A 57,134-nucleotide genomic window follows, 5' to 3' on the forward strand; every position below is an offset into this window, starting at 1 on the left:
TGAATCAGGAGAGCAGATTACCCCCTGGATCTGATTTCAGGCGTTGGGTGTGGATCACTATTGCACCGTTCGTGACAGGTTGAGCGCCTTGACGATATGGCGGCCGAGAAAAACGTGGAGCCCATCCATATTTCTACCGGCTTGGACTTCTGTTCGATCGCTACTAACGGCGAATCAAAGCGCAAGCGATATAACGAAATTTGCACTAATTTGCAGTTCGACCATGTGGCTATCCTGCTCGATAAGCCGGGAGCAGGTACTCCGGAAGAAGGTGTCGGTATTTTTGTTAATGCCGACGGCAGCAAGTCAGAAATTGAATGCGTCAATCTGGCTGAGGCAAGTGAGCCGGATGAGGAATCAACGCTTTCCCTTATTTTTAACCAGCTAAAGGCGCTTGTCGGCGCGAAAGAGGACCAAAACCCAATGAAAAATATGATTGCGAACGCGCTGAAGGCGGCGGGTAAAACCGTTGATGGTCTGAATGATGAACAGTTGCTTCAGGCTTATAACTCACAGCTTGAAGAGACTGCAAAAAAGAAAAAGGAGGATGCAGAGAAAAAGGCAGAGGAGGAAGAAGAGAAGAAGAAAAAAGCTAATAACAGCGAGTCCATACCTGAGTGGTTCAAGCCGTTCGTAACGCAACTGGAATCTATCGCCATTAACTCGAAAAAAGACTCTGACAGCAAACGGTCGGCAGTTAAAACAAAGTTTGGTCTGACAGACATTGCTGTAAACGCCCTTGATGGTGCTGCTCTTGATGAGATGTTTGCGCAAACCGTCACTGCCGCTCCTATTCACAGTGGCTTTCAACAATTCAACGTCAATCAGGACGACCAGTGGAAAGACTACGACCTGAATAAAATCGCGGAGGAAAAATAATGGCAAACGTAATTTATCGCGGTCCGGCATATCGTCAGCCGGATACTACAAACATACAGGTTACTGGTGCGTATAAACCAGGTGTGGCGGTCATCATTTCCGCTGGCAAGCTGCTTACGACCGGTTCCGCAAAAAGCGGACGCTGGCTGATTCTCGGTAATAACGAGTTTTTAGGCCAGGACATCGATACCGCCTACACGGCGCATGAAACAGCAACCGCTTACCGGGTACGCGCTGAAGATGAATTTAATGTGCGCCTTGCCGCAGCTACTTACGGCGTCGGACAGGAGATTACCATTGGTGCGAACGGCGTATTTAAAGCGGCTGCGTCCGGAGATGTCGTTGTCGCTGCTTTTGACGAAAAAGCCAATCGCACTTTGTCCGCTGAGGGATTTGGCGACATCGTGATCCTCAATTCCGCTTACGTTAAATAAGGAAAATCATGCTTAAATTTACACCACAACAGCAACAGCTAATCATTAACTCCCGACGCCACTGGGACATGGAGCAGGAGCATATGGCACTGCGGGCGGGATATAAGGTTAACAAGGTGGGCGGCGCCATTCTTGCGGCAAACTCAGGTGACGGTAATGTGCTTGGGTTAAATCAGGGGATTATTGGTAACGCATCCACGTTACCAAAGGATGCCTGGGGGGCATGGGACCGCTCTTTTGTTGAAGTGCAACGCGATGTTCTTGCGGTGTTTAATGACCTGGCGGGAACTGTTTCGCAGACTGTACCACTGGGTAAAATCGTGCATTTCTTCCAGATGCTGTCAGATTCCGGTGATATCAATATCAGCCTGGACGGCCGCAGCAAAGCGAAAGTCGATCAGCCAGTTCACTCGTATGAAGGTACGCCGGTTCCAATCATCGATTCGGAGCTGGAATACGGATGGCGCCAGATGTTATCTGCTCAGACTGAGGGGTATTCACTCGACTCTGACGGAATCATGAACCATCAGCGAAAAATTGCTGAAAAACTGGAAGATCTGGCTATTAATGGCGATTCCACCATCAATGTTGGCGGAGCGACGATTTACGGTCTTCGCACAGCGCCATATCGCGCCACAGGTACTCATGGTTATACGTTGAATGGCGCGTCTGGCGCGAATTGGTTAAGTGTAATTAAGGCGGTGGTAGCAGCCATCATGGCTAAGAATTTCCGTGCCCCGGTCACCATTTATCTGAATTACGATGACTGGTTCTACGCGAGCACCAACGATTACACGGCGAGTTATCCGAAAACTATTCTGGCGCGTTTGATGGAAATTCCCAACGTCAAGGCAATCATCCCTGCGAGCAAAGTCCCGGTAAATGAAGTACTGGCAATTGTTAAGCGCAGTGATGTTGTGAAAGTGTTGAACGGAATGCCTCCGACTACGCGCCCGAAATCTAGACAGAATCCGGAAGATAACTACATCTTCACTGTCATGGCCGCAGCTTCCGTGCAGTACAAGCACGACGCAGAAGGCCAGGCTGGCTACGCTCAATTCACCAAATAAGGGATCACCATGACCGATAAAAAACGCTGGGTTTTAACCCATGACAGTCACGAACTGAAAAAAGGAGAAATCTATGAAGATGAATCACTCCCGGCCTGGCTCGCAGGAAAAGCCGTTCCTGCGGCTGATTCTGTCGGCCCTTCTGAAAATCTGGAAAAGGCGCACGAAGCGTTGATTCAGGAGAATGAATCACTACGCGCTCAGATTGCCGAAGTCACCAGCGAAAAAGACGCCCTGGCGAAAGAAAACGCCGACCTGAAAGCTAAACTCAAAAAGGCGTAATTATGGCTGACAGCGGAATCACCGCTGATCAGATTAACGTGTTCCTTGCCGAACTTGGCTACTCAATACCTGCCGCACTCCTTGATCCAATCCTCTGTCGCGTGAACTCAATAACCGATTGCCTTGAGGCGAACGGCTATGACTCATGTACGCAAACGCTCATTTTGATGTACGCCGCTGCGCTTATGTGTATGTCATCAGGAGCGAGACGGTTGAAATCACAAGGTGCTCCCAGCGGGGCGAGCCGGTCATTTGAATACGGTGAGGATGCCGCCATCTGGCTGCGGGAATCATTAGGTCAACTGGATACTGCCGGATGCTCGGCGGATCTGCCAATCAGTGCTGGTGATGGTGTCGGTTTTTTCCGGGTTGTGGGAGGGGGTTAATGACGTGGAAATCTGTAAAACATTCGCTCCCACGGTCATTTACTCGCGTCTGGGTAATGACCGATACCGGGCGCGAGACAACCGGTTACGTCAAAAGCGACGGTGAATGGTTTATCAACTGTCCAAAAATCCGCGCTACCGGTGCGATCGTGTTGCGATGGAGGGAATAATGTCAGCTACGGCAAACTGGTCTTATACGGCAAAAGCGACCATCTGGAAGCGTAGTGGCGTGGATGAGTGGGGCAAGCCCGCATATTCTGCGCCCGTTGTTATTACCTGCGATTACGGCGGGGATAATAAATTACCCTCGCCATTGGTCAGTGATGCCGGACAGGAGGTGGTAATTAAAAACACCATCTGGACTGAATACGCTGAAGCGAGTCTGGGGGATTTTGCTCTCATTGGTGAATCATCCGAGCCAGATCCGATTTCTGCCGGGGCCGATGAAGTTAAGGCGGTTATCCGCTACGCAGATACATTTGACCGGGTGGCTGATGACTTCATGCTCGTAACGGGGGCGTAATGGCTGCAAAAGTTAAAGGTATTAACCGGGCAAAAAAACGGCTGGACCAACTGATAGACACAATCCAGGGGAAAAAAGCTGTTCGGGCTATTTATAAAGCGTTGTACATCGGAGGGGCGCAGGCTGCGCTGTATACCCCCATCGACACGTCAACATTAATCAACTCTCAGTTTCGCGATGTTCGTCCGGGGCAAAACCGGGTTACGGGCCGCGTTGGGTATTCAGCGGGCTACGCCATGTTCGTCCACGATCCGCAGGTGAAACAACAGTTCCGGCGCGCGACGGCCAAGAAGGAGTTCCTGAAGTTAGGGTTTGACGAAATGCGCGACCAGATTGACAGAGCAGTAGCAGAGGAGATGCGCCTTTGAGTACGCCAGTATTCATTAAATTTCGCGACTGGCTGGTTGGTGCGGGGTTGGCAGATGGCTACACCATTCAGCTTGCGCGCTGGCTGGAGCAACCATCTGACGGCGGCTTCACTCGCTACATTGTTTTTCAGCCGAATGGAGGTACAGCACGGCTGCAGGATTTAGGGGCTGACGATAATGTGCAGGTGGTACTGGTCAGTGGCAAGAACGATGCGCAGACAGTCGTTCAGCGAGCGCAGGATATTCTGGATTACATCACCGAACATCCTGATAACGATTGTCTGAACGGAGTTTTTAATCTGGGTGGTATTCCTGCTCCCGCCAGTACAGAAGAGGGCCGAACGATTATCTCTTTGCTGTTCCGCTGCACATCCTGATCAACAAACTCTCTCCAATATACAGGCTGCCCCCCGGGTGGCTTTTTTATTTATGAATAATGAATGAGGTTTTTATGGCTAGTTGCCAGAATGACTATGGAAAATTAATTGGGCGCAACGCAGTGCTTGAGGTTGTCGAGGGCTGTCCGGACACGGTGCCGCAGGAAGCCGACTGGAAGATCCTGGGGGCGATGACGACCAAATCGTTTGACCTGTCTCCAAACACCGTAACGTCAGAAGCAGACGACACGAAAGGCTTTGTTGAGGGACTGGTAACCAGCGTGGACTTCACCATCTCTGGTGACGGCGAATGGCGTAAGCGTGATAAGCCTGGTGATTTCGGTCCGGCGTATATGACTCGCTATTACCTGCAGGAAACAAAAGCGGGTCGCCAGCTGTCCGTGTGGGTTCGTCTGTCGTTTGCGACTATTACTATCACGGCGTACATGAATACCACAGCGTGGAGCGGAGAATTTGGCACTGGAGATATCGCGACATTCTCGGCTGAATTCAAAGTCGCAGATGCTGACAGCGTTACTGTAACGGATGACGGTGATATCGCTGTGACGAGTATAGCGGTTACGCCCAATTCACTCGGACTGAAAGTGGGAGAAAGCGGTACATTCAGCGTGAATTTTCTCCCTGCAAACGCGACAAACAAAAATTTCACCCTGGCTACCGCCGCGCCTGCAATTGCTACAGCCAGCGTAGCAGCCTCCACTGTAACCGTAACGGCAGTAGCGGAGGGCTCGACTACGGTAACCGTGACCAGTGACGACGGGAAATACACATCCAGTTGTGCAGTCACTGTAACGAGCGAGTGAGAGTATGGACGCACTTACAGATATCGGCGAAATGGTGATATCAACACGCGACGATGATTTTTTTTTGCGTCCGTCTTTTATCGCTCTGACCCGAATCGGCTCTCCGGAAGAAATTGTGGAGGCGTACTCCATCATTAACGGCAGAGATTTTGGTGTACTGGTGCGCGCTGCGGAGTTGCAGGGAGTGCCGTCACCATGGCTGGTGGAATCTGTGAGCGGAACGGCATCCAGGCGAATGCTTAACGCCGCAATGACGGTAATTCAGGCGTGTTGTGACAGGGATGCCACAACGCTGGTGGGGGAGCTGGCAGATGATTTGACTCGTCAACACGGCCTGATACCGGATACCGATATGCTGATTATTGCGCGTGAATTACTGGAGCATGGCGTTATGGGCAAAGCGCCACTACGCAGATTGCAAAAGCACGAGAATCAGCAGACTTATACGGCAGGCTTTCGGGCTGTAGAGTATATCACCGCCGCACGTTCACACTTTGGACTTCCACGCGCCGAAGCGGAACAGCTCACAATGACCGCATTTCAGTTAATGCTTAAAGCGAAATACCCTGAAGAGAAAGGCTTCACCCGCGATGAGTACGATGGCATTATGGCTGCGCACGAGCAGCGGAAAATGCAAAAACTGGAAGCGATGAAGGCGTAGTGGATTTATGTCAGAAGAATTTGCCGACGGCAGGTAATAGAAGAAAGCCCCGGAAACATTAAGCGTTCTGTAAGTAGCTAAATGTTTGCCGAGGCAACATTTATATGCTCAATACATTCAGATTAACCTTTTTCCCCCTCTTGGTTAAGGAGGCGACGGTTATTAAGTTACCAAAACAGGTGCTGCGCTTGTGTTATTCATGATGTGAATATTGCAAATCGTCAGCTTCACGAGATATATCAAAAAGGATATTTATCGCCAGAAGATATGCATTATCTACAACGCCATATGTCTCTGGAGTGATAGTGTTAGTATATCGATCGAAAGCATCTTCCAGGTAATCAAGCAAATCGTCATTTAAATACTCACTTCTCGGATCAAGCGCATGCAGACCTTTAATACTCTCTCTATATTCGCTGAAGATTTTTGATATAAACGCTTGTTGTTCTGACCAATCATACAAATTAGCAATGGTAAGAGGCCTGTTAAGTTGTTCAAGTCGGGTGAGTTCACGAACCAACGACTGACAACCATCTCGAAGTTTTTCTGCTGTTAATGCCATAATTAGCCCTCTGAGATTATTTATAGAAAGTAATATCTTACTATTTTTGCATTGAAGGCGGAGCTTCACCAGCCAGTTTTGTCAATTCAGTTATGGTGAGCGACTCCTGGCCTTCATGATGTATGACGATGTAACAAGACCACCTCGCTCCGGCGGGGTTTTTTATTGCCCGGAGAATGACATGGCAGATGAGAAGAACGTCGGCAGTATCGTTTATGAAATAAGCGCAGATGTCAAACCGCTGCTACAGGGCGGGAAGCAGGCCATTGATGCACTGGACAAACTGGATACTGCAGCCCAGCAGTCTGGAAGAGGGATGAGTAACCTGGACCAGAGCGCGTCGCAAACCGGCACCACGTTTACTGAACTGGCCAGTTATGCTAACTCAATGGACAATCAGCTTCGTAAGCTGAACACCAGCGTGAGCGGTATTGCGCGCGCGATGATGGAGGCTCGTACTGGTGTCAGCAGTACCACGAGTGAGTTAAATCGTGGCAATGCAGTAATTGAAGCACTCGGTAACCAGGTCGCAATACTTGAGGAAGCCCAGGAGAACGGAGCCAGAAGCGCAGCAGTTTTCGCCTCGCAGTTAAGAGCTGGTGCCAATGCTACGGAGGAAGAAAAGCGCACTATCGCCGAATTGGCAGGCGTGTTTTATGATCTTAGCGCCGCCTCCGCTAAGGCTGCTAAATCAGCCGCATCGATGGCGGCCGCAACCCAACGTACAGAATCATCAATATCCGGACTAGAGAAGGAAGTCTCTATTCTGAATACTGAGATGCAAACTGGTTCCAGAAGTGCTGCCATACTTGCTGCTCAGTTTAGTGCTGGTGAAGGTGCGTCTGACGCGCAAAAAGCCAAAATTGCACAGCTTGCAGGTGCTCTTTTTGATATGCGGGAGGCGCAAAAATCTGCATCTGCGGCATCAGCGGAGGCAGCTAAGCAACTTGCGCAGCAGGCAAATGAAGCGAACCGTATCAGCGGAATCACATCTGACCTTTCTAATCAAATAGCTATCCTGAGCGAACAGCAAACCAACGGAGCCCGCAGCGCAGCAATTCTGGCTGCTCAGTTACGAGCCGGAGCAAGTGCAACTGATGCCGATAAGCAGAAAATAGCCCAATTAACCGGGCAACTGTACGACATGAAGAACAGTGTCGATACAGGCACAAAAAGCCACGTCAACTGGAAAACCAGCGTACAGCAGGCCGGTTACCAGGTTCAGGACTTCATTGTTCAGGTGCAGGGTGGTCAGTCTGCTCTTGTTGCGCTCTCGCAGCAAGGATCTCAGCTTGCCGGGATTTTCGGCCCTGGCGGTGCGGTGGTTGGGGCTATAATTGCGCTTGGTTCTGTCCTCGCGGGCGTGTTGATTACGTCGCTGAATGGCGGCAAGAATGCCATGGTTGCGCTGAAAGAGGCTGCCGAGGCAATGGACAAGGTGATCATCGTATCATCACAAGGTGTAGCCGCTCTTTCGGATAAATATGCGGCCCTTGCGCGTGTAAACGCTGACGTTGCAACGCTGCTCCGTAATCAGGCGCTGCTTGAGTATAACCAGGCCATTTCCAAGATACCGAAGGCCATAAGCGAAGCATCTGATGCTTTTATTACGTTCGGCGACCGTGCGATTGCCGCCGTTGGCGGGGCGTCGCCGAGCATCAAAAAATTCAACGCCGAGTTGTCCGCTCTCGGGGTCACTTCGAAGGAATGGGGAGAGGCAATTCAGCAGGCCAATAGTCAGGGGCAGTACGCATCTGGCATCGTAAACTCGCTGTCATCAACGGTGAATACACTTTCATCCCGACTTGGAATAAGCAAACAAGCTGCGTTTGATTTGGCAAGAGAATTGTCAAATCTGAGTAATAACCCATCACCGGAAGCACTTCAGGAGCTGGCGAAAAAACTCCAGGACATGAAGTCGTCATCCACTGACGGGCAGTCGGCCATCGCAGGACTGGCGGGTAAGCTTGTTGATCTGGCGAGAGAGGCAGCCAACGCGAAGATCAATGTAGACAGCCTGAATCAGTCCACCGATAACCTGACCGCCGGACAGAAAAACCTTATCAAGCAGTCCGGACGTAACCTTGCCCTGTCAAAACTACAGGGTGAGGCTCGGGCCCGCCTGCAGGCACAGTATGCCGCTGAAGATGCGGGATTTTCGAAGGACGATCCGCACGCCAAACAGATGGAGAACGACGCCGCAGCTACGTACAAAAATACGCAGGCGCAGAAAGATTTCCAGTCAACACATAAGAAAAGCATTTCACTGGCTGATTCTGTTGCTCAGAAGTTAGCGAATCTCAAGCAGCAATCGGAGCTCGCAGCCGACTCAACAAATGAGCTGAGCCGTGAGCAGGCCATGCTGACTGCGCAGCAGTCTCTTGGTAAAGGTGCAACCAAAGAGCAGATCGTATTAGCTGGTCAGTATGCAGCAAAAAAATGGGATACAGCCAACGCCATAAAAGCTGAAGCAGCGGCCCGAAAGCTCCTCCCTGAAGCAGCAGAGAACGCCAGTTACAAACAGGATGTTGAAGATCTGAATACCGCCCTGGCTGCGAAGAAAATAAGCCAGGAGCAGTACAATCAAACCTCGGAAAGACTGGCAGCAACACACCAGGCTAACCTCGCAAAAATTCAGTCGCAGCAGGTGGTAACGCCTCAACAGGAACTTGCGGCGCAGGTTGATCCCGTTCAGCAACTGGCGAATGAGAACGCAAAGAAACTGATACTCATTGATGAGTACAACAAGGCTGCGCTTGCAATCGTAAATGCAAGGCTGGCTAATGAGTCGCTAAGTCAGAGTGAAGCTGCTGCACAGTCAGCCGCTATTAACGCAAATACTCTTGCGTTAAAAAATACTCAGGAAACACAGTATGAGGAACAGAGGCTGGCAGCTCTGGAGCAGCAGTACCGTGCGCAATCAGTGTTGAATGACTTTACGATGGATATGATCGACGCAGTCGGGCAACGAACCACCAACGCAATCACCGGCATTATTACCGGAACGCAGTCAGCAACAGATGCGCTACGAAATATGGCTTCAACAATTCTTGATCAGGCCGTTGGTGCTTTAGTTCAGATGGGTGTCCAGGCACTTAAAAACATGCTGATAGGGCAGTCAGCCAGTGCTGCTTCTGTTGCGCAGGCTGCAATAACAGGGCCTGCCATTGCCGCAGCATACAGCCCGGCAGCGGCGATGGTTTCGCTCGCATCATTTGGTGCAAATGCCGCAGCAGCTCAGACGGGGATCGCTTCAACAATGGGACTTACAAAAATGCTGTCCGTCGCTGGCGCTCGCTACAACGGTGGCCCGGTTTCCGCTAACTCAATGTATCGCGTAGGTGAAAACGGCAAGCCAGAAATATTCCAGGCCAGCAACGGCAGTCAGTACATGATCCCCGGCGATAACGGACGAGTTGTCAGCAACAGAGATATGCAGGGCGGAAATAGTTCATCTCCTGTAAATATTGTCATTAACAATACGGCAGCGGGAACCGTTGTAGAAAATCAGGGTTTTAATCCGGACACGAAAACTATCACCCTCGCAGTGAACGAAGTCGCAAGGCAATTACGCTCGCATACGGGGGTAGTTGCTCGTGCATTGTCTGATAGCTGGAACACCACAGGAAAGGCACAATAATGGCAACGGAAATTAAATGGCCGTTAGGTCTTCACACAATTCAAAAATCCAGTAAAGCGCGCAATCAGTCGGCAGCTTTTCAGTTATCCGATCCACGCAGTGGTCCGCCATATCGCAAGCGGCTAAGTGATGACGTGCCGGTTATCTGGGACGTCACATTTATCTTCGCTGGAGACAATGCAACCATATTCTGGTCGTGGTTTGAAAACGCCATTGACCGTGGGCGCAAAAACTTCATTCTACCCATTGCAACAGAGTTTGGGATTGTTGATCACGAAGTAATGTTTCTGCCTGGCTCACTGCTACCAGCCAGCGAAGCTGGTACGGTTTTCACGTATACGGCGCAAATCCTTGCCCGCAAACTTGTTATCCCGGCGGAGTTCCCTGACGACATCTGGATTGATCCGGATATCTGGAAGTATCGCAGCATTCTCGATCCGGCTGTTAACTGGTACTGGCCAAATAATCCATAGGAAGCATGATGCCTGTCACTGATGAGCAGCGGGCGTACTGGAGCCAGAAAAATCCAGCAGCAGAATTTGATACTGTAACATTTACGCACCCGGCCTTTAAGGATCCGATACGACTGGTCGCCAATGTCTTCAGCGACATGACATTCAACGGTAATACCTACCGCGCCTGCTCAATGGAAATTGACAAGCCCGAACAAGGGAAAGACCCGGTTAGTAGCGTCAGCGTGAAGTTTAGCCGTCCGCTGGTGGGCGATGAATTTAAGGCAATCATACGGGCGATGGACCCGTTCGACTGGCTGGCGGCACCTATCACTCTATGTTTGCAGCAATTCACAGAGGATGACCCGAATAACCCCATTCAAAATTGGTCGCTTTACGTGACCGAAGACGGTATCCGTATTAGCCGAGACACATTGCAGGTGCAGGCATCCGACGATAACCCGATGATCCTCAATATGAGCCAAGTCTACGATCTCGATCGCTACCCCAGCCTTACATACATATAGGTTCCTTAATGACAAAAGATGAATTTATCCGGCGCGCCGTTGGCCTGCCGTGGGTTGATCGCGCCTGTAGCTGGCGAGCGATGGACTGTTGGGGCGTGGTGGTTATGTATTTTCGCTATGTCTACGGCGAGGAATTGCCCTGTGTTGAGGGGTATTCCAGCGGCGAAATCAAAATCACCGACGGATTTCAACGCCAAATCCAGAGTGGTAAATGGCGGCGCGTTGAATCCCCCGAGGGTGACTGTATTGCATTTATGTTGTTTAAGCAGGGCGTGGCCTCTCACGTTGGCGTGGTTGTGGATGGGCAATATGTTTTACACGCCGCAGGTGATGCGCAACATGAGGGGCAGGTGCGCTGCGACCGACTTGATACATTCAGACGGTTTCATCGAGGGGAAATGATTTTTTATGCCTGGGAGGGGGGCCGATGCTTGTAATTTATCGCGATCCACGCGGTTTGCTGGTAAGGATGTTTATGAGTTCGATTATTCACTTTCCCTGCAAGATAATATCGCAAAGCACTTTCCCGGCGGGCTTGATGCCAGCACGACGCTGATTACATGGAACGGTTGCAAAATTAACCCACTTGAAGTTGACTTGTCGCGCCTCGCGACGCCGCTGGATCACCTGGAAATCATCATCCGACAGCAGGGGATTGGCACCATGCTGATTGTGGCCATCGTGGCGGCAGTTGCTACGGTTGTGCTGATGCCTAAGCCCACAATCCCCAACTCCAGTGGTTCGCAGAAAGATTCACCTAATAACGATCTCACAGGACAAACCAACGTCGCACGGGTATATCAGGCAGTTCCGGATATTTACGGTAAGATCCGCGCCTTTCCCGACCTTGTGGCTCCCTCCTTATCTGAATATATAAACAACGTTAAAAACGTAACCGAGGTGTTGTGCGTTGGGATTGGCGATTATGAATTTGAAAACGTCAAATATGCAGACACATTACTGAGCACCATTGGTGGCGCGTCGTATGAAATATTTAACCCCGGCGACACCATTCCAATACTGTATGACGCAGCTGAATCACCGGACGTTGACGGCCAGGAAATTACACCGCCAAACCTGGGCGACACGGTTCTGTATAGCGCGACGACAAACAATATTGTTGCTGTTGAGTATGCGAAGGGCAGTAAGGCAATGTCTTTCACGGTACCTAAAAGCGCTGATTTTCAATATTTTGTCGATAAATCAAAGCCGATTAATGTGAGACTGACGGTAAATCTTGAATATTCAGTTGTCAGCGGCAACGGTAAGACAACAACGAAGAAAGGGGAGTTTCAGGTCAGTGGACAGATCGTCAGTATTGGTCAGTCAGATAATGGAGATATTATCGCTCCAGAGAACTATTACGATATTGGCATAGATAACGCAACGGTAAGTAACGACTTCCCGGCTGATGGCGTCATTACAGGTGATTACCTGAAAATTGAGGATATGGAGGCGTTATTTGTCGGGCCGTTCATCATGGCTTCTGATTCTGATGAAATCTGGTACAACGTCATTTTTCAGCGCGGACTGGACGGAACCGCAAATTTAAACGCTGAGTGGTGGCGGGTAGACAAAGACAATAATGTGATTGAGGGGACAGAGGAATCAGATTCTTTTTCCTATAGCAATGATACGTATGAAGGGCAGTATTTCACTCGCAAGATTATCCCGAAAGCCGGGCGTGGGCGCTACGCATTCCGTATTTCTCGCACTAATAACGGCAGCGATCAGCTTACTGACCAGGCCAAACTGGAAGAAGTTTATTCAGTTCAGGTTCGACGAAATGTTCGGGTGCAGGACACATTAATTCGCTGCGTTACTCCAGCAACGGAACAGGCAACCGGCATTAAAGACCGAAAATTTAATGCTGAGGTGACACGGAAAACGATTACATGGAACGGATCTGGGGTGGTAGGTGCGTTGACCCCAAGCCGTGATTTTGCTGATGCAGTACTTCATTCGTTTGTCAGGATTGCAGGTCGCGCTGCCAGTGAGCTGGATCTTGATGCGTTGTACAGTATCAGTCGATCCCTTAAAAACAAGAATGAGCGCATGGGATGGTTCGATTTCTCATTCGATGACAAAGACATCTCACTCGGTCAGCGATTGCAAACCATATGTAATGCAGCGCGTGTTACGGTATTTCGTGACGGGCTGAAGTGGCGTTTTGTGCGTGACGAGAAGAAAAGCATTATCTCTGCGCAATTTGATGCCCGTAATCTGGCGAACGTCGATGATGGCGGTACGCTTCAGTATAAGGGACACCTGCCGACAAGTTACGATGGGATTGAACTGGAATGGGTGGACGCCACGGATACAAATGATGATGGCACAGATAAAAAGGCGTACATCCGATTACGCATTGACGCGTCTCGCAAACGTATTGTGGAAGGCACTTCAAATCGCCCCTATAAAATCCAGCTTGCCGGGTGCCGCAACAAAGACCAGGCGATGAATCGTGCGCAGCTTGAAGCGAGGCGACTTATCTATCAGCGACTGAGTGTGGAGGATACGGCACTTAACGATGCGTGGATGCTGTCGCTTGGTGATCGGGTGCGCTGGGCTGACGTTTACGATGAGGCGATTGCCAGCGGTGAAATATTGTCAATTGACGGTAATGTGTTCACCACTTCTGAAACTCTCATTTTTGAAAGTGGGGAAACATACAAAGTCAGTATCACAGATCAGTACGGATACCCTTCAGCATGGATAAGCGCATTGCCAGTAAATGGTAATAAAAGCGCCTTCAGTACTGATTTCAGCAAGGCTTATACCGCCGACGGCATTACTTCCATGCTTGGCAGTCGTTTCATTATGACGCCTTCAGTTGCCAGTGAACCTATGGATTTCACGCTTACTGAGAAAGGGCCTGGAAGTGACCCTTCACAAACCAGGATCTCGCTCACTCAATATGATGAACGAGTGTACGAATACGATTAACAGATAACTCCTGTTCACCAATGCTCGCCGCTGTGCGGGTTTTTTTATGGAAAAATTATGGCCACACGTTACAACACCAATAATCCTGTGCCGTCCCATGCGGTTAAAGATTACAGCAACAACGCCCAAATCATTGATGAACTTGTTCATAAACAGGAATCAACAACAAAAGACCGGTTCGGAAAAGATCTGAAAACCTGGTACGGAATTAATAAAGAGGCGACCGACGCAACGAACGAGTTCATCGAAAACGGTCAGAATGCAATAAATACGTTTAACCAGAATGGCAAGGATGCTATCGATAAATTTAGCAACGATAGCAATGCTGCGATTAATGATTTCGAGAGTGATGCGAATCAGGCGATAATTAATTACGGTTATATTCTGGTTGACTCATTTCAGATCGGTGCTGAGATCACGCTCCGGAATCAGGCTCTTCACTGGCCTGCGCCAGAGGGTGACGGAGAATATTATCGCTGGGACGGTGAATTGCCGAAGACGGTTCCAGCCGGAGCTACGCCGGAAACGTCAGGTGGGGTTGGGCCGGGAGCGTGGATTGACGTTGGTGATGCTTCGCTGCGTAGCGATCTGGCGTCTGGAGGTAAGGCTGCATTGGTTGGCTATGGCAGCGCGACTGTAGAGGGTGCTCTTGACGATCTTTATGCCGCTAACGCTGCTCAGGGGGGGAAACTGGTTTTGATACTGTTGGCCACTTTCTTAATCTGACTGAATTACGTGCGCAGGCGCCTGCTTCAGCCGGAATGATTGTATATGTTGTTTCAGCAGCCAGCTTGTCACATGCAGAAACTCATCTTGGCGGCGGTTTTTTTGAGTCAGTCGATAATGTCCAGGCATGGCCTGATGATGGTGGTATTGTAATTAAACCAGACACAGGGTCGATTGTGTGGCGACGCATTAACTTCACCTCATACGATATGCAATTCTGGGGTGTCAAGCCGGACGGGGCTACAGATAATGCGGAGGCAATTACGAAGGCCACACAGTATGCAAAGATGAATAAAGTTATCCTGGATGCACCCGCAGGGAATATTAACACAAGCGAAATGGTCCCTATTTATAATAATATGGGGATTCGAGGCCACGGAAAGGCTGAAGCTACGGTTTTCTATAAAACAACTAACAATATTTTTAATTATAAAAAAATGGAACCACAGTTTTATCTGTGGACGCATTGGTAGGTTTTGTTCCAAATAATTGGGATCTTGCTGACTCTTCAATGGATTCATTTTGCTCTAACGGCAGAATTGAGAGCTGTATGTTTCGTAGACAGGGACTTGACCAATCAAACGTTGACACCTACAGAAATTATTATGGGTTGTTTTTTGGGAAGGCTGCTGCACCTGTAGTTCGGCAATGTTCATTTGAATGCGCATATATTGGATGTTATTCATACTGTCCATTCTCAGGAGTCATGGAAATGGTTGCATTCCCTCAATATGCAGGGAAGGGGTATGGTGGGATCGTTTTTGAGGATTTTCGTGGCGGTCAGATAAGGGTAATTGGTACATCAATGGACATGCGTCTTGTTCAAATAAGCGGTTATCAGTTTGGTTTTATTTTGTCAGGAATGCAATATACAACAATGACAAACTGTACTGCAGAAAATTGCACTCCAATGGCTGGAGAAACGACTTGCTTTGCATTTAGCTTCATGAACCCTTATTGTATTGTCATGAATACGTGCGCAACAGAAGAAGTAAAGGGCGGGCAGTTAAGAGTAATAGTTCAAGGAGATCCGTCTTTCAGACCATCTTTAATTATAAATGGATTTTTGCCTATAGGTCAGAAAAACCCAATTTCAACAACCCCAATCATTTATGTAGACAATGCGGGCCTTGCAGAAACCAGCGTGATAATTAACGGAGGTGATTGGGCTATAAGTCCATCAGCAACCAACCTTGTCGCACCATCGGCTAGTGGTGGTGGCACGAAGGTCAGAATGATAGGAGTCAATGGCTCACCTAAATCAATTTGGACCATCTCCGCTAACGCCGATGTGCAGGAGTTTTGATTCCCTGTCATTGACATAGCATCTATATGAAACTACCCTGCCAGAAACTACACATATTTTGGCATGGTTATGACTAAGAAAAGCAATATAATACATAGTCTTACTTCATTGAGGATGTTTGCTGCCCTTGGCGTGTTTGTAAGCCATCTGGGAATTTTGTCTCAGTCCTCAATACATCAGTTCAACATAGCTGCAAAATACTTTTTTAATGGGTATGTTGGCGTAACGTTCTTCTATATCCTCTCTGGCTTTATTATTAATTACAGTTTTAGCAAGCATTTATCTGAGGGGATGTTTAGCAATAAAGACTTTATTATCTATCGTCTGGCCAGACTATTCCCTGTTCATCTTGTTTCACTGGTCTGTGTTCTGTTTTTATTCGGCTATGCAAATAATTGGGGATCTACAAACAAAGAAGCTTTATTCTATAATACATTTCTACTTCAATCATTCATACCTGATGCAGGCTATTACTTTTCGTTCAATCCTGTATCATGGAGCATTTCATGCGAAATGTTCTTTTATTTTTGTTTTTGCCTACTCGTTAAATGCAAAACCAAATATCTCGTATTTCTATTTGCTGCCGTTCAGACTGTAAATGTTTACTTCCTTATACAACCACCAACAGGAATTTCCTTGCATTGGTTATTCTATATAAATCCTGTATTCAGGATTACAGATTTCATCCTTGGCATTATTATATGTAGAATATTTCTTTCGAAGCCTGTTACTCCAAAAGTTGTGGCGTGTAGCGCAATGGAATTTGGCTCAATTATTTTTCTAGTGTTAACAATTTATGTGGCAACAAACTACGTGGGCAATATGAATGTTAAATATGATCTTTTATATATCCCTTGCATGGCTTCTATTGTTGTTGCGTTTGCCTTTAATGGTGGGGTTATTTCTCGTATTCTTGCAAATAAATATTTAATTTTGCTTGGAGAAGCTTCATTTTCTTTCTACATGTTCCACTGGATGATAGTATCTAAGTTAATAGAAATAATACAACCTAACAAAAACGATGTGCGTGATGTCACTATTTATATAGTTAGCTGCTTAATCAGCTCCGTATTTGTCTCTGTTATTTCGTTTAAATTAATTGAAATGCCAGCAAATAAGTTAATAAGGAATACGTGGGTAAAGATTAAAATTCAATTACACACAAGAAAACGCGCATAACATGAACCAAGACTCAATTTCTAGCCCACTTCGGTGGGCTTTTTACTGTTAGTATGTTAATCAACACCACCTATCAATTATGTTGCATGTGTATGTAGTAATTGCCGGATGTGCATCATTGAATAGTCTGCTGTTGAGCCGTCCCTGGACGCCGCGAAGGAAGCTGCACCAGTAGGGCTCAAGGGGGGGGGCTAAAAAAGTTTTCTATGACATACACGAGGCCAGCGACGCTTGATTTAGTATCGCTGACTGCAGAATGTAAAGTTACGGCCCCGGGGGCGGAAGCGAAGAGGACAGGCACTGGATAATTAATACGCTGATACAGGCTGAAAACGGATTCTCGGCGCTGCTGTCTTTGGAGTTAATGAAATGGCATTAATATCGGGTGTATACGAAGTCAGATTGTGGGCATCAATTTAGTATTAACGACAGTCGACTGCAAACGGCACCTGCGTTATTTTTAGGTGTTAGCCGGAGGACGAAGAGCCTCTGGTGCTGGACGTTGTTATCATTAGATGCTGACAATTTTTAATATTGGGAGTTTTCAAACATGGTCGTTAAAAATGCTCTTGCCTGTGGGATTATGCTTGCTCTTGTCGGTTGTGCTACAAAACCTGTCTCAAATGAACAAGCCACACCTGTTCCTGAAAAACAAATAATCAGTACCGCGTTACTCGAAAAACGAGACGGTACGGGAGAGGTGATCATCAAGCGTGACTCGGGGTTCTTTGGAAGCGCGTGCTTTTCCCGTGTTTATGTTGATGGTAAAGAGGTGGCAGATTTAGGTACAGCTCAGAAAGTCGTTGTATACCCAACGATTGGTGATCATGTCTTCAGCGCGTGGCCTAAAGGGGTGTGTGGCGGTGGTATGAGTGAGCAGGCGGGCAAGGTGACAACAGATCGTACTTTGATGTATCGCATAGGGTATGGATCAAACGGTGAATATGGCATTCACCCAACTGCGTTTTAATTTGTGTTGGGGTATGTGAGTTTTTCTCATACCCCTTTACCTCACTTTGCTCCTGACTGTTTGGTCACATCAAGGCGCAAAACATCACCATTTTTTGCCAAAAACCTTCAGAAGATGATGAGTAAGACGTGTCATAACTATATGATTATTTGATATTCACACACACCATTATGTCCGGATAATTTACCATAATCATTTGAAATTATTGCACAAAACGAACAATTTAAAATCCCTCGGCGTTCGCGCTGTGCGGGTTCAAGTCCCGCTCCGGGTACCATGGGAAAGATAAGAATAAAATCAAAGCAATAAGCAGTGTCGTGAAACCACCTTCGGGTGGTTTTTTTGTGTCTGCAACTTGTCGTTACACCCCTCTTATTTTTAATCACCGGGTAATCCACGCAAAAAGTATCTCTCTGCCAGACCGACATGTAAGATAGGCGCTGGCGAGTCGAGATCCACAAGGAAAAGCGTATGAAAACTGGACCGTTAAACGAAAGTGAGTTGGAATGGCTGGATGATATCCTGACCAAATACAACACTGAACACGCCATCCTTGATGTGGCTGAGCTGGACGGTTTATTGACGGCGGTGTTGAGTTCTCCGCAAGAAATTGAACCAGAACAGTGGCTGGTTGCTGTCTGGGGCGGGGCGGATTATGTGCCGCGCTGGGCGTCAGAAAAAGAGATGACGCGCTTTATGAATCTGGCTTTTCAACATATGGCCGATACCGCAGAACGTCTGAACGAATTTCCTGAGCAGTTTGAACCGTTGTTTGGCCTGCGAGAAGTTGACGGTAGCGAGCTGACGATTGTTGAGGAGTGGTGCTTTGGCTATATGCGTGGCGTTGCCCTCACTGACTGGTCGGCATTGCCTGATTCGTTAAAACCGGCGCTTGAGGCGATAGCTCTACACGGTACAGAAGAAAACTTTGCGCGGGTAGAGAAGTTGTCGCCAGAAGCATTTGAAGAAAGCGTAGAAGCCATTCGACTGGCAGCGCTTGATTTACATGCTTACTGGATGGCGCATCCGCAGGAAAAACCTGTTCAGCAACCGATCAAAGCAGAAGAAAAGCCGGGCCGTAACGATCCTTGTCCGTGCGGCAGTGGTAAGAAATTTAAGCAGTGCTGCCTGCATTAAGAGGGCATATTGGGTGCTGGAGATGTTTCCGGCACCCAACGTTGTTATCAAGGCGATTATCCCACTTCGGGTAACAATCCTGCCGCAATCAAAAATTGCACACCAATCACGCCAATGCCGCAGAGAAACACTAACACCAGCGCCGGACGGCCACCTTTCACTCGATAAGCAGCTTGTGGATTATGCTTTCTGCTCTGCCAGGTCAGCAGGGAAGGGATAATTAACGCCAGCACCGCCAGCGCCACACCGGCGTAACCCAGCGCCATCACAAAGCCACGTGGGTAAAACAGCGCAAACGCCAGCGGCGGCAGAAAAGTAATTGCACCAGTTTGCAGTCGCCCTCCAACGGTATTTGAACGCTGAAACAAATCTGCCAGATAATCAAATAAGCCTAACGCTACGCCGAGAAAGGATGTTGCGAGGGCTAAGTCAGCAAATAAATGCACCGCCAGTTCGACATGCGGTGAGGCCACCACTTCGCGTAACGCCTGTAACAGTCCGTTTAACCCGGCATGATTAGCCAGCAGCCCCATAAAGGTTGTTGAATCAATGCTGCCCAGCGTCGCCAGTTGCCAGAAGATATACGCCACCAGAGGGATCGCACTACCAGTAATAAACACCCAGCGCAGCTTGCGAATGTTGCCATCCATATAACTAACGATGCTCGGCACACTACCGTGGAAGCCAAACGAGGTAAAAATTACCGGGATCGCAGACAACGCAAGTCCTTGTTGCAGCGGCAGGGTTAAAAGATTCATTTTATGAATATGCGGCAACAGCAGTACCAGCATCACCACCAGAAAAATAATTTTGGCGCTAAACAGAAAGCGGTTAAACAAATCGACCAGCGACGTCCCGACACAAACCACACCACCGGCAACAAAAGTGAACAACAACACGCCAGCGGTTGCCGACACTGGAATGCCTGTCCAGTCGCTGATGCTGGAGGCAAGTAATTCACCTGCACCGCTGATGTACGCCGCCGTCAGGGCATACATTAAAAACATCATACTGAAGCCAGTCAGCCACTGCCCATAACGCCCCAGATAGCGCTTTGCCAGCGTGCCCAGACCGGTGTCTGCCGGGACATGCTGGTACACCTCCAGCAGTAACAGCGCTGTGTAGCACATCAATGCCCAAAGCCCAATCAATAAGATTAACGTGACGCTAAAACCGACACCTGCCGCTGCCAGCGGCATTGCCAGCATACCCGCGCCAATTGTGGTTCCTGCCACGATAAAAACACTTCCCAGAGTTCTGTTTTTCACGCTTTCTTCTGTCCTGACGATCTTTATAAGTGATATCTGCGGCGCAGGTTAAGGCATTCTACATTTTTCGTCAAATCGACGTTACATTAGATGTAAATAAAACTGTACGATAAAATGCATTCAGAACTGCGCTGGCGCAAAGCCTTGATGAGCGGCTATCGCTACGCTATGCCTTTTTTGAGGAGGAACGATGGAATCTATTCACGGTCATGAAGTGTTAAATATGATGATTGAATCAGGTGAGCAATATACGCACGCCAGTCTGGAGGCGGCGATTAAAGCGCGTTTTGGTGAACAGGCGCGTTTTCATACCTGCTCAGCAGAAGGGATGACTGCGGGCGAGTTGGTGGCGTTTCTGGCGGCGAAAGGTAAATTTATTCCCAGCGAAGAAGGGTTCTCAACCGATACAAGTAAAATTTGCCGTCACTGATATGCAACGGCGGCAGAAAATCTGCCGCCGGAGAAGATTAGTTTTGCGTGTCGAGGGTAGAGAGTTCTTTATCGATGAAATAAAGACCTTCGCCGCTTTTACCTGCCAGGCTTAATTTATCAATAATCGATTTGAACAATTTCTCTTCTTCATGTTGCTCAGAAACATACCATTGCAGGAAATTAAATGTCGGGTAATCCTGATTGGTCATGGCAGCATGAGCCAGTTCGTTAATTTTCTGCGTGATTAATTGTTCATGCTTATAAGTTTCCTGGAATAATTCATCAAGTGAAGAATATTCAGCAAACGGGGATTCAACAGTATTAATACGCGGTAAGTTTCCGGTATCGGTCAGATAGTCAAACAGACGCTGCATATGCGTCATCTCTTCCTGGGCGTGACGGCGCAGAAACGCAGCCGCGCCTTCAAAGGTATGGTAGCTGCACCAGGCGCTCATTTGTTGATAAAGCAGCGAAGAGTACAGTTCCAGGTTCATCTGCTCATTGAGTTTTTCAATCATTTCTGGTTTCAGCATGATAGTGCTCCACAAAGGTTATTTTTGTTTCTGTGGCGCCACTATAATTTGTTATTTTATTATTTGCAAAAGGTAAAATATTAAATTCAATTATTAAAAATACGAATGGGAATAAAACGCATTACTGCTATTTATGGCATCAATTAACCAGCGAAGCCTCCCTCGCTGATTAAGGTCTTTATTGATAAGTCGAGGGTATTAAAATTTGGCACTGATACGACAGTGTAAATTCCGTATTCAGACATAACGACCCCGCAAACACACTACAGTTACTTACAGGTTGCCCAAATGCAATGGCGCGGGTAAACCCTGCCTGCTGACATGCACGTTGCGCTATTTCCTGATTGAGATAGCTGTCAGTACGGGCGTTTTGTAAAAATGCCTGATCGTAAACGAGGCGCACAATACCGCTCGTGGCGTTGACTTCGCTCAATTGAGCCTGACGAGTTACGGTGCAGCCCGCTAATGTTAAAAGTGAAAGAACAATTATCAGATGTTTCATGTCACTGCCTGAAGAGGAAGAAGAAACAGGTATTGTACTTGCGGATACGACCAGGCTATGGACAGAAAAGACGACGTATCGGTGCTATTCCTTGCTTTTTCCAGAGGTCAGACAGTTAGCGGTGACTTTATGGTTATCATTTTTATAACATTAAAGGGGTATTTATGTGATTCGGGTCACATAAAGATTGATTTTTGTGATGATTGTCATATTATAAGTGCAAAGACGATAACACCTGCATAACAAATGGTCGGAGTGCCGCGATGAAACTGCGCAAAATCCTGAAAAGTATGTTTAATAACTATTGCAAGACGTTCAAAGATGTACCGCCAGGCAATATGTTCAGATAACAAGAAACCTGCTCCGGCAGGTTTTTTGTATCCTGAGGACGGTGGATGTGACTATCGCTGAAGAAGTGAAGCCGCTACTATATCGGCTTTCAAATGCTATCAGGAGTTTACAATGTCCCAGCCGCTGAATGCCGATCAGGAACTGGTTTCTGATGTTGTCGCTTGCCAGTTGGTGATCAAACAAATTCTCGACGTACTCGATGTGATTGCACCTGTTGAGGTTCGTGAAAAAATGTCTGGCCAGTTGAAGAATATTGATTTTACTAACCATCCCGCCGCAGCCGATCCGGTTACGATGCGTGCTATCCAAAAAGCTATCGCATTGATTGAACTCAAGTTTACCCCACAAAGCGAATCCCATTAAAAAAACCGCTGCTTCAAGAGTATGAAGCAGCGGTTTTCTCAACAATTTTTATATCCGGCGCGTGATTTAAGGCGTCGATTTTTATTAGTGTATCTGATGCGACACAACATTAAGAACATGCTGGTCGGTCTGGACAGGGCACATACCGGCACGTTTCGCGCTGCGTACTTCATCAAGAATGGTTTGCAGTAACAGGCCATCGTGCTGCTGTTCTTTTTCCAGATCGCGCAGGAAATCGACGGTTGAATCATCATTCAATTCTTTAGCTTCATCGGCTAATTGTGCCAGCTTGCTTGAACGCTGCTCGTATTCTTCCATCGTTTTTTGGAAGAGTTCTTCCAGAGAGTTAAGCTTTTCACCTGGCACATCAATAGCTTTAACGATGGGCGTCGCGCCGATACTTTTCATAAAATTAAACATGCGCATCATTTGGGTCACGTTACTCTGTGCCTGGGCGCGAAGGAAAGTAGCGGTGCCATTCAGACTTTGTTCAGAACACCAGTTGCTCAGGTGAAGGTAGAGATTGGATGCGTAAAACTCGCGGTTCATTTGGGTGTTGAGTTTGAGAAGCATTCCAGTGGTTGCCATACCTAATATCCTTATATCCAGAAGACGTGAGGTGCAAGATGAATCAAAACACCGTAATTACTGTTTGCAGAATAATTCCTTTCTGCATGTCCGAAATGTGCTCGTGGAGTCAATTCTGACGATGATCTGAAATAAGCATAACGTCTGAACGAATATAAGAAAATCCTTAAATCACCAAGTTTATAATTTTTTACATTTCATTGATAAGAGCAATGGGTTTGCAATAATTGTCAATGCTGTGTATTTGTGTATCTCATTGATATTAAATTAAAATATTAATGACATGATGACGATGTGATATTTTAAAACTTTTCCTGACTATGAGAGGTGGCTCTCATTATCGATTTACTCTTAATTAATGATGGTGGTGATAATTAACGCCGAAATGAATTTTGTACAAGCGCTTACCCATTTTACCATTCAGCTTAAAATGGACAGACTTCTGTCCGGTAATAATTAGATTAAAAAAAAGACACTCCAGACCACTCAACGCATACCACAAGGACTTCCAGGCTAATGTCATGGACTAATCTGCTAATGCACTTTTTATTTGTCAGACAATTGTTGTTTCCAGTATGTCATTTCTCGCTAAATTCATGCACGTTCTGACTGTAATTCTGCGATGTGATATTGCTCTCCTATGGAGAATTAATTTCTCGCTAAAACTATGCCAACACGGCCAATTATCTTTTCGTTAAAGGTAATGCTTTGTTTTCCGATTAAATTAACCAAAGTTCTTAGTTTTTACCCTACAAAAAATGATGCTAAAGCTGGAGATAACCATGCACAAATTTACTAAAGCTCTTGCGGCCATCGGTCTGGCTGCTGTTATGTCACAATCCGCTATGGCAGAAAACCTGAAACTCGGTTTCCTGGTAAAGCAACCCGAAGAGCCGTGGTTCCAGACCGAATGGAAATTTGCCGATAAAGCCGGGAAAGATTTAGGCTTTGAAGTTATTAAGATTGCCGTACCGGATGGTGAAAAAACGCTGAACGCTATCGACAGCCTGGCGGCCAGTGGCGCGAAAGGATTTGTCATTTGTACGCCAGACCCGAAATTGGGTTCCGCTATTGTGGCGAAAGCACGTGGCTATGGTATGAAAGTTATTGCCGTGGATGATCAGTTTGTAAATGCCAAAGGTAAGCCGATGGATACCGTGCCGTTGGTGATGATGGCGGCGACCAAAATTGGCGAGCGTCAGGGCCAGGAACTGTATAAAGAGATGCAGAAACGAGGTTGGGATGTAAAAGAAAGTGCCGTAATGGCGATTACAGCTAACGAACTGGATACCGCTCGTCGTCGTACTACAGGCTCTATGGACGCGCTGAAAGCTGCCGGATTCCCGGAAAAACAAATTTATCAGGTTCCTACCAAATCTAACGATATCCCGGGGGCATTTGACGCCGCCAACTCCATGCTGGTTCAGCATCCTGAAGTTAAACACTGGCTGATCGTCGGGATGAACGATAGCACTGTGCTTGGCGGCGTGCGCGCGACGGAAGGTCAGGGCTTTAAAGCGGCAGATATCATCGGTATCGGTATCAACGGCGTGGATGCAGTAAGCGAGTTGTCCAAAGCCCAGGCTACCGGTTTCTACGGTTCACTGCTGCCAAGCCCGGACGTACATGGTTATAAGTCCAGCGAAATGCTCTACAACTGGGTAGCGAAAGACGCAGAACCACCGAAATTCACTGAAGTTACCGATGTCGTTCTGATTACGCGCGACAACTTTAAAGAAGAACTGGAGAAAAAAGGGTTAGGCGGTAAGTAATCTGCCGAAAAAATTCCCCTCTGCGTGATGCAGAGGGGGTGTGAATGACCAGTGATTCACGGAGACGTTATGCAACAGTCTACCCCGTATCTCTCATTTCGCGGCATTGGTAAAACCTTTCCCGGCGTTAAGGCGCTTACGGACATCAGTTTTGACTGCTATGCCGGTCAGGTTCATGCGTTGATGGGTGAAAATGGTGCCGGTAAATCAACACTCTTAAAAATCCTTAGCGGCAACTATGCGCCAACCACGGGTTCTGTCGCAATTAGCGGACAGGAAATATCCTTTTCCGACACTACCGCTGCGCTTAACGCGGGGGTTGCGATTATTTACCAGGAACTGCATCTCGTGCCGGAAATGACCGTCGCGGAAAATATTTATCTCGGCCAGCTTCCTCATAAAGGCGGCATAGTGAATCGTTCGCTGCTGAACTATGAAGCGGGTTTACAACTTAAACATCTGGGGATGGATATTGACCCCGGTACGCCACTGAAATATCTCTCCATCGGCCAGTGGCAGATGGTTGAAATAGCCAAAGCGCTGGCGCGTAACGCCAAAATTATCGCCTTTGATGAGCCAACCAGTTCTCTGTCGGCACGAGAAATTGACAACCTTTTCCGCGTCATTCGTGAACTGCGAAAAGAGGGGCGAGTGATCTTATACGTTTCTCACCGTATGGAAGAAATATTTGCCCTAAGTGACGCCATTACCGTCTTCAAAGATGGGCGTTATGTCAAAACCTTCACTGATATGCAGCAAGTAAATCATGAGTCACTGGTACAGGCGATGGTTGGTCGCGATCTCGGTGATATCTACGGCTGGCAACCGCGCAGCTATGGTGAGGAGCGGCTGCGTCTGGATGCAGTGAAAGCACCAGGTGTACGCACGCCAATAAGCCTGACTGTTCGCAGTGGCGAAATCGTCGGTCTGTTTGGGCTGGTAGGGGCAGGGCGTAGCGAATTAATGAAAGGTATGTTTGGCGGTACGCAAATCACTGCCGGTCAGGTTTATATCGACCAAAGGCCGATCGATATCCGTAAACCGGGCCACGCTATTGCTGCTGGTATGATGCTCTGCCCGGAAGATCGCAAAGCGGAAGGCATTATTCCGGTGCATTCCGTTCGTGACAATATCAACATCAGCGCCCGTCGCAAGCATGTGCTCGGCGGTTGTGTGATCAACAACGGCTGGGAAGAAAACAATGCTGATCACCACATTCGTTCGCTCAACATCAAAACGCCGGGCGCAGAGCAACTGATCATGAATCTCTCTGGTGGTAATCAGCAAAAAGCCATTCTTGGGCGCTGGTTATCGGAAGATATGAAGGTCATTTTGCTGGATGAACCAACGCGCGGCATTGATGTGGGCGCTAAGCACGAAATTTACAACGTGATTTATACGCTGGCGGCGCAGGGCGTGGCGGTGCTGTTTGCCTCCAGCGATCTGCCCGAAGTCCTTGGCGTAGCCGATCGTATTGTCGTTATGCGTGAGGGCGAAATCGCCGGTGAATTGCTACACGAACAGGCAGATGAGCGTCAGGCACTAAGCCTTGCTATGCCTAAAGTCAGCCAGGCTGTTGCCTGAGTAAGGAGAGTATGATGTCTTCTGTTTCTACATCGGGGTCTGGCGCGCCTAAGTCGTCATTCAGCCTCGGCCGTATCTGGGATCAGTACGGTATGCTGGTGGTGTTTGCGGTGCTGTTTATCGCCTGTGCCATTTTTGTACCGAACTTTGCCACCTTCATTAATATGAAAGGTCTCGGGCTGGCAATCTCCATGTCGGGAATGGTGGCTTGCGGCATGTTGTTCTGCCTCGCTTCGGGGGACTTTGACCTTTCCGTCGCTTCGGTAATTGCCTGCGCAGGTGTCACGACGGCGGTGGTTATCAATCTGACCGAAAGCCTGTGGATTGGCGTGGCGGCAGGCTTGCTGCTGGGCGTCCTCTGTGGTCTGGTGAATGGTTTTGTTATCGCCAAACTAAAAATCAACGCCTTGATTACGACGCTGGCGACGATGCAGATTGTTCGTGGTCTGGCGTACATCATTTCTGATGGTAAAGCGGTCGGTATCGAAGATGAAAGTTTCTTTGCTCTTGGTTATGCCAACTGGTTCGGCCTGCCTGCGCCAATCTGGCTTACGGTGGCTTGTCTGATTGTCTTCGGTTTGCTGCTGAACAAAACCACCTTTGGGCGCAACACGCTGGCGATTGGTGGTAATGAAGAGGCGGCGCGTCTGGCTGGTGTACCCGTTGTCCGCACCAAAATCATTATCTTTGTTCTCTCTGGTCTGGTATCGGCAATTGCCGGGATTGTTCTGGCTTCACGTATGACCAGCGGTCAGCCGATGACTTCGATAGGCTATGAGTTGATTGTTATCTCCGCCTGCGTTTTAGGCGGCGTTTCTCTGAAAGGTGGCATCGGAAAAATCTCATATGTAGTGGCGGGTATCTTAATTTTAGGCACTGTAGAAAACGCCATGAACCTGCTCAATATTTCTCCGTTTGCGCAGTACGTTGTCCGTGGCTTAATCCTGCTGGCGGCGGTGATCTTCGACCGTTATAAGCAAAAAGCGAAACGCACTGTCTGATGTTTTTTTCAGCATAAATTTAGTTCGACTTTCCTCCACAGCCAACCGCCACAAAGGTTGGCTGTTCTTTTTTGCAAATGGCGAGCTACGTCACACTGTCTATACTTACATGTCTGTAAAGCGCGTTCTGCGCGAACTATAAAAAGATAAGGAGGAGTACCGGGTGACAGAACCGTTAACCGAACCCCCTGAACTATCCGCGAAATATGCCTGGTTTTTTGATCTCGATGGAACGCTGGCGGAAATCAAACCGCATCCTGATCAGGTCGTCGTGCCTGACACTATTCTGCAAGGACTTCAGCTACTGGCAACCGCAAGTGATGGTGCATTGGCATTGATATCAGGGCGCTCAATGGTGGAACTTGACGCACTGGCAAAACCTTATCGCTTCCCGTTAGCGGGCGTGCATGGGGCGGAGCGCCGTGACATCAATGGTAAAACGCATATCGTTCACCTGCCGGAAGCGATTGCTCGTGATATTAGTGTGCAACTGCATACGGCGATTGCCCAACTTTCCGGCACGGAGCTGGAATCCAAAGGGATGGCGTTTGCACTGCATTATCGTCAGGCACCGCAGCATGAAGACGCCTTATTGACGTTAGCGCAACGTATTACTCAGATTTGGCCGCAAATGGCATTACAACAGGGAAAGTGTGTCGTCGAGATTAAACCGCGAGGCACCAGTAAAGGGGAGGCTATTGCTGCATTTATGCAGGAAGTTCCCTTCATCGGTCGGAAGCCGGTGTTTCTGGGCGATGATTTAACCGATGAATCTGGCTTCGCGGTTATTAATCGACTGGGGGGAATGTCAGTAAAAATTGGTACAGGCGCAACTCAGGCATCATGGCGGCTGGCGGGCGTGCCGGATGTCTGGGGCTGGCTTGAATTGATAACCAACGCATTACAAAAACAAAAAAGAGAAAATAACAGGAGTGATGACTATGAGTCGTTTAGTCGTAGTATCTAACCGAATTGCACCACCAGACGAGCACGCCGCCAGTGCCGGTGGCCTTGCTGTCGGCATACTGGGGGCACTGAAAACTGCAGGTGGACTGTGGTTTGGCTGGAGTGGCGAAACAGGGAATGAGGATCAGCCGCTAAAAAAGGTGAAAAAAGGAAATATTACCTGGGCCTCTTTTAACCTCAGTGAAAAAGATCTCGACGAATACTACAACCAATTCTCCAATGCCGTTCTCTGGCCGGCATTCCATTACCGACTCGATCTGGTGCAATTTCAGCGTTCAGCGTGGGAAGGCTATTTACGCGTGAATGCGTTACTGGCAGACAAATTACTGCCGCTGCTGGAAGATGATGACATTATCTGGATCCACGATTATCACTTGTTGCCATTTGCGCAGGAATTACGTAAACGCGGCGTGAACAATCGCATCGGTTTCTTCCTGCATATTCCTTTTCCGACACCGGAAATCTTTAATGCGCTACCAATTTATGACACATTGCTGGAACAGCTTTGTGATTATGATTTGCTGGGGTTTCAGACAGAAAACGATCGTCTGGCGTTCCTGGATTGCCTTTCCAACTTGACGCGGGTCACGACACGTAGCTCGCGCAATCACACGGCCTGGGGCAAAGCATTTCGTACAGAAGTTTACCCGATTGGTATTGAACCGGATGAGATTGCTAAACAGGCTGCCGGGCCGCTACCGGCAAAACTGGCGCAATTAAAAGCGGAACTGAAAAATGTGCAGAATATCTTTTCTGTCGAGCGGCTGGATTATTCCAAAGGTTTGCCAGAACGTTTTCTTGCTTATGAAGCGCTGCTGGAAAAATATCCGCAACATCATGGTAAAATTCGTTATACCCAGATCGCGCCGACCTCGCGTGGTGATGTGCAAGCGTATCAGGATATTCGTCATCAGTTGGAAAATGAAGCCGGGAGAATTAACGGTAAATATGGGCAATTAGGCTGGACGCCGCTTTATTATCTGAATCAGCATTTTGATCGTAAATTATTGATGAAAATCTTCCGCTATTCCGATGTCGGGTTAGTGACGCCGCTGCGTGATGGGATGAATCTGGTCGCAAAAGAGTATGTCGCCGCTCAGGATCCTGCAAATCCGGGCGTACTGGTACTTTCTCAGTTTGCCGGTGCGGCAAACGAACTGACGTCAGCGCTAATTGTTAACCCATACGATCGTGATGAAGTCGCGGCGGCGCTCAATCGGGCGTTGAGCATGTCGCTGGCGGAACGTATTTCCCGCCATGCAGAAATGCTGGAAGTTATTATCAAAAACGATATTAAACACTGGCAGGAGTGCTTTATCCGCGACCTAAAGCAGGTAGTACCGCGAAGCGCGGAAAGTCAGCAACGCGATAAAGTCGCTACCTTTCCAAAGCTGGCGTAAGTGGAATTAATCCCCTTTAAGTGGAACTAACAGCACATCAACCTCACTTGAGGCAATCACACTTTTCGCTGAGCAGGACGCTCGCGAAAAGAAACTGTGATTATGGTTACCGCAAATCACCAAATCGAACTTATGTTTACGGCATACTGCCAGAATATGTTCGCTTAACTCTCCGTAAGCAATAAATGTCTCTTCTACCGGATATCCCGCATCCTGAATTAATTTATCAAGAAAGTTTTGTGTTTCTTCCTGCATCACGCTGCGTAAATCTTCAAGCATCGGCGCGGCTAATTGATTGAACATTTCCGGGTCGGAAGCAAGAGTGATTAAACTTATGCGCCCATTTACCGGACGGGCGATAGAAACCGCTTTTGCTAACAGTTGCTGACTTTCTGGTGAGACAGCAACAGCAACAAGAATATTGGTATAGCTCATAACCTGCTCCTTATTCTGTGAACTTCAGGTGTTATTACAGCTTTACTCTGAATGAGGTACTGATGCAATAACAACTCAGTCAAAACAGTAAATATTAGGCTGGTTATTAGTAAGTGAGGCTAATTAATAACGTACAGTTATCACATGATTACAGATGAGGTTATAAAAACTAAAATTATCAATTCCCCGTATAGAACAAATGGATAATATTTATAGAACATTGTTGCAACATATGAGATGTTCCCGGATTTATTTTCACTTGAAGAAACTCATGTTATGTAACTCTCTGTTTGAAAATAAGTTATAGGAGGTGAATATATTTATTTTATATGTAGCAGGTGGTTATTTACGGTGATTTATATTAACAGTGCGCAACATCATCATTTTATCTACCCACTTCATTTTTGAAGCCTGGCAAGCTGAAAAACTTTTTAACAGAATGAAATATGACCAAAACAAAAGTATGACTTATACATTAATGTTAAGTAATTGATTGTTTTGTGTGATCTGAGTCACACATTATCGAAAATCGCAACACCGCTCCGTTGTATGTGTGAGTGGTGACGAGTACAGTTGCGTCGAATTAGGAAAAATCTTAGATAAGTGTAAAAAACACTGTTCTCTGTAAGGGATTGTTTCATCTCTTACACTGCCTGTGTGTTTTTTCGTTGATCGCAACTATTCCATTGTTCTTTACTTTTTACCGGGATTTCCCGGCGACATCACGGGGTGCGGTGATACCGCATAAAAATAAAGTTAGTTATTCTGGATGGGAATAATGCATACCTCCGAGTTGCTGAAACATATTTATGACATTAATTTGTCATATTTACTTCTTGCACAACGTCTGATCGTTCAGGACAAAGCGTCCGCCATGTTTCGTCTCGGTATTAATGAAGAAATGGCAACAACGTTAGCGACGCTGACTCTTCCTCAAATGGTTAAACTGGCAGAAACCAATCAACTGATTTGCCATTTCCGCTTTGACAGCCACCAGACTATTAATCAGTTAACGCAGGATTCCCGCGTTGACGATCTCCAGCAAGTTCATACCGGCATCATGCTATCTACGCGTTTGTTGAATGATGTTAATCAGCCCGAAGAAGTGCTACGTAAAAAAAGGGCCTGACAATGAGCGAAAAAAGCATTGTTCAGGAAGCCCGGGATATTCAACTGGCAATGGAGTTGATCACCCTTGGCGCTCGTTTGCAGATGCTGGAAAGTGAAACACAATTAAGTCGTGGACGGCTGATCAAACTCTATAAAGAACTGCGCGGAAGCCCCCCACCGAAAGGCATGTTGCCATTTTCCACCGACTGGTTTATGACCTGGGAACAAAATGTTCATGCGTCGATGTTTTGTAATGCATGGCAGTTTTTACTGAAAACAGGGTTATGTAACGGCGTCGATGCAGTGATCAAAGCCTATCGTTTATACCTCGAACAGTGTCCGCAAGCCGAAGACGGTCCGCTACTGGCGTTGACCCGCGCCTGGACACTGGTGCGATTTGTTGAAAGTGGTTTACTACAACTTTCCAGTTGCAAATGTTGCGGCGGTAATTTTATCACCCATGCCCATCAGCCTGTTGGCAGCTTTGCCTGCAGCTTATGTCAACCGCCATCACGTGCGGTAAAAAGACGTAAACTTTCTCAAAACCCTGCCGATATTATCCCTCAACTGCTGGATGAACAGAGAGTACAGGCTGTTTAACTCACACGATGTGGCGAAACACTCCAGCAGCGGTAAGTGATTGCCGCTGCTTTTTTTTCCCAACGGTAAGTTAGCGTCTGACGACTGAACATCCTGTCATGGTCAACAGTGAAAGGATGATGTCGTGCTTATCTTATTAGGTTACCTGGTTGTTCTCGGTACAGTTTTCGGCGGTTATTTGATGACCGGCGGAAGCCTTGGAGCACTCTATCAACCCGCTGAACTGGTGATTATTGCCGGTGCAGGTATTGGGTCGTTTATTGTCGGTAACAACGGTAAAGCAATCAAAGGCACGCTCAAAGCGCTGCCGTTACTGTTTCGCCGCTCCAAATACACCAAAGCGATGTATATGGATCTGCTGGCACTGCTTTACCGACTCATGGCGAAATCGCGACAGATGGGCATGTTTTCGCTGGAGCGCGATATTGAAAACCCCCGCGAAAGCGAGATCTTCGCCAGTTATCCCCGCATCCTCGCGGATACCGTTATGCTTGATTTTATCGTTGATTATCTGCGCCTGATCATCAGTGGCCATATGAATACCTTCGAAATCGAAGCGCTGATGGATGAAGAAATTGAAACCCACGAAAGCGAGTCGGAAGTTCCCGCTAACAGCCTGGCGCTGGTCGGTGACTCGCTCCCGGCATTTGGTATTGTCGCGGCAGTGATGGGGGTGGTTCACGCGCTGGGATCGGCTGACCGGCCTGCCGCCGAACTGGGGGCGCTGATTGCTCATGCGATGGTGGGGACTTTCCTCGGTATCTTACTGGCTTACGGATTTATTTCCCCACTGGCGAGTGTTTTGCGCCAGAAAAGCGCAGAGACCAGCAAAATGATGCAATGCGTCAAAGTCATACTGCTTTCTAATCTGAACGGTTATGCACCGCCAATTGCCGTTGAATTTGGTCGTAAAACGCTCTACTCCAGTGAACGGCCATCGTTTGTTGAGCTGGAAGAACACGTTCGCGCGGTAAAAAATCCGCAACAGCAGACGACAACCGAGGAAGTATGAAGAATCACGCGCATCCAATAATTGTCGTCAAACGACGCAAAGCAAAAAGCCACGGCTCGGCGCATGGATCGTGGAAGATTGCTTATGCTGACTTTATGACCGCGATGATGGCTTTTTTTCTGGTGATGTGGCTGATCTCCATTTCCAGCCCAAAAGAGCTGATTCAGATAGCGGAATATTTCCGCACGCCGTTGGCGACCGCGGTAACGGGTGGTGATCGCATTTCTAATAGCGAAAGCCCAATTCCCGGCGGCGGTGATGATTACACTCAGAGTCAGGGAGAAGTGAATAAGCAGCCGGACATTGAAGAACTGAAAAAACGCATGGAGCAAAGTCGGTTGCGGAAATTGCGTGGCGATCTCGACCAGCTTATAGAGTCAGACCCGAAACTACGGGCGCTGCGTCCACATCTCAAAATCGATCTGGTACAGGAAGGTTTACGCATTCAGATTATCGACAGCCAGAATCGCCCGATGTTTAAAACCGGCAGTGCTGACGTCGAACCCTATATGCGCGACATTCTGCGGAGTATTGCGCCAGTGCTGAATGGTATTCCTAACCGTATCAGTCTCTCCGGTCATACCGATGATTTCCCTTACGCCAATGGTGAGCAAAGCTACAGCAACTGGGAGCTTTCTGCCGAACGCGCTAATGCGTCGCGCCGTGAGCTAATGGTGGGGGGGCTGGCTGATGGCAAAATTCTGCGCGTCGTCGGCATGGCGGCGACCATGCGTTTAAGCGATCGCGGACCTGATGATGCTGTCAACCGTCGAATCAGTCTGCTGGTCCTGAACAGACAGGCCGAGCAGGCCATTTTGCATGAAAACGCTGAAAGCCAGAATGAGCCGGTAAGTGTACTGGAAAAAACTGGGGGCGCTCCGCAGGTCAGTGTTCCCACAATGCCATCAGCCGAACCGAGGTGACAGCGTGAGCATGGATATAAGCGATTTTTATCAGACATTTTTTGATGAAGCGGACGAATTGTTGGCCGATATGGAGCAGTATCTGCTGGATTTGCAGCCAGAAGCGCCAGATGCCGAACAATTGAATGCTATCTTTCGTGCGGCCCATTCCATCAAAGGAGGGGCAGGAACTTTTGGTTTTACCGTGTTACAGAAAACCACGCATCTGATGGAAAACCTGCTCGATGAAGCCAGACGCGGTGAGATGCAGCTTAATACCGACATTATCAATCTGTTTTTGGAAACGAAGGATATCATGCAGGAACAGCTCGACGCTTATAAACAGTCGCAAGAGCCGGATGCCGCCAGCTTCGATTATATCTGCCAGGCCTTGCGTCAACTGGCATTAGAAGCGAAAGGCGAAACGGTGCCCGCAGTGACCCGGTTAAGTGTGGTTGCCAAAAGTGAACCGCAAAATGAGCAGAGTAACAGTGAGTCGCCGCGACGAATTATCCTTTCACGCCTGAAGGCGGATGAAGTCGATCTGCTGGAAGACGAACTGGAGCAGTTGACCACATTAACTGACGTGGTTAAAGGCGCGGATTCATTATCTGCAACAATGTCGGGAGATATTGCGGAAGACGACATTACCGCCGTGCTCTGTTTTGTGATTGAAGCCGATCAGATTGCCTTTGAAGCGGTAGAACCTGCACCAACAGTATCGACCCCGCCAGTGCTGGAACTGGCCGCAACAGAAGCACCAGCCGGACGCGTAGAGCGGGAAAAAACGACGCGCGGTAGCGAATCGACCAGCATCCGTGTGGCGGTAGAAAAGGTTGATCAACTGATAAACCTGGTCGGTGAACTGGCCATCACCCAGTCAATGCTCGCTCAGCGCTCCAGTGAACTGGACCCGGTAAATCATGGGGATTTGATTACCAGCATGGGGCAGTTACAACGTAACGCCCGTGATTTGCAGGAATCGGTGATGTCGATTCGTATGATGCCGATGGAATATGTCTTTAGCCGCTATCCGCGGCTGGTGCGCGACCTGGCGGGTAAACTCGGCAAACAAGTAGAACTCACGCTTATAGGCAGCTCCACCGAACTCGACAAGAGTCTGATAGAACGCATTATCGATCCGCTGACCCACCTGGTACGCAACAGCCTTGACCACGGTATAGAACTGCCGGAAAAACGCCTCGCCGCAGGTAAAAATAGCGTCGGAAATTTGATCCTGTCTGCCGAACATCAGGGCGGTAACATCTGCATCGAAGTGACCGACGATGGCGCGGGACTAAATCGTGAGCGGATTCTGGCAAAAGCCGCCTCGCAAGGGCTGCCTGTCAGCGACAACATGAGCGACGACGAAGTGGCGATGTTGATATTTGCTCCGGGTTTTTCCACGGCGGAGCAGGTTACCGATGTTTCCGGGCGTGGCGTCGGCATGGATGTCGTTAAACGTAATATCCAGGAGATGGGCGGCCATGTCGAAATCAAGTCGAAGCCGGGCACAGGTACAACGATCCGCATTTTACTACCGCTGACACTGGCGATCCTCGACGGTATGTCCGTGCGCGTTGCTGATGAAGTTTTCATTCTGCCGCTGAATGCTGTCATGGAATCACTGCAACCCCGTGAAGTCGATCTGCATCCGCTGGCAGGTGGCGAGCGGGTACTTGAAGTGCGTGGTGAATATCTGCCAATAGTCGAACTGTGGAAAGTGTTTAATGTCGCTGGTGCGAAAACTGAAGCCACCCAGGGGATTGTCGTGATCCTGCAAAGTGGTGGTCGTCGTTATGCCTTGCTGGTGGATCAATTAATTGGTCAACACCAGGTGGTGGTGAAAAACCTTGAAAGTAACTATCGCAAAATTCCTGGAATATCCGCCGCAACAATTCTTGGCGACGGAAGCGTAGCACTGATTGTTGATGTCTCAGCCTTGCAGGCAATAAACCGCGAACAATGTATGGCGAACACCGCCGCCTGATTGAGTAAAAAGGTAATAAATATGACCGGTATGACAAATGTAACAAAACTGGCCAGCGAACCGTCAGGCCAGGAATTTCTGGTATTTACCCTTGGTGATGAAGAGTACGGCATAGACATTCTGAAAGTGCAGGAGATCCGTGGTTACGACCAGGTCACGCGGATTGCGAATACGCCAGCGTTTATCAAAGGCGTCACTAACCTGCGCGGCGTCATTGTGCCAATTGTCGACTTACGCATTAAGTTCAGCCAGGTCGATGTGGACTATAACGACAACACAGTCGTGATCGTCCTGAATCTTGGCCAGCGCGTGGTCGGCATAGTGGTTGACGGCGTATCGGACGTTCTTTCGTTGACGGCGGAACAAATTCGCCCGGCACCGGAATTTGCCGTGACGCTTTCCACTGAATATCTTACGGGACTGGGCGCGCTGAGTGACCGCATGCTGATTCTGGTTAATATCGAAAAACTGCTAAATAGTGAAGAGATGGCGCTGTTAGATAATGCGACCGCAGACGTCGCGTAATTTCGCGTTCAGCAATAAATAAAGGCAGAACCCGATGATGCGCACATCGGGTTTTTTTATTTTAAGTCATCTCTCTACGATTGATCTAAGCAATAAAGTTTCCCACCTTCCTGCCGATAACGGGATCAACTTGTTTTCAGGAAGGTGCCTTATGATTAACCGTATCCGCGTAGTTACGCTGCTGATGATGGTGCTGGGGGTATTTGCACTGTTACAGCTCATGTCCGGCAGTCTGTTTTTTTCTTCGCTGCACCATAGCCAGCAAAGCTTTGTGGTTTCCAATGAACTACGGGAACAACAGGGCGAGTTAACTTCAACCTGGGATCTCATGCTGCAAACGCGCATTAACCTGAGTCGTTCAGCGGTGCGGATGATGATGGACCCATCCAATCAACAAAGTAGTGCAAAAATTGAATTGCTTGATAGCGCCAGGAAAACGTTGGCGCAGGCGGCTGTTCATTATAAAAAATTCAAAAGCATGGCACCGTTACCCGAAATGGCTGCCGCCAGTAGTCATATTGATGAAAAATACAAAAATTACCACACGGCATTAACTGAACTGATTGATTATCTTGATTATGGTAACACCGGAGCCTATTTTGCCCAGCCAACCCAGGGAATGCAAAATGCGATGGGAGAGGCTTTTGGGCAGTACGCCCGTAGCAGCGAAAAATTGTACCGCAATATCGTTGTCGACAATGCCAGTGATTACCGTTTTGCCCAGTGGCAACTGGCCGTTATCGCGCTGGTGGTGGTACTGATTCTTCTGGTGGCATGGTATGGCATTCGCCGCATGTTGCTTAACCCGCTGGCAAAAATCATTACCCACATCCGTGAAATTTCGGGTGGTAACCAGGCGAATAACCTGGCCATTGCTGGACGCAGTGAAATGGGCGAGCTGGCGCAGAGCGTTTCGCATATGCAACGTTCTCTGACTGATACAGTCACCCACGTGCGCGAAGGTTCAGATGCCATCTACGTTGGTACGCGTGAAATTACTGCAGGTAATACCGATCTCTCCTCCCGAACTGAACAGCAGGCCTCTGCACTGGAAGAGACTGCTGCCAGCATGGAACAACTCACCGCCACGGTGAAACAGAACGCCGATAATGCCCGCCAGGCCTCGCAACTGGCGCAAAGTGCCTCCGACACTGCCATGCACGGCGGTAAAGTGGTGGATGGCGTGGTGAAAACCATGCACGAAATTGCTGACAGTTCGAAGAAAATTGCTGACATCATCAGCGTTATCGACGGTATTGCTTTCCAGACCAATATACTGGCGCTGAACGCCGCCGTAGAAGCTGCCCGTGCCGGTGAACAGGGACGTGGTTTTGCCGTGGTTGCGGGTGAAGTGCGTAATCTTGCCAGCCGTAGCGCCCAGGCGGCAAAAGAGATTAAAGCCCTGATTGAAGACTCAGTATCCCGCGTCGATACCGGTTCGGTGCTGGTTGAAAGCGCCGGAGAGACGATGACCAACATCGTTAATGCGGTTACGCGCGTTACCGACATTATGGGGGAAATTGCTTCAGCCTCCGATGAACAGAGCCGTGGCATTGATCAAGTGGCGCAGGCCGTGTCGGAAATGGATCGTGTGACTCAACAGAACGCCTCGTTGGTGCAGGAGTCAGCCGCTGCAGCCGCCGCGCTGGAAGAGCAGGCCAGTCGTTTAACGCAGGCAGTATCCGCGTTTCGTCTGGCTGCCAGCCCGCAATCCCAAAAACCACCGCTTCAATCCCGGCCAGCCAGTGAAAAACCACCAACACAACCACGCCGGCATATCGCTGAACAAGCTCCAAACTGGGAAACATTTTGATGGCTATTTACTCAAGCACCATTGTTGCCAGATTGATCAGATGATGCAACAGAACGTCGCGCGTATCGTCTCTGATGGCGCTATTTACAAGTGGTTATACGACACAATCGGCGCAGTTACAGGCTGTGCCAGTGGTTTCCTGAAGTGACTGAGAAGGCGCTATGACATCATCTCTGCCCTGTGGGCAAACGTCTTTATTGTTACAGATGACCGAGCGCCTCGCGCTTTCCGACGTTCATTTTCGGCGGATAAGTCAATTGATCTACCAACGTGCGGGGATCGTTCTGGCCGATCACAAACGTGACATGGTCTACAACCGGCTGGTACGCCGTTTGCGTTCGCTGGGACTGGCAGATTTTGGGCATTATCTGAATATGCTGGAATCTAATCAGTGCAGCAGCGAGTGGCAGGCATTTATTAACTCATTGACGACCAACCTGACGGCATTTTTTCGTGAAGGGCATCATTTTCCGCTGATCGCAACTCACGCCCGCCGCTGTTCTGGGGAATATCGCGTATGGAGTGCAGCGGCATCGACAGGCGAAGAACCGTACAGTATTGCGATGACGCTGGCGGACACATTGGGCACTGCGCCCGGACGCTGGAAAGTCTTTGCCAGTGATATCGATACCGAAGTCCTGGAGAAAGCTAAAAGCGGCATTTATCGCCATGAAGAGCTGAAAAACCTGACGCCACAACAACTCCAGCGTTACTTCATGCGCGGCACGGGACCGCATGAAGGGCTGGTGCGCGTGCGTCAGGAGCTGGCGAATTATGTCGATTTTTCGCCGCTGAATTTGTTGGCGAAACAGTACACCGTACCGGGGCCGTTTGATGCGATCTTCTGCCGTAACGTCATGATCTACTTTGATCAAACGACTCAACAGGAGATTTTGCGTCGCTTTGTACCGCTACTTAAGCCCGACGGATTGCTGTTTGCGGGTCACTCTGAAAACTTTAGCCATCTTGAGCGCAGCTTCACGTTGCGAGGTCAGACGGTGTATGCGCTAAGTAAGGAATAACGATGAGCAAAATCAGGGTGTTGTCTGTCGATGATTCGGCATTGATGCGCCAGATCATGACGGAAATCATCAACAGCCATAGCGACATGGAAATGGTTGCGACGGCTCCTGATCCGCTGGTCGCGCGTGATTTGATTAAGAAATTCAACCCTGATGTGTTGACGCTGGACGTTGAAATGCCGCGGATGGACGGGCTGGATTTCCTCGAAAAATTAATGCGTTTGCGACCAATGCCGGTGGTGATGGTTTCTTCTCTGACCGGCAGAGGTTCCGAAGTCACGCTGCGCGCGCTTGAGTTAGGGGCGATAGATTTTGTCACCAAACCACAACTGGGTATTCGCGAAGGAATGCTGGCGTATAGCGAAATGATTGCCGAAAAGGTACGAACGGCGTCAAGAGCGAGCCTGGCCGCGCATAAACCGTTATCGCCACCGGCAACGCTGAAGGCTGGCCCGCTGTTGAGTTCAGAAAAATTGATTGCAATTGGTGCCTCAACGGGCGGAACAGAGGCGATTCGTCACGTACTGCAACCGTTGCCACTTTCCAGCCCGGCGCTGTTAATCACCCAGCATATGCCGCCCGGTTTCACCCGCTCTTTTGCTGACCGACTTAACAAGCTGTGTCAGATCGGCGTTAAAGAGGCTGAAGACGGTGAACGCGTCTTACCGGGACATGCCTATATCGCGCCGGGCGATCGGCATATGGAACTGGCGCGCAGTGGCGCGAACTATCAAATCAAAATTCACGATGGCCCGGCGGTTAACCGTCATCGGCCTTCGGTAGATGTGTTGTTCCATTCTGTTGCCAAACAGGCGGGGCGTAATGCTGTTGGGGTGATCCTGACGGGCATGGGTAACGATGGCGCGGCGGGAATGTTGGCGATGCGTCAGGCGGGGGCATGGACCCTCGCGCAAAACGAAGCAAGCAGCGTGGTTTTCGGTATGCCGCGTGAGGCCATCAATTTGGGGGGCGTCTGCGAAGTGGTCGATCTTAGTCAGGTAAGCCAGCAAATGCTGGCAAAAATCAGTGCCGGACAGGCGATACGTATTTAAATCAGGAGTGTGAGATGGCGGATAAAGAGCTTAAATTTTTGGTTGTGGATGACTTTTCCACCATGCGACGCATTGTGCGTAACCTGCTGAAAGAGCTGGGATTCAACAATGTTGAGGAAGCGGAAGATGGTGCCGATGCTCTCAACAAGTTACAGGCGGGCGGTTATGGGTTTGTGATCTCCGACTGGAATATGCCGAATATGGATGGTCTGGAACTGCTGAAAACCATTCGTGCTGATGGCGCGATGTCGGCGTTACCGGTGTTGATGGTGACCGCAGAGGCGAAGAAAGAGAACATTATCGCCGCAGCACAAGCGGGGGCCAGTGGCTATGTGGTTAAGCCATTTACCGCCGCGACGCTGGAGGAAAAACTCAACAAAATCTTTGAGAAACTGGGCATGTGAGGATGCGATTATGATGCAACCATCAATCAAACCGGCTGATGAACATGCCGCTGGCGATATCATTGCGCGCATTGGCAGCCTGACGCGTATGTTGCGTGACAGTCTGCGGGAGCTTGGACTGGATCAGGCGATAGCTGAGGCCGCTGAAGCCATCCCCGATGCCCGCGATCGTTTGTACTACGTCGTGCAGATGACTGCCCAGGCTGCGGAGCGTGCGCTGAACAGTGTTGAGGCGTCACAGCCACATCAGGATGAAATGGAGAAGTCAGCAAAAGCATTAACCCAACGCTGGGATGCCTGGTTTGCCGATCCGATTGACCTTGCCGATGCCCGTGAACTGGTGACCGATACGCGGCAATTTCTGGCGGATGTGCCTGTTCATACCCGTTTCACCAATGCGCAACTGCTGGAAATCATGATGGCACAGGATTTTCAGGATCTCACCGGCCAGGTGATTAAACGGATGATGGATGTGATACAGGAGATTGAACGCCAGTTGTTGATGGTGCTGCTGGAAAACATTCCGGAACAGGATGCGCGTCCGAAGCGTGAAAGCCAGAGTCTGCTTAATGGGCCACAGGTTGATAGCAGCAAAGCGGGTGTGGTAGCCAGCCAGGATCAGGTTGACGATTTGTTGGATAGTCTCGGTTTTTAATTTGTATTGCCTGATATGACGTGACCCGTCGTATCAGGCGGCCGGATGAGACGTTTACACCGCATCCGACAAACGCGGCACCACGCCTGATGTGCTGCGGTAAAAGCCCTAAATCCCGCCTGTTTTGCCCCTTACTCTAACCATTGAACGCTTTCCGCTCTGGCATTATTCACGCTTATCACTATTTCCAGGATTGGCGACGTGTCTGACGAGAGCGACGACAAAACAGAAGCCCCCACACCTCACCGACTTGAAAAAGCACGGGAAGAGGGACAGATCCCGCGCTCCCGTGAGCTAACCTCACTGCTGATTTTGCTGGTGGGCGTGTGTGTTATCTGGTTTGGTGGCGCGTCTCTGGCTCACCGGTTGTCTGGGATGCTCTCCGCCGGGCTGCATTTTGATCACAACATCATCAATGACCCCAACCTAATCCTGGGGCAGATTATTCAGTTAATCAGAGAAGCCATGTTGGCTCTGTTGCCGCTGATTAGCGGCGTGGTGCTGGTGGCACTCATTTCGCCAGTCATGTTGGGTGGTCTGGTATTTAGCGGCAAATCATTACAGCCGAAGTTTTCCAAAATCAACCCGTTACCAGGTATTAAACGCATGTTCTCAGCGCAAACCGGCGCAGAGCTGCTGAAAGCGATACTGAAATCCACTTTGGTCGGCAGTGTGACTGGTTTTTATCTCTGGCATCACTGGCCGCAGATGATGCGCTTAATGGCGCAGTCGCCCATTACTGCAATGGCTAACGCGATGGATGTTGTGGGATTGTGCGCGCTTTTAGTGGTGCTTGGGGTCATCCCAATGGTGGGATTTGACGTCTTTTTTCAAATATTCAGCCACCTGAAAAAGCTGCGTATGTCACGGCAGGACATTCGTGATGAGTTCAAACAAAGCGAAGGCGATCCCCATGTCAAAGGGCGAATTCGTCAGATGCAGCGAGCTGCGGCGCGGCGTCGGATGATGGCCGATGTACCGAAAGCGGACGTCATTGTTAACAACCCAACTCACTACTCAGTGGCATTGCGATATGACGAAAACAAAATGAGTGCGCCGAAAGTGGTCGCCAAAGGTGCAGGGCTGGTAGCACTGCGCATTCGTGAAATTGCCGCTGAAAATAACGTCCCGACCCTTGAAGCACCGCCGCTGGCGCGTGCGCTGTATCGACATGGCGAAATAGGCCAACAAATTCCAGGCCAACTATACGCCGCTGTGGCAGAAGTACTGGCCTGGGTCTGGCAACTGAAACGCTGGCGTCTGGCCGGTGGGCAACGCCCCGTACAACCCACACATCTTCCGGTGCCGGAAGCCCTGGATTTTATCAACGAGAAACAGCCCCATGAGTAATCTGGTCGCAATGCTGCGCCTACCCGCAAACCTGAAATCGACACAATGGCAGATCCTTGCCGGACCGATTTTGATCCTGTTGATCTTGTCGATGATGGTGCTGCCACTGCCCGCATTCATTCTCGACCTGCTGTTTACCTTCAATATTGCCCTGTCGATCATGGTGTTGCTGGTGGCGATGTTTACCCAGCGCACGCTCGAGTTTGCCGCGTTCCCGACCATCCTGCTGTTTACCACGCTGTTGCGTCTGGCGCTCAACGTGGCTTCAACCCGTATCATTTTGATGGAAGGTCATACTGGTGCGGCGGCGGCGGGGAAGGTCGTTGAAGCGTTCGGTCACTTCCTCGTTGGCGGTAACTTTGCAATCGGCATTGTGGTATTCGTCATCCTCGTGATCATCAACTTTATGGTTATCACCAAAGGTGCCGGGCGTATTGCGGAAGTGGGGGCGCGCTTTGTTCTCGACGGTATGCCGGGTAAACAGATGGCGATTGATGCCGACCTCAACGCCGGATTGATTGGTGAAGATGAGGCGAAAAAACGTCGTTCCGAAGTGACCCAGGAAGCCGATTTTTACGGCTCAATGGACGGGGCGAGTAAGTTTGTTCGTGGTGATGCTATTGCCGGGATCCTCATCATGGTCATTAACGTCGTCGGCGGATTGCTGGTCGGCGTGCTGCAACATGGCATGAGCATGGGCCATGCGGCAGAAAGTTATACGCTGTTGACCATCGGTGATGGCCTGGTGGCGCAAATCCCGGCGCTGGTTATTTCTACCGCTGCGGGGGTCATCGTCACGCGTGTCAGCACCGATCAGGATGTTGGCGAGCAGATGGTGAATCAGCTTTTCAGTAACCCCAGAGTCATGTTGTTAAGTGCCGCAGTACTGGGGTTACTTGGTTTGGTGCCAGGAATGCCAAACCTGGTATTTTTACTGTTCACGGCGGGACTGCTGGGGCTGGCGTGGTGGATCCGTGGACGCGAACAAAAAGCGCCTGCCGAACCGAAGCCGGTAAAAATGGCGGAGAATAATGCCGTTGTTGAAGCGACGTGGAACGATGTGCAACTGGAAGACTCGCTGGGAATGGAGGTGGGGTATCGGCTGATCCCGATGGTCGATTTTCAGCAGGATGGCGAGTTGCTGGGGCGTATTCGCAGTATTCGTAAGAAATTTGCCCAGGAGATGGGCTTTCTGCCGCCGGTGGTGCACATTCGCGACAATATGGATCTGCAACCTGCCCGCTATCGTATCCTGATGAAAGGCGTTGAAATTGGTAGTGGCGATGCCTATCCGGGGCGCTGGCTGGCGATCAACCCGGGGACAGCCGCCGGAACATTACCCGGCGAAGCGACGGTCGACCCGGCGTTTGGTCTGAATGCTATCTGGATCGAAAGCGCGCTAAAAGAACAGGCGCAGATTCAGGGATATACCGTGGTTGAGGCCAGCACGGTGGTCGCAACGCATCTTAACCACCTCATTAGCCAACATGCCGCCGAACTGTTTGGTCGTCAGGAGGCGCAGCAGTTACTGGATCGCGTCGCCCAGGAGATGCCAAAGCTAACGGAGGACTTAGTTCCTGGCGTCGTCACGCTCACCACGCTGCACAAGGTGCTACAAAACCTGCTTGATGAAAAAGTGCCGATTCGCGATATGCGCACCATCCTCGAAACGCTGGCGGAACATGCGCCCATCCAGAGCGATCCACATGAATTAACCGCCGTCGTCCGCGTGGCGCTTGGTCGGGCGATTACCCAGCAATGGTTTCCCGGCAAAGATGAAGTTCACGTTATTGGCCTGGACACGCCGCTGGAGCGTTTGCTGTTACAGGCATTGCAGGGCGGGGGCGGGCTGGAGCCTGGACTGGCGGATCGTTTGCTGGCACAAACTCAGGAGGCATTATCCCGTCAGGAGATGCTGGGCGCGCCGCCAGTGCTGTTGGTGAACCATGCGCTACGGCCATTATTATCTCGTTTTCTGCGCCGTAGCCTGCCGCAACTGGTGGTGCTTTCGAATCTCGAACTCTCTGATAACCGCCAAATCCGTATGACGGCGACGATTGGCGGCAAATAATGAGGAGCTTATTAGCTATTTTGTTGTTTCCGATGCTTGTGCAGGCTGCCGGGGAGGGCATGTGGCAGGCAAGTAGCGCGGGCGTGACGCTAAATCATCGTGGTGAATCGATGTCGTCAGCGTCTCTGACTTCGCGACAACCGGTTTCAGGATTGGTGACGCTGGTGGCCTGGCGTTATCAGCTTATCGGCCCGACACCTGTAGGGCTGCGCGTGCGCTTGTGTTCGCTATCTCGTTGTGTCGAATTAGACGGGCAGAGCGGGAGTACGGTGGCATTTACCGGCGTACCTGCGACAGAACCGTTGCGCTTTATCTGGGAAGTTCCAGGCGGTGGGAGGTTAATTCCGCCGCTGAAGGTGCAGCGTAATGAAGTGATTGTGAATTATCGGCGGTGATAAAAAAGCCGATGTCCGTAACTGCGACATCGGCCTTTGACACATAACGCGATTACATACGCTCTACAGTCTCAATACCCAGCGTATCCAGACCCAGTTTCAGCGTCTTCGCGGTCAGTTGTGCCAGTTTCAGACGGCTGTTACGCACTTCTTCGTTTTCTGCGCTGAGGATCGGGCAGTGCTCGTAGAAGCCAGAGAACAGACCAGCCAGATCGTACAGGTAAGCACACATCACGTGCGGTGTACCTTCACGGGCAACTACCGTGAGGGTTTCTTCAAATTGCAGCAGGCGAGCGGCCAGTTGCGCTTCACGATCCTCACGGATGACAACCGGAGCCGCAGCCAGTTGATCTTCGTTAATTTCCGCTTTACGGAACACGGATAGCACACGGGTGTAGGCATACTGCATATACGGCGCAGTGTTACCCTCGAACGCCAGCATGTTGTCCCAGTCGAAGATGTAGTCGGTAGTGCGGTTTTTGGAGAGATCCGCGTATTTCACCGCGCCGATACCGACCGCATTGGCCAGTTTTTCCAGCTCGTCGGCTGGCATATCCGGGTTCTTCTCAGCCACCAGACGACGCGCGCGTTCCAGTGCTTCATCCAGCAGATCTGCCAGTTTCACCGTACCGCCAGCGCGGGTTTTGAATGGTTTACCGTCTTTACCCAGCATCATGCCGAACATGTGGTGTTCCAGCGGTACGGATTCTGGTACATAACCTGCTTTGCGTACGATTGCCCATGCCTGCATCAGGTGCTGATGCTGACGGGAGTCGATGTAATACAGCACGCGATCGGCATGAAGGGTTTCATAACGATACTTCGCACAGGCGATATCGGTGGTGGTGTAGAGATAGCCGCCATCTTTCTTCTGAATGATAACGCCCATCGGCTCGCCTTCCTTGTTCTTGAACTCATCAAGGAATACAACGGTCGCGCCTTCACTTTCTACTGCCAGACCTTTGGCTTTCAGATCTGCCACGATACCCGGCAGCATCGGGTTGTAGAGGCTTTCGCCCATCACATCATCGCGAGTCAACGTTACGTTCAGACGATCGTAAGTGATCTGGTTCTGCGTCATGGTGATGTCGACCAGTTTGCGCCACATTTCGCGGAAGTATTCGTCACCGCTTTGCAGTTTTACCACGTAGTTACGTGCACGTTCGGCAAACTCTTCATCTTCGTCGTAATGCTTTTTCGCATCGCGGTAGAAACCTTCGAGATCTGCCAGCTCCATTTCACCGGCGTTTTCCTGCTGCTGTTTTTCCAGCCACGCAATCAGCATACCGAACTGGGTGCCCCAGTCACCGACGTGGTTAGCGCGAATTACGTTGTGACCGAGGAACTCCAGGGTACGCACAGCCGCGTCACCAATGATGGTGGAACGCAGATGCCCTACGTGCATCTCTTTCGCCACGTTTGGCGCGGAGTAGTCCACCACAATGGTCTGTTTTTCTGGTGTAGCAACACCGAGACGATCGGACGCCAGCGCCTGCTGAACATGTTCAGCCAGGAATACCGGATCAAGGAAAATGTTGATAAAACCTGGGCCGGCGATCTCAACTTTACTGGCGATACCGTTAAGATCCAGATGAGTCAGCACCTGCTCTGCTAATTGTCGCGGTGCCATACCCAGTTTTTTAGCAACTGCCATCATGCCGTTAGCCTGATAGTCGCCGAACTGAACTTTTGCTGACTGACGAACCTGCGGTTCGCAATCCGCAGGCGCGCCTGCCGCAATCATGGCCTGACGGACTTTTTCTGAGAGAAGAGCCTGAATATTCACCGGAATACCTTACATTGATGAAGCGAGCGAGAATTGCCCGCACCAGTTAAAGAAATTAGGGCGGGAGTATACTGCAAATGGCTGTTTTCGTCAGCAACGTGCGCGTGGCGTATTGCCGTTTTCACTATTGCACCGGGGACTGCGCGAAATCAGCAGTTGGTTGGCGCAGGGCAACAAGGTAAATTAACGCTTTTGCTGAAAGACGAAGAGTGATTATGGCTAACTGGCAATCTGTCGACGAGTTGCAGGATATTGCAACGGATTTACCGCGATTTATCCACGCATTAGACGAACTTTCCCGCCGTCTGGGGCTGGATATTACTCCGCTGAATGCCGATCACATTTCCTTGCGTTGTCATCAAAACGCCACCGCTGAACGCTGGCGTCGTGGGTTTGAACAGTGCGGCGAACTCCTGTCAGAAAATATGATCAATGGCAGACCGATTTGCCTGTTTAAATTGCATGAACCGGTACAGGTTGCTCACTGGCAGTTTTCGATAGTTGAGTTACCGTGGCCTGGGGAAAAACGTTACCCGCACGAAGGCTGGGAACATATCGAAATCGTTCTGCCTGGTGATCCAGAGACACTGAACGTCCGTGCACTGGCATTACTTTCTGATGAAGGGCTTAGTCAGCCGGGGATCTCGGTTAAAACCAGTTCGCCAAAAGGTGAGCATGAGCGATTACCCAATCCAACGCTGGCCGTCACCGACGGTAAAACCACGATTAAGTTTCATCCGTGGTCCATTGAAGAGATCGTCGCCAGTGAGCAGTCGGCGTAATTAAGGAGTAAAAATGGCATTACTGGAAATTTGCTGTTACAGCATGGAGTGCGCGCTGACGGCGCAGCAAAACGGTGCCGACAGAATAGAGCTGTGTGCGGCACCGAAAGAAGGTGGCTTAACGCCGTCGCTGGGCGTGCTGAAGTCTGTGCGTCAGCAGGTTACTATCCCTGTGCATCCGATTATCCGTCCTCGCGGTGGCGATTTTTGCTACAGCGACGGCGAGTTTGCCGCCATTCTTGAGGACATCCGCACAGTACGCGAATTGGGATTTCCTGGACTGGTGACGGGGGTTCTGGATGTTGACGGTAATGTCGATATGCCACGAATGGAAAAAATAATGGCGGCTGCCGGTTCGCTGGCCGTCACTTTTCATCGCGCCTTCGATATGTGCGCTAACCCTTTAAATGCACTGAATAATCTTGCGAAATTAGGCATTGCCAGGGTGCTGACATCGGGGCAAAAATCAGACGCGCTGCAAGGTTTATTAAAAATTATGGAACTTATTGCCTATGGTGATGCTCCAATCATCATGGCCGGAGCTGGAGTTCGTGCAGAAAACCTGCACCACTTCCTCGATGCCGGAGTGCTGGAAGTCCATAGCTCCGCGGGAGCGTGGCAAGCCTCACCGATGCGTTATCGTAATCAAGGATTGTCCATGTCATCAGATGCACTCGCGGACGAGTATTCGCGTTATGTCGTAGACGGGGCGGCGGTTGCTGAAATGAAAGGAATCATTGAACGCCATCAGGCCAAATGATTTTTACCGTTGCATCATGTCGCCCAATATGATGCTTGCTCGTACCAGGCCCCTGCAATTTCAACAGGGGCCTTTTTTTATCCTTGATCAGTATAAAAAATGAACCTGAAGGCAAAGACAAAATGGCGTGGCTGATCAGGCGCATAAGAAGTAAATAGCGCCCGGAAACGGGCGCTAAATTGCAGATAAAGTGTGCTTTATTCATGCCGGATGCGGCGTGAACGCCTTATCCAGCCTGCAAATTTGTGCAAATTTAACATATTGCAGGAGACGGGTAGGCCTGATAAGCGTAGCGCATCAGGCGGTTTTGGCGTTTGTCATCAATCTCAGCGCTCGGAAACGGGTTACGGCTTACGCGCAATCAACACCGCGCGTTTAGGCGCAGGATAACCTTCTACCGTTTTACTCGGATCATGCGGGTCGAGGAAATCAGACAAAGACTCGGTGACCATCCACTCGGTGCGGCGCTGCTCTTCTGTCGTCGTGACGCTCACGTCCGCAATGCGGATATCAACAAACCCACACTTCTTCAGCCAGTTTTTCAGCGCCAGTGCTGATGGAATGAAATAGACATTACGCATTTGCGCGTAACGATCGCCTGGCACCAGTACTGTGTGCTCATCGCCATCAACAATCAGCGTTTCCAGCACCAGTTCGCCTTCATTCACCAGTTGATCTTTTAACTGCCACAGATGTTCCAGCGGTGAGCGGCGATGGTACAGCACGCCCATCGAAAAGACGGTATCAAAGGCTTTCAGCGCCGGAAGTTGTTCAATACCTAACGGCAGCAGATGCGCGCGCTGATCGTTACCTAACAACTTACGCACCGCTTCGAACTGGCAGAGAAAAAGTTGCGTAGGGTCAATCCCCACCGCCAGATGCGCGCCTGCGCCAATCATGCGCCACATGTGATAACCGCTGCCGCAGCCAACATCGAGGATCGTGCGCCCGGTCAAATCAGAGAGATGCGGCAGTACACGATCCCATTTCCAGTCAGAACGCCATTCGGTGTCGATGTTAACGCCATACAGCGAGAACGGCCCTTTACGCCACGGCATCAGGTTGCGCATCAGTGTTTCAATGCGTTTAATCTGCCCGGCACTCAGCGGCTCTTTGCTTTCCGCCGTTACGCTATGCAGTAAATCAAGACGATACGGTTTAATTTCGGGCAGAAATTCCACCGCATTGGACCACTGTTTAAACAGACCGTGCTGCTGTTCACGTTGCCAGTTGGCAATCTGTGCAGGGAGGGTTTCCAGCCAGTGCGAAAGATGATTTTTGGCAATCAGAGAATAAAAGTTACCAAAGTCGATCATGCAGCGTCCTCTGCTTTCAATGCCACCAGTGAGCCAAAGTTAAAGCACTGGAACCATAACTCGCTATGTTCAAATCCGGCTTTATGCAGGCGTGCTTTATGGGTTTCCACAGAATCGGTCAGCATCACGTTTTCTAACATGCTGCGTTTTTGGCTGATCTCCAGCTCGCTGTAACCGTTGGCGCGTTTAAAATCGTGGTGCATGTTGAACAGCAGTTCACCGACTTTGGCATCTTCGAAACTGAATTTTTCCGAAAGCACCAGCGCACCGCCAGGATTCAGTCCTTGATAAATTTTATCCAGTAATGCCTGACGTTCAGAAGGCTCAAGGAATTGCAGGGTAAAATTCAGTACCACCATCGACGCGTTTTCAATGGCAATATCGCGAATATCACCCTCGATTACTTCTACAGGTGTTGGCGCTTTATAGGCGTCGATATGGCGACGGCAGCGTTCAATCATCGCCGGGGAGTTGTCGATGGCGATAATTTTACAATTATCATGATGAATATTGCGACGCACCGAGAGCGTCGCCGCGCCCAAAGAACAGCCCAGATCGTAAACCTGCGTACCAGGTTGTACGAAGCGTTCGGCCAACATGCCAATCATTGAAATAATATTGGAATAGCCGGGAACGGAACGCTGGATCATATCCGGGAAGACTTCGGCTACCCGTTCATCAAAGGTCCAGTCGCCCAGTCTGGCGATAGGGGCAGAAAATAACGTGTCGCGGTGAGACATAACGTAAAAATCCGGGAAAAAGAAAGTGGCGTATTGTGCGCTAACGCAGGGAGAAAACCAACTCCCAGGGCATATACCAAAGATTCGCCAGCACCATCAGCAACAGCGCACACCAGGTGGCGCTCATGCCGGAACGCCGCCAGCGAAACAGACGGTGATGAAAACCGTAATAATGCATCAGACGCCCGGCAAGCAGAACAATGCCGCAAATATGTACCATCCAGGTTTCTGCGCCATTCATTTCCATAAACAGCATCAATACAATCGCGATGGGAATATATTCCACCGCGTTACCGTGAATGCGAATGGCGCTTTGCAGTTCGCTAAAACCGCCGTCACCATAGGCAACGCGATATTGCATTCGCAGGCGAACAACATCAAAAGAGAACTTCATTAATAACAACGCACCTAAAACGGCATACAGCGCGCTTACCATACAAACTCCCTTTAAAATGGCCGATGGCTCCTGTCTATGATAGGTGGCAATTTCAGAAAAGAGAAGATTGCTGTGGAATAGCCGGAACTGCTCCGATCTCTGGAAGTGTCTTACGTAAGTCTTCCCAAAGGGTATGTACCAGTTCCGGTGCCTGGGCAATATCTGGCGTATGTAAAAAAAGATAAGGCGTGGTGGTCTGGTGCCACTGTGCTAATTTTTGTAACCAGACCTGAAATAATTCCCGATTTTGCGTCATATCATCGCTGCCGATAAAACGGATCAGTGGGTTTGTCGCTGTTAATACGGCATGAACCGGAACTTTGGGCTTTTTCCGTTGCGCGTCGCGAATGGCTTCATTATGCGGACGCGCTGCATGAACCGGACGGCTGTCTAAAATCACCCGATTAACGCCGCGCTGATGCAAACCGCGATTAAGCGTTTGTTCCTCTACCTCTTTGGCAAAAAACAGCGGATGACGAACTTCCACACCATAGGTAAATTCGCGAGGAAGGGAATCGAGAAAGTGCCACAGTGCAGACAGATCCCGGGGGCCAAATGTGGCGGGCAGTTGCAGCCAGTATTGCCCAATGCGCGGCGCTAACGGTGACATGCGGGTTAAAAATTCTGCTACTAAATCATCGCAATGTCGCAATGCGGCCTGGTGCGAAATGGTCGCCGGAAATTTAAAACAAAAACGAAAATCATCGCTGGTTTGCTCGCGCCAGCGCAGAACCACTTCCGGCTTTGGCAGAGCATAAAGGGTCGTGTTGCCCTCCACGCAGTTAAAATGGCGGGCGTACTCTTCCAGGCTGGAGATCCCCAACCGCACCCATTTTGGATGCGACCATTGCGGCAGACCGATATAAATCATAACGCGTTGAGGATCTCTTCCACGCGACGCACACGGGCAATGCGCGGGTAGATATGGTTGATGCTGTTGTTGTGCTGTTCGGTACTGGCGGCGCTACAGGCGTCTTCAGCGATCACCAGATTAAACCCTAACTCCCACGCGTTACGGGCGGTGGACTCAACGCCGATATTGGTTGAAATCCCACACAAGACAATGGTGTCAATGCCACGACGGCGTAATTGCAACTCCAGATCCGTACCGTAAAACGCACCCCATTGACGTTTAATGATTTCAATATCGCTGTCAGTTGCACCTAACGCCGCAGGATGCCGCCACCAGTTCTCCGGCAACGTTTTGGCAGGCGAAGGCGTATCAACCGGCTGTTTCAATGCTTCGGCATAATCGGCAGACCAGCCGACGCGCACCAGAAATACGGACTGTCCGTTTGCGCGAAATTTCGCCGCCAGTTTTCCGGCGCGATTAACAACATCCTCGGCAGTATGTGGGCCACCGGCAAAAGGCAAAATGCCTTCCTGTAAATCAATCACCACCAGCGCAGTGGTTTTAGCATTAAGCTCAAGCATGATCTCTCCTGATAAAACAAAATCGTACCTCTCACCTTAATGCGATTAGCCGATGGCAGGATGACAAATTTTGTTAATTTTTATGTGTTCAGGCAACACCTTTATAGCAAACAAGGGTAGAGTCTGATTCCAGGCCTGATATAAAGTGGTAACGAGTCGTTCCAGAGCGGGCCAGACTCTTACGGTGCGGCAGAATTTCCAGTATAATAGCCGCCTTTTTTCATTCAGTTGTGACATACAGCTAACGCTGCGACTTAGGTCACCTGCGCAGCAGGGGACATCCGCCGGCAGCTAAGTTAAGGGATATCTCATGCGTACAGAATATTGTGGACAGCTCCGTTTGTCCCACGTGGGGCAGCAGGTGACTCTGTGTGGTTGGGTCAACCGTCGTCGTGATCTTGGTAGCCTGATCTTCATCGATATGCGCGACCGCGAAGGTATCGTGCAGGTATTTTTCGATCCGGATCGTGCGGACGCGTTAAAGCTGGCCTCCGAACTGCGTAATGAGTTCTGCATTCAGGTAACGGGCACCGTGCGTGCGCGTGACGAAAAAAATATCAACCGCGATATGGCGACCGGCGAAATCGAAGTGCTGGCGTCTTCGCTGACCATCATCAACCGCGCAGACGTTCTGCCGCTTGACTCTAACCACGTCAACACCGAAGAAGCGCGTCTGAAATACCGCTACCTCGACCTGCGTCGTCCGGAAATGGCTCAACGCCTGAAAACGCGCGCTAAAATTACTAGCCTGGTGCGCCGTTTTATGGATGACCACGGCTTCCTCGACATCGAAACTCCGATGCTGACCAAAGCGACGCCGGAAGGCGCACGTGACTACCTGGTGCCGTCTCGTGTGCACAAAGGTAAATTCTACGCGCTGCCGCAGTCTCCGCAGTTGTTCAAACAGTTGCTGATGATGTCCGGTTTCGACCGCTACTATCAGATCGTTAAGTGTTTCCGTGACGAAGACCTGCGTGCTGATCGTCAGCCTGAATTTACCCAGATCGATGTGGAAACTTCTTTCATGACCGCGCCGCAAGTGCGTGAAGTCATGGAAGCCCTGGTGCGTCATCTGTGGCTGGAAGTGAAGGGCGTAGATCTGGGCGATTTCCCGGTAATGACCTTTGCGGAAGCTGAACGCCGTTATGGTTCTGATAAACCGGATCTGCGTAACCCGATGGAACTGACCGACGTTGCCGACCTGCTGAAATCCGTTGAGTTTGCGGTATTCGCGGGGCCAGCGAACGATCCGAAAGGCCGTGTTGCTGCTCTGCGAGTTCCGGGCGGGGCATCGCTGACCCGTAAGCAGATCGACGAATACGGTAACTTCGTCAAAATCTACGGCGCGAAAGGTCTGGCTTACATCAAAGTCAACGAACGCGCGAAAGGTCTGGAAGGTATCAACAGCCCGGTAGCGAAATTCCTCAACGCTGAAATCATCGAAGCCATCCTGGATCGTACCGCCGCACAAGATGGCGATATGATTTTCTTCGGTGCCGACAACAAGAAAATTGTTGCCGACGCGATGGGCGCACTGCGTCTGAAAGTCGGTAAAGATCTTGGCCTGACCGACGAAAGCAAATGGGCACCGCTGTGGGTTATCGACTTCCCGATGTTTGAAGACGATGGCGAAGGCGGCCTGACGGCAATGCACCATCCGTTCACCTCACCGAAAGACATGACTGCCGCCGAGCTGAAAGCGGCACCGGAAAATGCGGTGGCGAACGCTTACGATATGGTCATCAATGGTTACGAAGTGGGCGGTGGCTCTGTGCGTATCCATAATGGTGATATGCAGCAGACGGTGTTTGGCATTCTGGGTATCACCGAAGAAGAACAGCGCGAGAAATTCGGCTTCCTGCTCGATGCCCTGAAATATGGTACGCCGCCGCACGCAGGTTTGGCATTCGGTCTTGACCGTCTGACCATGCTGCTGACCGGCACCGACAACATCCGTGACGTTATCGCCTTCCCGAAAACAACGGCGGCAGCGTGTCTGATGACTGAAGCCCCGAGCTTTGCCAACCCGACTGCACTGGCTGAGCTGAGCATTCAGGTTGTCAAGAAGGCTGAGAATAACTGATATGAATAAAATACACGAAATCATTTGCGGTGCATCGAGGCGGCAACTGAGTGAACTCCCATGAGCATAGATAACTATGTGAATGGGATGAGCGAAAGCAGCCAACGAAGAGGCAGCGTGAAGGATAAAGTGTATAAGCGTCCCGTTTCGATCTTAGTGGTCATTTACGCACAAGATACGAAACGGGTGCTGATGTTACAGCGGCGTGACGATCCTGACTTCTGGCAGTCGGTAACCGGCAGTGTGGAGGAGGGTGAAACCGCGCCGCAAGCTGCTATGCGCGAAGTAAAGGAAGAGGTCACCATTGATGTTGTTGCTGAACAACTGACCTTAATTGACTGTCAGCGCACGGTAGAGTTTGAAATTTTTTCACATTTGCGTCATCGCTATGCGCCGGGCGTGACGCGTAATACGGAATCATGGTTCTGTCTTGCGCTACCACACGAGCGCCAGATTGTTTTTACTGAACATCTGGCATACCAATGGCTTGATGCGCCCGCTGCGGCGGCGCTTACTAAGTCGTGGAGCAACCGACAGGCGATTGAACAATTTGTAATTAACTTAGCCTGAGAAGGCGTATACACAAAATCCTTCGAGCTGTATCAAGGTGGTAAACGAGAGCCGCTAACGCAGGCAGCCTGAAGGATCAAGTGTATAGTTATTTTGGAGATATTTTTATGGCAGGTCATAGTAAATGGGCCAACACCAGACATCGTAAAGCTGCGCAGGATGCTAAGCGCGGTAAAATCTTCACTAAAATCATTCGTGAGCTGGTGACCGCAGCTAAACTGGGTGGTGGCGATCCGGATGCTAACCCGCGTCTGCGTGCTGCCATTGATAAAGCACTGTCTAACAACATGACCCGTGACACCCTGAACCGCGCAATTGCACGTGGTGTGGGCGGTGATGATGATGCGAACATGGAAACCATCATCTACGAAGGTTACGGTCCTGGTGGCACTGCAATCATGATTGAATGTCTCTCTGACAACCGCAACCGTACCGTTGCTGAAGTGCGTCACGCATTCAGCAAATGTGGTGGCAACCTCGGTACTGACGGTTCCGTGGCTTATCTGTTCAGCAAAAAAGGTGTGATCTCCTTCGAGAAAGGTGACGAAGACACCATTATGGAAGCGGCGCTGGAAGCAGGTGCTGAAGACGTTGTGACCTATGATGACGGCGCGATTGACGTTTACACCGCATGGGAAGAGATGGGTAAAGTACGCGACGCTCTGGAAGCGGCAGGTCTGAAAGCAGATAGCGCGGAAGTATCTATGATCCCGTCAACCAAAGCTGATATGGATGCAGAAACCGCACCGAAACTGATGCGTCTGATCGATATGCTGGAAGACTGCGACGACGTGCAGGAAGTTTACCATAACGGTGAGATCTCTGATGAGGTTGCAGCGACCCTCTGATGAGGCCGGCTAAACAACAAAACGGAGACGCGTGATGGCGATTATTCTCGGCATTGACCCGGGTTCACGCGTTACCGGTTACGGCGTTATCCGCCAGGTGGGCAGACAACTGTCCTACCTGGGTAGCGGATGCATACGCACCAAAGTGGATGATTTACCGTCTCGTCTGAAGCTCATTTATGCAGGCGTGACGGAAATCATCACCCAGTTCCAGCCAGATTATTTCGCAATCGAACAAGTCTTTATGGCGAAGAACGCCGATTCTGCCCTGAAACTGGGGCAGGCGCGTGGTGTGGCGATTGTGGCAGCGGTGAATCAGGAATTGCCGGTATTTGAGTATGCCGCTCGCCAGGTAAAGCAAACCGTGGTGGGTATTGGCAGTGCCGAGAAAAGCCAGGTGCAGCATATGGTTCGCACCTTGCTGAAACTTCCCGCTAACCCGCAGGCAGACGCCGCTGATGCGCTGGCAATTGCCATCACCCACTGCCATATCAGTCAGAATGCGATGCAGATGAGCGAATCGCGGCTGAATCTGGCTCGCGGGCGACTGCGTTAAATTATACTGCCTCGGTCAGTTCAGGCTGAGGCGTATCTACTCCTTCGGCATGAATCAACACCAGACCCGGATGATGCCACAAACTCGCTGGCGTTACGGTTTTTCGCGCCCACGGAATTGAGCCTAAAAACCAGAATTTCCAGAAAGTAAGTTTTGCATGTGGATTGCGGTGTAATAACTCTTCAAAAGTTTCTATCTCGCCTACCGGAATACATAATGCTTCTTTATAAATATCAAAGACAAACTTTGAGCAGAACTGGCGAGATGACTCATATTTAAACCCGGTGTGATAGAGCTTGCGCAGTCGAGAGGGAACCTGTTCTATCAGCCTTTGTTTTTGCTGTTCTGTCAGCCCTGCACCTAATCGCTTTACGGCATAGCGTTGGTGAGAAGAACGTTTAATAAAATGGGACAGTGTGGTGATGGTGGAGAGGGGAACACGGCTTTCTGCGACCAGAAAATCATCGCCGTCATGACCGAT

Annotated in this window: 63 protein-coding genes and 1 tRNA gene (1 of these 64 running past the window's edge); 51 read left to right on the top strand and 13 right to left on the bottom strand. The window is 49.7% G+C overall.

Features of this window, described 5'->3' with window-relative positions; translation table 11 throughout:
* The first annotated feature begins 96 nt into the window (after positions 1-96).
* The 11 genes from BEA93_RS04525 (at position 97) to BEA93_RS04575 (ending at position 5,804) form a co-directional block, all read left to right on the top strand.
* Positions 97-879, top strand: a complete 783-nt coding sequence (locus BEA93_RS04525; RefSeq protein WP_105267605.1) for a hypothetical protein — start codon at positions 97-99, stop codon at positions 877-879.
* Positions 879-1,313, top strand: a complete 435-nt coding sequence (locus tag BEA93_RS04530) for a hypothetical protein (RefSeq protein ID WP_105267606.1) — start codon at positions 879-881, stop codon at positions 1,311-1,313. Before BEA93_RS04525 ends, BEA93_RS04530 begins: the two co-directional genes overlap by 1 nt.
* Positions 1,314-1,321: 8 nt before the next feature.
* Positions 1,322-2,383, top strand: coding sequence for a major capsid protein (locus BEA93_RS04535; protein WP_105267607.1), 1,062 nt, complete (start codon positions 1,322-1,324; stop codon positions 2,381-2,383).
* Positions 2,384-2,392: 9 nt separating this feature from the next.
* A complete protein-coding gene (locus BEA93_RS04540) occupies positions 2,393-2,665 on the top strand; it encodes a hypothetical protein (protein ID WP_105267608.1) in 273 nt (90 codons plus the stop codon).
* Between the two features lie 2 nt (positions 2,666-2,667).
* Positions 2,668-3,051: a DUF7370 family protein gene (locus BEA93_RS04545; protein ID WP_105267609.1), complete on the top strand. Its 384-nt coding sequence runs from the start codon at positions 2,668-2,670 to the stop codon at positions 3,049-3,051.
* On the top strand, positions 3,051-3,221 hold the full coding sequence (locus BEA93_RS04550) for a 50S ribosomal protein L13 (protein WP_105267610.1): 171 nt from the start codon (positions 3,051-3,053) through the stop codon (positions 3,219-3,221). The genes BEA93_RS04545 and BEA93_RS04550 overlap by 1 nt, the downstream gene beginning before the upstream one ends.
* Positions 3,221-3,574 carry a hypothetical protein gene (locus BEA93_RS04555; RefSeq protein WP_105267611.1) on the top strand — a complete coding sequence of 118 codons (354 nt, stop codon included), beginning with the start codon at positions 3,221-3,223 and terminating at the stop codon, positions 3,572-3,574. Before BEA93_RS04550 ends, BEA93_RS04555 begins: the two co-directional genes overlap by 1 nt.
* Positions 3,574-3,942 carry a hypothetical protein gene (locus BEA93_RS04560; RefSeq protein ID WP_105267612.1) on the top strand — a complete coding sequence of 123 codons (369 nt, stop codon included), beginning with the start codon at positions 3,574-3,576 and terminating at the stop codon, positions 3,940-3,942. Before BEA93_RS04555 ends, BEA93_RS04560 begins: the two co-directional genes overlap by 1 nt.
* The gene (locus BEA93_RS04565) at positions 3,939-4,319 is read left to right on the top strand and encodes a phage tail termination protein (RefSeq protein ID WP_105267613.1); all 381 of its coding nucleotides are present in this window, start codon (positions 3,939-3,941) and stop codon (positions 4,317-4,319) included. The genes BEA93_RS04560 and BEA93_RS04565 overlap by 4 nt, the downstream gene beginning before the upstream one ends.
* Before the next feature lie 74 nt (positions 4,320-4,393).
* Positions 4,394-5,143, top strand: a complete 750-nt coding sequence (locus BEA93_RS04570; RefSeq protein ID WP_105267624.1) for a phage tail tube protein — start codon at positions 4,394-4,396, stop codon at positions 5,141-5,143.
* A 4-nt stretch (positions 5,144-5,147) separates the two neighbouring features.
* The gene (locus BEA93_RS04575; RefSeq protein ID WP_105267614.1) at positions 5,148-5,804 is read left to right on the top strand and encodes a DUF6246 family protein; all 657 of its coding nucleotides are present in this window, start codon (positions 5,148-5,150) and stop codon (positions 5,802-5,804) included.
* Positions 5,805-5,997: 193 nt separating this feature from the next.
* Here the strand turns inward: BEA93_RS04575 and BEA93_RS04580 are convergent, their stop codons facing one another.
* Positions 5,998-6,366, bottom strand: coding sequence for a hypothetical protein (locus BEA93_RS04580; RefSeq protein WP_157945138.1), 369 nt, complete (start codon positions 6,364-6,366; stop codon positions 5,998-6,000).
* A 181-nt stretch (positions 6,367-6,547) separates the two neighbouring features.
* Between BEA93_RS04580 and BEA93_RS04585 the strand changes: the two genes are divergently transcribed.
* From BEA93_RS04585 to yecA, 12 genes are all read left to right on the top strand, one after another.
* On the top strand, positions 6,548-10,006 hold the full coding sequence (locus tag BEA93_RS04585) for a tail protein (tape measure) (RefSeq protein ID WP_220388190.1): 3,459 nt from the start codon (positions 6,548-6,550) through the stop codon (positions 10,004-10,006).
* Positions 10,006-10,479 carry a hypothetical protein gene (locus BEA93_RS04590; RefSeq protein WP_105267616.1) on the top strand — a complete coding sequence of 158 codons (474 nt, stop codon included), beginning with the start codon at positions 10,006-10,008 and terminating at the stop codon, positions 10,477-10,479. Before BEA93_RS04585 ends, BEA93_RS04590 begins: the two co-directional genes overlap by 1 nt.
* Positions 10,480-10,484: 5 nt before the next feature.
* Positions 10,485-10,985, top strand: coding sequence for a DUF1833 family protein (locus BEA93_RS04595; protein WP_105267617.1), 501 nt, complete (start codon positions 10,485-10,487; stop codon positions 10,983-10,985).
* Positions 10,986-10,993: 8 nt separating this feature from the next.
* Positions 10,994-11,422 (top strand): NlpC/P60 family protein, encoded by a 429-nt coding sequence (locus tag BEA93_RS04600; RefSeq protein WP_105267618.1) that lies wholly within the window; start codon positions 10,994-10,996, stop codon positions 11,420-11,422.
* A 226-nt stretch (positions 11,423-11,648) separates the two neighbouring features.
* A complete protein-coding gene (locus tag BEA93_RS04605) occupies positions 11,649-13,928 on the top strand; it encodes a host specificity factor TipJ family phage tail protein (protein ID WP_157945139.1) in 2,280 nt (759 codons plus the stop codon).
* 57 nt (positions 13,929-13,985) lie between these two features.
* Positions 13,986-14,654 carry a hypothetical protein gene (locus tag BEA93_RS26305; protein ID WP_157945140.1) on the top strand — a complete coding sequence of 223 codons (669 nt, stop codon included), beginning with the start codon at positions 13,986-13,988 and terminating at the stop codon, positions 14,652-14,654.
* A 35-nt stretch (positions 14,655-14,689) separates the two neighbouring features.
* Entirely contained in the window at positions 14,690-15,127 is a 438-nt protein-coding gene (locus BEA93_RS25195; protein ID WP_157945141.1) for a hypothetical protein, read from the top strand.
* A 233-nt stretch (positions 15,128-15,360) separates the two neighbouring features.
* Positions 15,361-15,960: a hypothetical protein gene (locus BEA93_RS25200; RefSeq protein WP_157945142.1), complete on the top strand. Its 600-nt coding sequence runs from the start codon at positions 15,361-15,363 to the stop codon at positions 15,958-15,960.
* A 69-nt stretch (positions 15,961-16,029) separates the two neighbouring features.
* Positions 16,030-17,139 carry an acyltransferase family protein gene (locus BEA93_RS04615; RefSeq protein ID WP_105267625.1) on the top strand — a complete coding sequence of 370 codons (1,110 nt, stop codon included), beginning with the start codon at positions 16,030-16,032 and terminating at the stop codon, positions 17,137-17,139.
* 550 nt (positions 17,140-17,689) lie between these two features.
* A complete protein-coding gene (locus BEA93_RS04620; protein WP_088170490.1) occupies positions 17,690-18,109 on the top strand; it encodes a hypothetical protein in 420 nt (139 codons plus the stop codon).
* 172 nt (positions 18,110-18,281) lie between these two features.
* Positions 18,282-18,386: transfer RNA gene (locus tag BEA93_RS25205), tRNA-OTHER, on the top strand.
* 194 nt (positions 18,387-18,580) lie between these two features.
* Complete coding sequence (gene yecA, locus BEA93_RS04625) at positions 18,581-19,246, top strand: UPF0149 family protein YecA (RefSeq protein WP_105224425.1); 666 nt, start codon at positions 18,581-18,583, stop codon at positions 19,244-19,246.
* A 56-nt stretch (positions 19,247-19,302) separates the two neighbouring features.
* Here the strand turns inward: yecA and tyrP are convergent, their stop codons facing one another.
* Positions 19,303-20,514: a tyrosine transporter TyrP gene (gene tyrP, locus BEA93_RS04630; protein WP_000797551.1), complete on the bottom strand. Its 1,212-nt coding sequence runs from the start codon at positions 20,512-20,514 to the stop codon at positions 19,303-19,305.
* Between the two features lie 190 nt (positions 20,515-20,704).
* Between tyrP and BEA93_RS04635 the strand changes: the two genes are divergently transcribed.
* Positions 20,705-20,944: a YecH family metal-binding protein gene (locus tag BEA93_RS04635; RefSeq protein WP_000443798.1), complete on the top strand. Its 240-nt coding sequence runs from the start codon at positions 20,705-20,707 to the stop codon at positions 20,942-20,944.
* A gap of 37 nt (positions 20,945-20,981) precedes the next feature.
* Here BEA93_RS04635 and ftnA read toward each other — a convergent pair whose 3' ends face one another.
* Both ftnA and yecR read right to left on the bottom strand, forming a co-directional pair.
* Positions 20,982-21,479: a non-heme ferritin gene (gene ftnA, locus BEA93_RS04640; protein WP_000917208.1), complete on the bottom strand. Its 498-nt coding sequence runs from the start codon at positions 21,477-21,479 to the stop codon at positions 20,982-20,984.
* A 178-nt stretch (positions 21,480-21,657) separates the two neighbouring features.
* Positions 21,658-21,981, bottom strand: coding sequence for a YecR family lipoprotein (gene yecR / locus BEA93_RS04645; RefSeq protein ID WP_000681531.1), 324 nt, complete (start codon positions 21,979-21,981; stop codon positions 21,658-21,660).
* Positions 21,982-22,244: 263 nt separating this feature from the next.
* On the opposite strand from yecR, the gene azuC reads away from it, so the two are divergent.
* Positions 22,245-22,331 carry a stress response protein AzuC gene (azuC, locus tag BEA93_RS04655; protein WP_010723106.1) on the top strand — a complete coding sequence of 29 codons (87 nt, stop codon included), beginning with the start codon at positions 22,245-22,247 and terminating at the stop codon, positions 22,329-22,331.
* Positions 22,332-22,443: 112 nt separating this feature from the next.
* The gene (gene yecJ / locus BEA93_RS04660; protein WP_000082115.1) at positions 22,444-22,695 is read left to right on the top strand and encodes a DUF2766 family protein YecJ; all 252 of its coding nucleotides are present in this window, start codon (positions 22,444-22,446) and stop codon (positions 22,693-22,695) included.
* Between the two features lie 84 nt (positions 22,696-22,779).
* Here the strand turns inward: yecJ and BEA93_RS04665 are convergent, their stop codons facing one another.
* On the bottom strand, positions 22,780-23,283 hold the full coding sequence (locus BEA93_RS04665; RefSeq protein WP_000246123.1) for a non-heme ferritin-like protein: 504 nt from the start codon (positions 23,281-23,283) through the stop codon (positions 22,780-22,782).
* A 782-nt stretch (positions 23,284-24,065) separates the two neighbouring features.
* Between BEA93_RS04665 and araF the strand changes: the two genes are divergently transcribed.
* The 5 genes from araF (at position 24,066) to otsA (ending at position 30,006) form a co-directional block, all read left to right on the top strand.
* Positions 24,066-25,055 carry an arabinose ABC transporter substrate-binding protein AraF gene (araF, locus tag BEA93_RS04675; protein WP_000548681.1) on the top strand — a complete coding sequence of 330 codons (990 nt, stop codon included), beginning with the start codon at positions 24,066-24,068 and terminating at the stop codon, positions 25,053-25,055.
* A 69-nt stretch (positions 25,056-25,124) separates the two neighbouring features.
* Positions 25,125-26,639: an arabinose ABC transporter ATP-binding protein AraG gene (araG, locus tag BEA93_RS04680; protein ID WP_001187777.1), complete on the top strand. Its 1,515-nt coding sequence runs from the start codon at positions 25,125-25,127 to the stop codon at positions 26,637-26,639.
* 14 nt (positions 26,640-26,653) lie between these two features.
* On the top strand, positions 26,654-27,640 hold the full coding sequence (araH, locus tag BEA93_RS04685; RefSeq protein WP_000100211.1) for an arabinose ABC transporter permease AraH: 987 nt from the start codon (positions 26,654-26,656) through the stop codon (positions 27,638-27,640).
* A 163-nt stretch (positions 27,641-27,803) separates the two neighbouring features.
* Positions 27,804-28,607 carry a trehalose-phosphatase gene (gene otsB / locus BEA93_RS04690; protein ID WP_000138763.1) on the top strand — a complete coding sequence of 268 codons (804 nt, stop codon included), beginning with the start codon at positions 27,804-27,806 and terminating at the stop codon, positions 28,605-28,607.
* Positions 28,582-30,006 carry an alpha,alpha-trehalose-phosphate synthase gene (otsA, locus tag BEA93_RS04695; protein ID WP_001516559.1) on the top strand — a complete coding sequence of 475 codons (1,425 nt, stop codon included), beginning with the start codon at positions 28,582-28,584 and terminating at the stop codon, positions 30,004-30,006. Before otsB ends, otsA begins: the two co-directional genes overlap by 26 nt.
* Positions 30,007-30,012: 6 nt before the next feature.
* Here otsA and uspC read toward each other — a convergent pair whose 3' ends face one another.
* Positions 30,013-30,441: a universal stress protein UspC gene (gene uspC, locus BEA93_RS04700; RefSeq protein ID WP_000122662.1), complete on the bottom strand. Its 429-nt coding sequence runs from the start codon at positions 30,439-30,441 to the stop codon at positions 30,013-30,015.
* Positions 30,442-31,219: 778 nt separating this feature from the next.
* Between uspC and flhD the strand changes: the two genes are divergently transcribed.
* The 14 genes from flhD to flhE all read left to right on the top strand — a co-directional run bounded on the left by flhD (position 31,220) and on the right by flhE (position 45,342).
* A complete protein-coding gene (gene flhD, locus BEA93_RS04705; protein ID WP_001516558.1) occupies positions 31,220-31,570 on the top strand; it encodes a flagellar transcriptional regulator FlhD in 351 nt (116 codons plus the stop codon).
* A 2-nt stretch (positions 31,571-31,572) separates the two neighbouring features.
* Complete coding sequence (gene flhC / locus BEA93_RS04710; protein ID WP_016248815.1) at positions 31,573-32,151, top strand: flagellar transcriptional regulator FlhC; 579 nt, start codon at positions 31,573-31,575, stop codon at positions 32,149-32,151.
* 124 nt (positions 32,152-32,275) lie between these two features.
* Entirely contained in the window at positions 32,276-33,163 is an 888-nt protein-coding gene (motA, locus tag BEA93_RS04720; protein WP_000906344.1) for a flagellar motor stator protein MotA, read from the top strand.
* Positions 33,160-34,086: a flagellar motor protein MotB gene (gene motB, locus BEA93_RS04725; RefSeq protein WP_000788500.1), complete on the top strand. Its 927-nt coding sequence runs from the start codon at positions 33,160-33,162 to the stop codon at positions 34,084-34,086. The genes motA and motB overlap by 4 nt, the downstream gene beginning before the upstream one ends.
* 4 nt (positions 34,087-34,090) lie before the next feature.
* Positions 34,091-36,055 (top strand): chemotaxis protein CheA, encoded by a 1,965-nt coding sequence (gene cheA / locus BEA93_RS04730; protein ID WP_105224426.1) that lies wholly within the window; start codon positions 34,091-34,093, stop codon positions 36,053-36,055.
* Positions 36,056-36,076: 21 nt separating this feature from the next.
* Positions 36,077-36,580: a chemotaxis protein CheW gene (cheW, locus tag BEA93_RS04735; protein ID WP_000147305.1), complete on the top strand. Its 504-nt coding sequence runs from the start codon at positions 36,077-36,079 to the stop codon at positions 36,578-36,580.
* Positions 36,581-36,731: 151 nt separating this feature from the next.
* Complete coding sequence (gene tar, locus BEA93_RS04740; RefSeq protein ID WP_105224427.1) at positions 36,732-38,393, top strand: methyl-accepting chemotaxis protein II; 1,662 nt, start codon at positions 36,732-36,734, stop codon at positions 38,391-38,393.
* Between the two features lie 161 nt (positions 38,394-38,554).
* The gene (cheR, locus tag BEA93_RS04745) at positions 38,555-39,415 is read left to right on the top strand and encodes a protein-glutamate O-methyltransferase CheR (RefSeq protein WP_001516555.1); all 861 of its coding nucleotides are present in this window, start codon (positions 38,555-38,557) and stop codon (positions 39,413-39,415) included.
* A 2-nt stretch (positions 39,416-39,417) separates the two neighbouring features.
* Positions 39,418-40,467, top strand: a complete 1,050-nt coding sequence (cheB, locus tag BEA93_RS04750; RefSeq protein WP_000036407.1) for a protein-glutamate methylesterase/protein glutamine deamidase — start codon at positions 39,418-39,420, stop codon at positions 40,465-40,467.
* A 14-nt stretch (positions 40,468-40,481) separates the two neighbouring features.
* Positions 40,482-40,871, top strand: coding sequence for a chemotaxis response regulator CheY (cheY, locus tag BEA93_RS04755; protein ID WP_000763855.1), 390 nt, complete (start codon positions 40,482-40,484; stop codon positions 40,869-40,871).
* A 10-nt stretch (positions 40,872-40,881) separates the two neighbouring features.
* Positions 40,882-41,526: a protein phosphatase CheZ gene (cheZ, locus tag BEA93_RS04760; protein WP_000983595.1), complete on the top strand. Its 645-nt coding sequence runs from the start codon at positions 40,882-40,884 to the stop codon at positions 41,524-41,526.
* Positions 41,527-41,727: 201 nt separating this feature from the next.
* The gene (gene flhB, locus BEA93_RS04765; protein ID WP_001516553.1) at positions 41,728-42,876 is read left to right on the top strand and encodes a flagellar biosynthesis protein FlhB; all 1,149 of its coding nucleotides are present in this window, start codon (positions 41,728-41,730) and stop codon (positions 42,874-42,876) included.
* Entirely contained in the window at positions 42,869-44,947 is a 2,079-nt protein-coding gene (flhA, locus tag BEA93_RS04770; protein ID WP_000067990.1) for a flagellar biosynthesis protein FlhA, read from the top strand. Before flhB ends, flhA begins: the two co-directional genes overlap by 8 nt.
* Positions 44,947-45,342: a flagellar protein FlhE gene (flhE, locus tag BEA93_RS04775; RefSeq protein ID WP_001257156.1), complete on the top strand. Its 396-nt coding sequence runs from the start codon at positions 44,947-44,949 to the stop codon at positions 45,340-45,342. Before flhA ends, flhE begins: the two co-directional genes overlap by 1 nt.
* Positions 45,343-45,394: 52 nt before the next feature.
* Here the strand turns inward: flhE and argS are convergent, their stop codons facing one another.
* Entirely contained in the window at positions 45,395-47,128 is a 1,734-nt protein-coding gene (gene argS, locus BEA93_RS04780; RefSeq protein WP_001025346.1) for an arginine--tRNA ligase, read from the bottom strand.
* 215 nt (positions 47,129-47,343) lie between these two features.
* On the opposite strand from argS, the gene BEA93_RS04790 reads away from it, so the two are divergent.
* Positions 47,344-47,910, top strand: a complete 567-nt coding sequence (locus tag BEA93_RS04790; RefSeq protein WP_105224428.1) for a VOC family protein — start codon at positions 47,344-47,346, stop codon at positions 47,908-47,910.
* Between the two features lie 13 nt (positions 47,911-47,923).
* On the top strand, positions 47,924-48,670 hold the full coding sequence (cutC, locus tag BEA93_RS04795) for a copper homeostasis protein CutC (RefSeq protein ID WP_001185711.1): 747 nt from the start codon (positions 47,924-47,926) through the stop codon (positions 48,668-48,670).
* Positions 48,671-49,014: 344 nt separating this feature from the next.
* Here the strand turns inward: cutC and cmoB are convergent, their stop codons facing one another.
* The 5 genes from cmoB to BEA93_RS04820 are packed head-to-tail and all read right to left on the bottom strand — an operon-like array spanning position 49,015 to position 52,596.
* On the bottom strand, positions 49,015-49,986 hold the full coding sequence (gene cmoB / locus BEA93_RS04800) for a tRNA 5-methoxyuridine(34)/uridine 5-oxyacetic acid(34) synthase CmoB (protein WP_000564751.1): 972 nt from the start codon (positions 49,984-49,986) through the stop codon (positions 49,015-49,017).
* Positions 49,983-50,726 carry a carboxy-S-adenosyl-L-methionine synthase CmoA gene (gene cmoA, locus BEA93_RS04805; RefSeq protein ID WP_000019599.1) on the bottom strand — a complete coding sequence of 248 codons (744 nt, stop codon included), beginning with the start codon at positions 50,724-50,726 and terminating at the stop codon, positions 49,983-49,985. Before cmoA ends, cmoB begins: the two co-directional genes overlap by 4 nt.
* A 40-nt stretch (positions 50,727-50,766) precedes the next feature.
* Positions 50,767-51,162 (bottom strand): MAPEG family protein, encoded by a 396-nt coding sequence (locus BEA93_RS04810; RefSeq protein ID WP_000252971.1) that lies wholly within the window; start codon positions 51,160-51,162, stop codon positions 50,767-50,769.
* Between the two features lie 52 nt (positions 51,163-51,214).
* Positions 51,215-52,033, bottom strand: coding sequence for a DUF72 domain-containing protein (locus BEA93_RS04815; RefSeq protein ID WP_000639250.1), 819 nt, complete (start codon positions 52,031-52,033; stop codon positions 51,215-51,217).
* A complete protein-coding gene (locus BEA93_RS04820; RefSeq protein WP_016262069.1) occupies positions 52,030-52,596 on the bottom strand; it encodes a hydrolase in 567 nt (188 codons plus the stop codon). The genes BEA93_RS04815 and BEA93_RS04820 overlap by 4 nt, the downstream gene beginning before the upstream one ends.
* A 310-nt stretch (positions 52,597-52,906) precedes the next feature.
* Between BEA93_RS04820 and aspS the strand changes: the two genes are divergently transcribed.
* The 4 genes from aspS to ruvC all read left to right on the top strand — a co-directional run bounded on the left by aspS (position 52,907) and on the right by ruvC (position 56,653).
* On the top strand, positions 52,907-54,679 hold the full coding sequence (gene aspS / locus BEA93_RS04830; protein ID WP_001258665.1) for an aspartate--tRNA ligase: 1,773 nt from the start codon (positions 52,907-52,909) through the stop codon (positions 54,677-54,679).
* 117 nt (positions 54,680-54,796) lie between these two features.
* Positions 54,797-55,249 carry a dihydroneopterin triphosphate diphosphatase gene (gene nudB, locus BEA93_RS04835; protein ID WP_010375688.1) on the top strand — a complete coding sequence of 151 codons (453 nt, stop codon included), beginning with the start codon at positions 54,797-54,799 and terminating at the stop codon, positions 55,247-55,249.
* A gap of 107 nt (positions 55,250-55,356) precedes the next feature.
* The gene (locus BEA93_RS04840) at positions 55,357-56,097 is read left to right on the top strand and encodes a YebC/PmpR family DNA-binding transcriptional regulator (RefSeq protein ID WP_000907234.1); all 741 of its coding nucleotides are present in this window, start codon (positions 55,357-55,359) and stop codon (positions 56,095-56,097) included.
* A gap of 34 nt (positions 56,098-56,131) precedes the next feature.
* Entirely contained in the window at positions 56,132-56,653 is a 522-nt protein-coding gene (gene ruvC / locus BEA93_RS04845) for a crossover junction endodeoxyribonuclease RuvC (protein ID WP_001516546.1), read from the top strand.
* A gap of 1 nt (position 56,654) precedes the next feature.
* Here the strand turns inward: ruvC and BEA93_RS04850 are convergent, their stop codons facing one another.
* Positions 56,655-57,134 carry the 3' portion of a YebB family permuted papain-like enzyme gene (locus tag BEA93_RS04850; protein WP_105224429.1) on the bottom strand. The gene runs 123 nt beyond the window's last position, so 480 of the gene's 603 nt are visible here — the last part of the coding sequence; the start codon falls outside the window, past its right edge — the gene reads right to left on this strand; the stop codon is at positions 56,655-56,657.

The sequence above is a fragment of the Escherichia sp. MOD1-EC5950 genome (assembly GCF_002965345.1).
Taxonomy (GTDB): Bacteria; Pseudomonadota; Gammaproteobacteria; order Enterobacterales; family Enterobacteriaceae; genus Escherichia; species Escherichia marmotae.

Coding starts and splice junctions, on each gene's coding strand:
- BEA93_RS04525 (WP_105267605.1), top strand. CDS start 97: ATGGCGGCCGAGAAAAACGTGGAGCCCATCCATATTTCTACCGGCTTG.
- BEA93_RS04530 (WP_105267606.1), top strand. CDS start 879: ATGGCAAACGTAATTTATCGCGGTCCGGCATATCGTCAGCCGGATACT.
- BEA93_RS04535 (WP_105267607.1), top strand. CDS start 1,322: ATGCTTAAATTTACACCACAACAGCAACAGCTAATCATTAACTCCCGA.
- BEA93_RS04540 (WP_105267608.1), top strand. CDS start 2,393: ATGACCGATAAAAAACGCTGGGTTTTAACCCATGACAGTCACGAACTG.
- BEA93_RS04545 (WP_105267609.1), top strand. CDS start 2,668: ATGGCTGACAGCGGAATCACCGCTGATCAGATTAACGTGTTCCTTGCC.
- BEA93_RS04550 (WP_105267610.1), top strand. CDS start 3,051: ATGACGTGGAAATCTGTAAAACATTCGCTCCCACGGTCATTTACTCGC.
- BEA93_RS04555 (WP_105267611.1), top strand. CDS start 3,221: ATGTCAGCTACGGCAAACTGGTCTTATACGGCAAAAGCGACCATCTGG.
- BEA93_RS04560 (WP_105267612.1), top strand. CDS start 3,574: ATGGCTGCAAAAGTTAAAGGTATTAACCGGGCAAAAAAACGGCTGGAC.
- BEA93_RS04570 (WP_105267624.1), top strand. CDS start 4,394: ATGGCTAGTTGCCAGAATGACTATGGAAAATTAATTGGGCGCAACGCA.
- BEA93_RS04575 (WP_105267614.1), top strand. CDS start 5,148: ATGGACGCACTTACAGATATCGGCGAAATGGTGATATCAACACGCGAC.
- BEA93_RS04580 (WP_157945138.1), bottom strand. CDS start 6,366: ATGGCATTAACAGCAGAAAAACTTCGAGATGGTTGTCAGTCGTTGGTT.
- BEA93_RS04585 (WP_220388190.1), top strand. CDS start 6,548: ATGGCAGATGAGAAGAACGTCGGCAGTATCGTTTATGAAATAAGCGCA.
- BEA93_RS04590 (WP_105267616.1), top strand. CDS start 10,006: ATGGCAACGGAAATTAAATGGCCGTTAGGTCTTCACACAATTCAAAAA.
- BEA93_RS04595 (WP_105267617.1), top strand. CDS start 10,485: ATGATGCCTGTCACTGATGAGCAGCGGGCGTACTGGAGCCAGAAAAAT.
- BEA93_RS04600 (WP_105267618.1), top strand. CDS start 10,994: ATGACAAAAGATGAATTTATCCGGCGCGCCGTTGGCCTGCCGTGGGTT.
- BEA93_RS04605 (WP_157945139.1), top strand. CDS start 11,649: ATGCTGATTGTGGCCATCGTGGCGGCAGTTGCTACGGTTGTGCTGATG.
- BEA93_RS26305 (WP_157945140.1), top strand. CDS start 13,986: ATGGCCACACGTTACAACACCAATAATCCTGTGCCGTCCCATGCGGTT.
- BEA93_RS25195 (WP_157945141.1), top strand. CDS start 14,690: ATGATTGTATATGTTGTTTCAGCAGCCAGCTTGTCACATGCAGAAACT.
- BEA93_RS25200 (WP_157945142.1), top strand. CDS start 15,361: ATGGAAATGGTTGCATTCCCTCAATATGCAGGGAAGGGGTATGGTGGG.
- BEA93_RS04615 (WP_105267625.1), top strand. CDS start 16,030: ATGACTAAGAAAAGCAATATAATACATAGTCTTACTTCATTGAGGATG.
- BEA93_RS04620 (WP_088170490.1), top strand. CDS start 17,690: ATGGTCGTTAAAAATGCTCTTGCCTGTGGGATTATGCTTGCTCTTGTC.
- yecA (WP_105224425.1), top strand. CDS start 18,581: ATGAAAACTGGACCGTTAAACGAAAGTGAGTTGGAATGGCTGGATGAT.
- BEA93_RS04635 (WP_000443798.1), top strand. CDS start 20,705: ATGGAATCTATTCACGGTCATGAAGTGTTAAATATGATGATTGAATCA.
- ftnA (WP_000917208.1), bottom strand. CDS start 21,479: ATGCTGAAACCAGAAATGATTGAAAAACTCAATGAGCAGATGAACCTG.
- yecR (WP_000681531.1), bottom strand. CDS start 21,981: ATGAAACATCTGATAATTGTTCTTTCACTTTTAACATTAGCGGGCTGC.
- azuC (WP_010723106.1), top strand. CDS start 22,245: ATGAAACTGCGCAAAATCCTGAAAAGTATGTTTAATAACTATTGCAAG.
- yecJ (WP_000082115.1), top strand. CDS start 22,444: ATGTCCCAGCCGCTGAATGCCGATCAGGAACTGGTTTCTGATGTTGTC.
- BEA93_RS04665 (WP_000246123.1), bottom strand. CDS start 23,283: ATGGCAACCACTGGAATGCTTCTCAAACTCAACACCCAAATGAACCGC.
- araF (WP_000548681.1), top strand. CDS start 24,066: ATGCACAAATTTACTAAAGCTCTTGCGGCCATCGGTCTGGCTGCTGTT.
- araG (WP_001187777.1), top strand. CDS start 25,125: ATGCAACAGTCTACCCCGTATCTCTCATTTCGCGGCATTGGTAAAACC.
- araH (WP_000100211.1), top strand. CDS start 26,654: ATGTCTTCTGTTTCTACATCGGGGTCTGGCGCGCCTAAGTCGTCATTC.
- otsA (WP_001516559.1), top strand. CDS start 28,582: ATGAGTCGTTTAGTCGTAGTATCTAACCGAATTGCACCACCAGACGAG.
- uspC (WP_000122662.1), bottom strand. CDS start 30,441: ATGAGCTATACCAATATTCTTGTTGCTGTTGCTGTCTCACCAGAAAGT.
- flhD (WP_001516558.1), top strand. CDS start 31,220: ATGCATACCTCCGAGTTGCTGAAACATATTTATGACATTAATTTGTCA.
- flhC (WP_016248815.1), top strand. CDS start 31,573: ATGAGCGAAAAAAGCATTGTTCAGGAAGCCCGGGATATTCAACTGGCA.
- motB (WP_000788500.1), top strand. CDS start 33,160: ATGAAGAATCACGCGCATCCAATAATTGTCGTCAAACGACGCAAAGCA.
- cheW (WP_000147305.1), top strand. CDS start 36,077: ATGACCGGTATGACAAATGTAACAAAACTGGCCAGCGAACCGTCAGGC.
- tar (WP_105224427.1), top strand. CDS start 36,732: ATGATTAACCGTATCCGCGTAGTTACGCTGCTGATGATGGTGCTGGGG.
- cheR (WP_001516555.1), top strand. CDS start 38,555: ATGACATCATCTCTGCCCTGTGGGCAAACGTCTTTATTGTTACAGATG.
- cheB (WP_000036407.1), top strand. CDS start 39,418: ATGAGCAAAATCAGGGTGTTGTCTGTCGATGATTCGGCATTGATGCGC.
- cheY (WP_000763855.1), top strand. CDS start 40,482: ATGGCGGATAAAGAGCTTAAATTTTTGGTTGTGGATGACTTTTCCACC.
- cheZ (WP_000983595.1), top strand. CDS start 40,882: ATGATGCAACCATCAATCAAACCGGCTGATGAACATGCCGCTGGCGAT.
- flhA (WP_000067990.1), top strand. CDS start 42,869: ATGAGTAATCTGGTCGCAATGCTGCGCCTACCCGCAAACCTGAAATCG.
- flhE (WP_001257156.1), top strand. CDS start 44,947: ATGAGGAGCTTATTAGCTATTTTGTTGTTTCCGATGCTTGTGCAGGCT.
- BEA93_RS04790 (WP_105224428.1), top strand. CDS start 47,344: ATGGCTAACTGGCAATCTGTCGACGAGTTGCAGGATATTGCAACGGAT.
- cutC (WP_001185711.1), top strand. CDS start 47,924: ATGGCATTACTGGAAATTTGCTGTTACAGCATGGAGTGCGCGCTGACG.
- cmoB (WP_000564751.1), bottom strand. CDS start 49,986: ATGATCGACTTTGGTAACTTTTATTCTCTGATTGCCAAAAATCATCTT.
- cmoA (WP_000019599.1), bottom strand. CDS start 50,726: ATGTCTCACCGCGACACGTTATTTTCTGCCCCTATCGCCAGACTGGGC.
- BEA93_RS04810 (WP_000252971.1), bottom strand. CDS start 51,162: ATGGTAAGCGCGCTGTATGCCGTTTTAGGTGCGTTGTTATTAATGAAG.
- BEA93_RS04815 (WP_000639250.1), bottom strand. CDS start 52,033: ATGATTTATATCGGTCTGCCGCAATGGTCGCATCCAAAATGGGTGCGG.
- BEA93_RS04820 (WP_016262069.1), bottom strand. CDS start 52,596: ATGCTTGAGCTTAATGCTAAAACCACTGCGCTGGTGGTGATTGATTTA.
- aspS (WP_001258665.1), top strand. CDS start 52,907: ATGCGTACAGAATATTGTGGACAGCTCCGTTTGTCCCACGTGGGGCAG.
- BEA93_RS04840 (WP_000907234.1), top strand. CDS start 55,357: ATGGCAGGTCATAGTAAATGGGCCAACACCAGACATCGTAAAGCTGCG.
- ruvC (WP_001516546.1), top strand. CDS start 56,132: ATGGCGATTATTCTCGGCATTGACCCGGGTTCACGCGTTACCGGTTAC.